The sequence below is a fragment of the Exiguobacterium sp. s157 genome (assembly GCF_018618205.1).
Taxonomy (GTDB): Bacteria; Bacillota; Bacilli; order Exiguobacteriales; family Exiguobacteriaceae; genus Exiguobacterium; species Exiguobacterium chiriqhucha.
In genome coordinates, this window is record NZ_JACSLQ010000001.1 from 346,030 (window position 1) to 403,428 (window position 57,399).

Here is a 57,399-nt window from a genome sequence, read left to right on the forward strand (position 1 = left end):
GTGAAACTCGAAGAGCACGGATTGCTCCGCGAGGCGGAACTGCATGAGATTGACGAGGACGCCATCGTCAAGTTCAGAAAGACGAGCATCTCGTTCTTCCGCACGACCCACTCGATTCCGAACTCGCTCGGTGTCGTCGTGAAGACGCCACAAGGGAATATCGTCCATACCGGCGACTTTAAGTTCGACTTCACACCGGTCGGCGAACCGGCTGATATCGCCAAGATGGCAGACATCGGGAAAGAAGGCGTGCTTTGCCTCTTGTCCGATTCGACGAACGCAGAAGTCGAAGGCTTCACGATGAGTGAAAAAGTTGTCGGCGGCACGATCAGTGAGACGTTCCGGAAAGCCGAAGGGCGCGTCATCTTCGCGACGTTCGCCTCGAACATCTACCGCCTGCAACAAGTCGTCGACGCTTGTGCCGAGACGGGCCGTCATTTGGCCATCTTCGGCCGTTCGATGGACAAGGTCATGACGATCGGGCAAGAGCTCGGCTTCATCAACGTCCCGAAAGGCATGATCGTCGAAGCGAATCAGTTACGGAACTACGAGCCGCATGAAGTGGCGATTCTTTGTACCGGTTCGCAAGGTGAGCCGATGGCTGCACTCAGCCGCATCGCCAACGGAACACACCGTCAAGTATCGATCATTCCTGGCGACACGGTCATCTTCTCGTCATCTCCGATTCCGGGTAACGCCATCTCGGTCGGGAAAACGATCGACCAATTGTATAAAGCCGGCGCGGACGTTGTTTACGGAAAATTGACGAACATCCACACGTCGGGTCACGGGTCGCAACAAGAGCAATTGCTCATGATCCGCTTGCTCAACCCGAAATTCTTCATGCCGATTCACGGGGAGTATCGCATGTTGGTGAAACACGCCGAACTCGCCGAATCGGTCGGCATCCCGAAAGAGAACAGCTTCATCATGGATAACGGTGAAGTGCTCGCCGTCGACGCCGACTCGGCCGCCATCACCGGGAAAATCTCGGCCAACGCCGTGTACGTCGACGGGAACGGCATCGGGGACATCGGCAATATCGTCTTGCGCGATCGCCGCATCCTTTCAGAGGACGGACTCGTCGTCGTCGTCATCAGCATCGACGGCAAGACGCGTAAACTCGTCTCAGGTCCGGATATCATTTCACGCGGCTTCGTCTATATGCGCGAATCGGGCAGCTTGATTCGTGACGGCGAGCGCTTGCTCAAGAAGACGGTCGAGCAAGGGTTGTCGAACAAACAGATGAAGTGGTCGGAGTTGAAACAACTCGTCTCGGATACACTCACGCCATACTTGGCACAAAAAACACGAAGACACCCAATGGTTCTTCCGATCATCATGGAAGTATGAACGAGCGGGCTGTAGGGGACTACAGCCCGTTTTTTAGAGCCCGATTATAAAGGAGATGGTGTCTGATGGAACGCAAGAAACGGAAGAACGGTTGGTTGAAAGGGGGCCTGGCCGCATTCGCCTTACTCTTCCTCATCACGATGGTATACCATCAAGTCAAACCGTTGCCGGACGGCGTGTCGCGTGCGTCGGAACCGGTCGCGATTTCGGATGACCAAATCGATTTTTTATTTGATTTGACGTATCAAGGGGAAGACACGGAAGTGAACGAGCAAGAGATTTTTCAAGACGTCGAGCGGTCAATCCGCGAGGCGCGGGAATATATCGTCATGGACTTTTTCTTATTCAACCCATATTCGAATGAAGACCGGCAATATCCGGACATCACGGCCAAACTGTCATCGGCTTTGCTCGAACAGATGGAAGCCTATCCGGACATGAACGTCGTCTTAATCACGGATGAAATCAATACGACCTATAACGGACACGCGTCCGATCATCTCGACGTCTTGAAGGAAGCGGGCGCGGAAATCGTCTACACGAACCTCGATGCGCTCCGCGACCCGAACATCTTATACTCGACGCTGTATCGGATCGGGTTCCAATGGTTCGGGGACAGCCAGAACGGCTGGTTGCCGAACCCGATGGCCAAATCGGCACCGGACATCACGATCCGGTCGTATTTACGGCTGTTGAACGTGAAAGCGAACCACCGCAAAGTGATGGTGACCGAGAATGACGGCTTCGTCTTATCGGCCAACCCGCATGATGCGAGCGGGTATCATTCAAACGTCGGGGTGCGGCTCGATGGCCCGATTTTAGCGGACATCCTCGAAGGGGAGGAAGCGATCGCGACGTTCTCGAAAGGGGATGCCGAACGTTTCCCGAGCGAGGAGAAACTCGCGAATCTGCGCGACGAGCCGTCGGAAGGCCCGATGCAAATCCGCTACGTCACGGAATCCAAGATTCAGGACGCCGTCATCAAGGCGATGGAAGAAGCGGAATCAGGTGAGACGATTTGGATCGGCATGTTCTACTTGGCCGACCGAAACATCATTCAAGCCATTCATGAGGCCGCCGAGCGCGGCGTCTTCGTCAAACTGATTCTTGACCCGAATACGAACGCGTTCGGGCGCGACAAGTCAGGATTGCCGAACTTGCCGGTCGCCGCGGAATTGAACACGGTGAACCCGGAGCAAATCGAGATTCGGTGGTACGAAGTCGGCGAAGAGCAGTACCACCCGAAGATGCTGTACGTGGAAGGGGACCGTCGAGTCGTCGTCATCGGGTCGGGCAACTATACGACCCGCAACATGAACGATTACAACTTGGAGGCGGATGTCGAAGTCGTCACGACCGAGGAGACAGCGTTCATCCGCGAGGTCGACGGGTACTTCAAGCGTCTCTGGAACAACGAGCAAGGAACGTATACGCTCGCCTATGATGAGATTCAGACCGATTTGCCAATCGGAAAGTATGTGATTTATTGGATCCAGAAACTCACTTGGACGATGACCTACTGACACAAGCCCGCCTTCCTGTGAAGGTGGGCTTTGTTGTGGACGGGCTACCATCGACATGACGACGAACAAAACCCGCCCTCATAATATGTGAAGGCGGGTTTTCATCATTTCGTTTCGACTGGATTGAATTCGTTCGTGAACTCGTAAAGGAACCGGCCCGTGTCGCGGAGGACGTCTGTCTTCCGGTGGAGCGAGAAGTGATCGTATGGGACGGTTTCCGTCTCGATGTTGTTCGTATATTCTTCGAGCAAGAGCGAACTCGCTGGCTCAATCAAGTTGAACTCGCCACCGCGTCCCGAGAAGGAGAACACTTGGACGGAGCGTGGCCACGTCTCAAGTTTTTCTTGGAACGCCTGCAACCCGTCAGAACTCGGGGACAAATCCCGGATGGCAGGACTGCCGGTATTGATCCCGAAATTACTGGCGGACAGACCGAAGTTGGCAAGTCGTGTTCCGGCGAACGGACTATCATACGTCACGAACTTATCGACGATGTATTCGTCTTGATTCAAGATATAGTTCGCTGCCGCCACACCGCCCATGCTGTGACCGATCAAATACATCCGGTCGAACGAACGGTTTCGTTCCTGTTTATAGCGTTCGATCGCCGCATTCAACCACTTCGTCTGGTTGTTGAGCGATGCCTCGGCATCCTCATATTCAATCCGGACAATCGGTCGGTTCGAGCTGTAGTCATTGATGACGCAATCGGCCGCGCCTTTCACCGTCACGGTACAGAGCGCACCATCTTTCGCCAGCCCACGCTGTTCCATATACTGCGAGAAGCGGAGGAATGTGCGGTCGGTCCCGAGCAAGCCGTGAACGGCGAACGTCGGGATGAACTCGTCCGTCTGCGCCGCCTGGCGAATCGCCTCAGATTTCCGTTCCGTCGTCAACTCGTCTCGAATCGTCACGATCATCAACGCGAGGGTCAAGACGAGGATGAAGCCGCCGAAGATGCGAGAACGAATCGACGTCTTGTCCGGATCGCCGACGTTTTGACGATATTTCCGCCAAACAAAGAAAGCGACCAGGCCAAGGACGACGATGATGACGCCTGTGATAATCCACGCCTTGACGTTCGGCACGTGGGCGACGAGCGTCATATTATTTTGACGGCCACCGTAAACTTGCCACTCGACATGTTTCATCGACCGTACATCGAGTCCAGTACCGTCTTCGACGAACACCCCGGTCGGCACGGTCAGATTGAACCGGATATCGGCTTGACGAACGTAACGTTCGGCCAGTTGTTTCGGGGAGCCGCTTAAATTCAGACCTGGCAAATCGACGCGGTCGAGCCGCAGGTCGAGGTTCGTGTTCATGACGTATGAGTCAAACCAAATCCCATCTTCTTTGTCGACATCAAACTTCATATCAGGTGGGACGAGGATACCGGCCGGGCCGGTCTTCCACTCCTCTTTAATGTTTTGGAGGTCATCGACGTTGTCGAACGTCTTCTTGAGCACCATGCCTTCATAGTCGTCTTGACTCGAGTAGTCACGTGTCGCATACCCGTTCTCATTCGCCTGTTGTTTCCATGTATCCCAATCGAGCCGCAAATTGAGCAGCTTCATGACCGGATGGTCGCGGAAAGCATACGTCGTCTCTAACGTGACCGATTGGTCGTAGTGGACGGTCGCATCATATTCGATTCGGACACATCCCCCGATTAAAAGAAACAGAAATGGGAATACTAACAACAGTGCCTTTTTCTTCAAGCTCGTCACCTCAAATCGGCTCACCGTAGGTCTCTAACGGGTTAGTCGTGTTGATGCGGTCGTAGAAGAGCACCCCATCTAAATGGTCGAGCTCATGTTGACAGACGATGGCGCGCATACCGCGGAGCCGCAATTTAATCGGGGCGCCGTCACGGTCGAACCCTTCGATTGTGATGCGACGATAGCGGGGGACGTTGCCTTTGACGACACGGTCGACAGAGAGACAGCCTTCACCGCCATTCAAATACGTCTGTTCGACCGAGTGACTCGTAATCTTCGGATTGAAGATGGATAGTTTGAACGTCTCTTCTTCTTCATGGAGCAAGACCGTGAAGAAACGGCGATTGACGCCGAGTTGTGGTGCGGCGATGCCGACACCGCCCCGAAGTTCATACTTCGCGCTCATCTCTGGATCTTGGCTGTTGACGAGGAACGTCTCCATCTCGTCGAGTAGCGCGAGGTCTTCTGCCGTCGGTGGGACCGGCACTTCGATTGAGCGGGCGCGGAGCCGCTCGTCTCCTTCACGAATCACATCTTTCATCGTTAACATGCAAAACTTCCTTTCCCATTGCGATATGACCAATTATATCATATTTATTAGTCATTTCGCTTAGATGGTACAGAAGGTGAAATGAAAATGATACAGAGGCGAAATAAGGGAAAAGATGTGTTGATGTAAGCGTTTTTATAGAGTGAGCATATTTTTTGCGTTATTATAACAACCCGTTTTATACTGACTAGGAAACGGCAGGATAAGTGTAACTTTCCTGAATCACGTTAATACAGATTGCTTTTTTGGACAGATACACTTAAGATTTGAGGTAGTGTTTGATCACAAAAAAGACAATTGTCTCATAGTTGAAAGGATGAGGTGAAACGAATGAACAACGTTCAGGTACTTCAAAACGTGGAAGAAAACTTCCAAACGTTCCGTATTCTCGACGAGAAGGGCGAGGTCGTCAACCAAGACGCAATGCCAGATGTAACGGACGAGCAACTTCAGGAGCTTATGCGCCGCATGGTCTATACACGAATCTGGGACCAACGTGCCATCTCGCTCAACCGTCAAGGACGCCTAGGTTTCTACGCGCCAGTGGCTGGTCAAGAAGCAACGATGATCGGGACGCAATATGCGCTCGACAAACAAGACTGGATTCTTCCAGGCTACCGTGATATCCCGCAACTCGTATTCCACGGACTTCCGCTTTATCAAGCGTTCTTGTTCTCACGTGGTCACGTCGCAGGTAACCGTATTCCTGAAGACGTTAACGTCTTGATGCCGCAAATCATCATCGGGGCACAAATCATTCAAACTGCGGGTGTGGCAATGGGCCTCAAACGCAACGGCAACACAAACGTCGCCATTACTTACACGGGTGACGGTGGTTCATCACAAGGTGACTTCTACGAAGGATTGAACTTCGCAGGTGCATTCAAATCACCAGCCATCTTCGTCGTTCAAAACAACCGCTTTGCCATCTCGACACCTGTTGAGAAGCAAACTGCAGCTAAAACGATCGCGCAAAAAGCTGTCGCAGCGGGAATCAACGGAATCCAAGTTGACGGAATGGACGTTCTTGCTGTCCTCGCCGCAACACAACAAGCGCGTAAAGACGCACTTGACGGAACTCCGACGCTCATCGAAGCACTCACATACCGTTACGGACCACATACGCTCGCAGGGGATGACCCAACGCGTTACCGTACAAAAGAACTCGATACAGAGTACCAAGAGAAAGATCCACTCGTTCGTTTCCGCCTCTTCCTCGAAGGCAAGAAGCTTTGGAGCGAAGACATGGAGAACGAAGTCATCGAACAAGCGAAAGCAGACGTGAAAGAAGCGATCAGTCTCGCTGACAAAGAACCAAAACAAAAAGTTTCGGACTTCATCAACAACATGTTCGAAACACTTCCTTCAAACTTGAAAGAGCAGCTTGAAGAATATACAGCAAAGGAGTCGAAGTAAGTTATGGCTCAAATGACAATGATCCAAGCGATTACTGATGCGATGCGCGTTGAAATGAAGCGCGACGAGAAAGTACTTCTTTTCGGAGAAGACGTTGGTAAAAACGGTGGGGTTTTCCGTGCAACGGAAGGTCTCCAAGACGAGCTCGGCGAAGACCGTGTCTTCGACACGCCGCTTGCTGAGTCTGGTATCGGTGGTCTTGCCATCGGTCTCGGTCTTACAGGCTTCCGTCCGATCATGGAAGTTCAATTCTTCGGATTCGTATTCGAAGTGTTCGACTCGATCGCAGCTCAAATGGCGCGTATGCGTTACCGTTCAGGCGGCGCTTACAGCCAGCCAATCACAATCCGTTCACCATTCGGTGGCGGTGTTAAAACACCAGAACTTCACGCGGATAGCCTTGAAGGCTTGATGGCTCAGACACCTGGTCTTAAAGTCGTCATCCCGTCAACGCCATACGATGCAAAAGGTCTTTTGATCTCAGCAATCCGTGACAACGACCCAGTCGTATTCCTCGAGCACATGAAACTTTACCGTTCATTCCGTGGCGAAGTTCCAGAAGGCGAATACACGATCGAGCTTGGAAAAGCAGACGTGAAACGCGAAGGAACTGACGTTTCGATCATCACTTACGGTGCAATGGTCCACACGTCACTCAAAGCGGCAGAAGAGCTCGAAAAAGAAAACATCAACGTCGAAGTCATCGACCTCATGACAGTGAGCCCGCTTGATATCGATACAATCGTCGAGTCTGTTAAAAAGACTGGCCGTGCAATCGTCGTTCAAGAAGCACAACGTCAAGCAGGTATTGCGGCTAACGTCGTAACTGAAATTCAAGAACGCGCAATTCTTCACCTCGAGGCACCAGTGCTTCGTGTAACTGCACCAGACACAGTCTTTGCTTTCGCACAAGGTGAAGACGCATGGTTACCTGACCATAAAGATGTCGTTGCAAAAGTTAAGGAAGTTATCAACTTCTGATCGTGTTCATTTAACGATGAGGGAGAATTGTCTCCCTCATTGTGTTTACATGATTAATTGATGGGAGGAAAAACCAGTGGCAGTATTTGAATTTAAATTACCAGACATCGGTGAAGGAATTCACGAAGGTGAAATCGTCAAGTGGTTCGTAAAAGCAGGGGATACAGTAAAAGAAGATGACATTCTTCTTGAAGTACAAAACGACAAAGCCGTCGTTGAGATTCCTGCTCCAGTTGATGGAACAGTTAAAGAAGTCAAAGTCTCTGAAGGTACAGTTGCGGTCGTCGGCGACGTCCTCATCACGTTCGATATCGAAGGTGACGCACCAGCCGGTGAAGAAGAAGCAGCTCCTGAACAGCCTAAAGCTGAAGAGAAGACTGAAGATGTGAAAGAAGACGTGAAAGAAGACGGCCCGCGTGAAGTTCAACTTCACAAATCGGAGCGCGTCATCGCAATGCCTTCAATCCGCAAGTACGCTCGTGAAAAAGGCGTCGACATCCGTGAAGTCCAGGGTTCTGGCGACAACGGCCGCGTCTTGAAAGAAGACATCGATGCATTCGCAAACGGAGAAGCACCAACAGCAGAAGCTACAACAGAGAAAACAGAATCTGTAGCTCCAGCAGCGGCTGCGAAAACGGAAATCAAACCTTACGAGTCAGCAACGCCTGAACTCGAAACGCGTGAGAAAATCCGTGGTATCCGTAAAGCGATCTCGAAAGCAATGGTTAACTCGAAGCACACAGCTCCACACGTTACACTCATGGACGAAGTCGACGTCACGAAACTCGTCGCACTCCGTAAAGAGTTCAAACAAGTGGCTGCTGACCAAGGCGTGAAACTCACGTACTTGCCGTTCGTCGTTAAAGCATTGACTGCTGCAGCGAAAGCTTACCCAGCGATCAACGCGTCAATCGACGATGTGAACGAAGAAATCGTCTACAAAAACTACTACAACATCGGTATCGCTGCTGATACGGACAACGGTCTCGTTGTTCCTGTCGTCAAAGAAGCGGACCGTAAATCAATCTATGCACTCGCTACAAACATCAATGAGCTTGCCGGTAAAGCACGTGAAGGCAAACTTGCTGGGGACGACATGAAAGGCGGATCGATCACAATCACGAACATCGGTTCAGCTGGTGGACAATGGTTCACACCTGTCATCAACCACCCAGAAGTTGCAATTCTCGGTATCGGTCGCATCGCTGAAAAAGCTGTCGTTAAAGACGGTGAAATCGTCGCAGCTCCAGTCCTCGCGCTTTCATTCAGCTTTGACCACCGCCTCATCGACGGTGCAACAGCTCAAAACGCACTCAACATGGTGAAACGCTTGCTTCAAGATCCAGCACTTCTAATGATGGAGGGATAAGAACATGGTAGTAGGAGAATTCGCACAAGAAACTGATTTGCTTGTCATCGGCGCCGGTCCTGGTGGATACGTCGCAGCCATCCGTGGCGCACAACTCGGCCTTAAAGTCACGATCGTCGAAAAAGGAAACTTTGGTGGCGTCTGCTTGAACGTCGGTTGTATCCCATCGAAAGCATTGATCACTGCTGGTCACAACTTCCAGCACGCTAAAGGTCACTCTTCAATGGGGATCACGTCTGATAACGTGTCAGTCGACTTCACAAAAGTCCAAGACTGGAAACAGTCGGTCGTCAATAAATTGACTGGTGGCGTCAAAGGCCTTTTGAAAGGTAACAAGATTGAAATCGTTCAAGGTGAAGCTTTCTTCGCATCTGAAGACACAGTACGTGTCATCACAGAAGATAGCTCGACTCCTTACAAGTTCAAAAAAGCGATCATCGCGACTGGTTCAACACCTATCGAGATTCCATCGTTCAAATGGTCAAAACGCGTCCTTTCTTCAACTGGCGCATTGGCTCTTCCTGAAGTACCGAAGAAACTCGTCGTCATCGGCGGCGGCTACATCGGTATGGAGCTCGGCACAGCGTACGCGAACTTCGATACAGAAGTCGTCGTCGTTGAAGGCGCAAGCGACATCTTGTCTGGCTTCGAGCCACAAATGACGCAAATCGTCAAAAAGAAACTCAAACAAAAAGGCAACGTCACGATTCACACGAACGCTCTTGCAAAAGGCGTCGAGGAAACAGAAGACGGCGTCACAGTTAAGTTTGAAGTGAACGGCGAAGAGCAGTCTGTTGAAGCGGACTACGTCCTCGTCACAGTCGGCCGTCGTCCAAACACTGGCGACATCGGTCTCGAAAACGCGGAAGTTAAAATCAGCGACCGCGGCATCATCGAAATCGACGACCAGTGCAAAACGTCGAACGAAAACATCTACGCAATCGGCGACATCGTACCAGGACCACCGCTCGCGCACAAAGCTTCTTACGAAGCGAAAGTCGCAGCGGAGGCAGCTGCCGGTAAGCCAGCTTACCTCGACTACTCAGCAATCCCAGCGGTCGTCTTCACTGATCCTGAACTTGCAACAGTCGGTTACACAGAGCCACTCGCAAAAGAAGAAGGACTTGAGATCACAGTATCGAAATTCCCATTCGCAGCGAACGGCCGTGCCCTCGCTCTTGACGAGCCAGACGGCTTCATGAAGCTCATCACGCGTAAAGAGGACGGTCTCTTGATCGGTGCTCAAATCGCGGGAACTGGCGCTTCAGATATGATTGCCGAACTTGGTCTCGCCATCGAAGCAGGCATGACTGCAGAAGATATCGCGCTTACAATCCATGCTCACCCATCACTCGGTGAGATGGCAATGGAAGCGGCAGAAATCGCAATGGGTATGCCAATCCACGTCGTTAAATAAGTCAAAAGCTCTCTCGCTTACTCGCGAGAGAGCTTTTTTTTTACGTAATGGACGGTCCGTTCGACTTCTCGGAAGCCGATGCGTTCATGGAACCGTTGGCTGCCGTCGTTCTCGACTTCCGTATCGGAGGCGAGCTCGTCGCATCCTTTCGACCGGGCGTAGGCGGAGGCGGCTTCGACGAGCCGTGTCGCCAGGTCTTGCTGCCGCGCGGTTTCGACGACATAAATCCTTTCTAAAAAGGCGGTCGGGGAAGAGGTCGTTCCGGGGACGTAGTCATGACGGAAGCTGAGCTGGCAAAAGCCGACCGCTTCATCCGTTTCCGCGATAAAATAGTGCATCTTGCCGGAACGGATGCCGAGCCGGACCTCAGGTGTCAGTTCGGCGACGGGCGCGTCTGGCCACAGTTGCCGCATGAGAGCTACCAGTTCAAGGCAATCTTGTTCGTTCGCTTTTCGAATCTTCATAAGTCGTCCTCCTTATGTTTCGTACGTTCAGTATAAAGGAAAATAAGGAATGAAGTGAGAAAGGAGGGAACGATGATGGCGTTCGATGAAGAATTGTTATATACCGTCTCTGAGACGAGCCGTGTCCGCTTCACGGGAATCGAGACCGAGACGTCACGTTATGATTTCGGCTTTGTGTATACGCATCAATTCATGGGAAAAGTGCTCGTCGTCTGTATGCAGACCGGGCAGTCTGCCCTTCTTGACATCCATGCGCTCGAAGAACCGAGACAACTGTATCCGATGCTCGGGATCGCGTTGCGTGATACAGATCACGTCGCCGAGTTTTTACGACTCTGTCTGGACGAAAGTGGGCAAGAACAAGAACAATCGCCAAATTCTACCCTTGAAAAAATGTAAGCGTTTTCTTATAATGGTACGTAGGGGAAGCAATTCGATCATCATAAGCACCTTTTCTTTTGATGACACAAAGCGAGCCGGTCCATGTGGACCGGCTCGCTTTCGTCTTAACGGATGGCTTTCGTCTGTTGGATGACTTTAATCATTTGAAGCGACTCGTCTTCAAGACCTTGGACTGGAAGACCGGCCTCGATGTTCGCCATGATATAGTCGAGCGTCGATGTCGTGATCAACTCACCCGGGATGATGATTGGGATTCCTGGCGGATACACCATGATGAACTCGGCCGAGATGCGTCCGACGGCGTTCTCGAGCGGAATCGTTTCCGTCTCCTCGTAGAACGCGTCACGCGGGCTGAGCGCGAGCGGTGGGATCTCAGGGAGCATGATCGATAGCGAATCGTTCCCGGACTGGTCGTACACGGATACGACGTCTCGCATGCCGTCAATCAACGCTTGAATCGTCGACTCGTCGTCGGCGCTCGTCACGATGAACAGCACGTTCAACAGATCCGACATCTCGACTTCGATTCGATGCGTCTCGCGCAAGTACTTCTCGACTTCAAAGCCGGTGATGCCGAGCTCGCGGACAGAGACGAGGATTTTCGTCTCGTCGAGCGCGTACGTCGACTCTGAGTGAAGTTCGGCGTGACCGTATACCGCTAAGTGCGGCATGTTGTCGATGGCCGTACGAGCCGAGCGGGCGAGCGTGAGGGCACGTTCGTTCATCGCCTCTCCTTTCGTCGCCAATTGACGACGGGCCGCGTCGAGCGACGCGAGGAGGAGGTAAGACGTCGACGTCGTCGTGATCATCGACAGCATCGCATGAATCCGTTCCGGCGAGACGAGACCACGGCGGACGTTCAAAATCGAACTTCCCGTCATCGAGCCGCCGAGTTTGTGCACGCTCGTGGCCGCGACGTCCGCTCCGGCTTGCATCGCCGAGAGCGGGAGCTCGTCGTGGAACGGCAAGTGGACACCGTGCGCCTCGTCAACGAGGACCGGTACGTCTTGGGCATGGGCGACGGCGACGATGCGCTCTAAGTCACCGGCGATGCCGAAGTAGGTCGGGTTGATGACGAGGACCGCTTTCGTGTCCGGGTGCATCTCGAGGGCGCGTTCGACGGCGCTTGCTGTGATCCCGTGGGCAATCCCGTACGTCTCATCATATTCCGGATGGATGAAGACCGGATGGGCGCCGGTCAAGATGAGGGCGGACATGACGGATTTATGCACGTTCCGGGGAACGATGATTTTCTCGTTCGGACCGACGACGCCCATGATCATCGCCATGATGGCACTCGACGTCCCTTGGACCGAGAAGAACGTCTCGTCGGCACGGAACGCCTCGGCGGCGAGGCGCTCGGCCTCGGCAATCGACGCTTTCGGATGATGGAGATCGTCGAGCGGCGCGATGTTGATCAAATCGATCTTCAAGGCGTTCTCGCCGATGAAGTCACGGAACTGAGGGTCCATCCCTTTGCCGCCTTTATGGCCAGGGATATGGAACGCGATCGGGTTCGTATCCACGTGCGTGAGCAACGTGTCAAAGAGCGGTGTCTCGAGCTGTGTAGCACCTTTAAGTTTCAATAGTAAGTCCTCCTTGATAACAGTGTGTATATAGGTTGTCGGTTTAGTTTCAAACTTTGGGCAATCTGAACATTTCGATTCAAAAACAATGCAACAAAAAAACTATAGTGATTTCTATCCCAACTTGCAATAGTTTTTTTTGTTGATACAATGGTTGTCGAGGTGAAGAATATGCAAATCAACTATCCGATCAATCCGGACTGGACGACAGATGAACTGATTGAAGTCGTCGAGTTCTATAACCAAGTCGCCTTGGCCAATGAAGGCGGTGTCGACCGCGAGTCGTTTTTGGACGCATATCGGTCGTTCAAACAGATCGTGACGTCGAAGTCAGAAGAGAAACAGCTGAGCGCCGTTCACGACGAGCAAACCGGATACTCTACCTATCGTACGGTCCAAGCGGCCCTAAAATCAAATGCAAAGATTATAAAGTTGTAATGGTTGGAAAGCATGGGAGAACGGAACCGTTTTCTCGTGCTTTTTTTGTTATTTCTCTTATAAATAGGGTACATATCATTAACAGTTCAATCAGGTTTAGGCTTAGTTGAAATGGGAATATACTCACTAAGATAAAAAATTCAAAATAGTCAGACAATTCTCTTTCTTTTTTGAATCTCATCTGATATACTCAATTCAACTCACTAAACCGTAACTTGTAGCCCAACTAAAGGAGTGTGGCATCTCATGAAACAAGTGATCGAGGCATTCAAAAGAAAAGACGCAGAAAAACGGATTCCGGTGCTGCGCTTAGAGATTGATTATGAATTGGCAACGCTCTTCGATGCAATGGCGTCACAAGATGATGCCACTGTCCAGGCTAGCAAGCATCGGTTAGAGAAATATCGCCAAGAACTATTGCGTCTCGAAGCCTGACCCACAACCACCCATTCAACCAGTATTCCATGCGGATACTGGTTTTTGTTTGGTACAATACATAATAGAGGTGATAAACATGTTGGAATGGTTCGCGATTGACTTGATTAAACAGGCAGGGGAGTATATCCGCTTACAGATTGACGAGAGCTATCGAATCGAACGCAAGACGGGGAAAGGTGATTTGGTCACGGAAATCGATCGGGCCGTCGAACAGTTGATTGTCGACCGGATTCGTGAGTCGTATCCCGAGCATCATATTATCGGGGAAGAGGGTATCTCGACGGAACCGGATGATTTGTCGGGAACGGTCTGGTTCGTCGACCCGATTGACGGCACATTGAACTTCATCCATCAAAAGCGGATGTTCGCCATCTCGATTGCCATCATGGTCGATGGGGTCGTCGAATACGGCTTCGTTTACGATGTGATGGCGGATGAGCTGTTCGTCGCACGCCGTGGCGTCGGGACGACGCTGAACGGCCGGAAACTCCCGACCATCAAAGAGCATCACGTCCGGGACGCTTTCCTTAGTATGAATGCGACATGGGTGACGCCGAACCAGCAAATCGCACCGGAAGTGCTCGCACCGATCGTGCGCGACTCGGTCGGCACGCGGGCGCACGGAGCCGCCTCGCTCGAGCTCGCCTGGCTCGCAGCGGGACGGGTCGACGGCTATATCACGATGCGCAATATGCCGTGGGACTACGCCGCCGGTAAACTGCTCGTCGAAGAAGTCGGCGGACGCGTCGTCTCGATTTATGGGGAGCCGGTCCGTTATGACGGCAAGACGTCCGTCCTCGCGGGAAGCGAGACGTTCGTCAAAGACGTCGTGAAGCATTACGTCATCGCCAAGGGCGCGACCCCTGAAGTGAAGCCGGACTTGCAAATTGGAATCAACGGGTCTTACGACCGCGTCCGTGACTTGCTCGTCCTGGCCAACCCGAATGAAACGATGGTCCGCGATCAATACAAAGCCGGGACGACATATGAGGCCACGCTCGGCGGGGAACGTGTCGGGGCGTACATGCTCGTCAAACGCAGCGAGACGTTAATCGAGCTCGTCAATATCGCCGTCAAACCGGAACGGCAGAACCAGACGATCGGGCAACGCCTGCTCCAAGACGCGATTCGTCGGGCCGAGAGCAGCGGGGCGAAGCAAATGCTCGTCTGTACGGGCAACTCGAGCATCGTCCAGTTGCGCTTCTATCAACAAGCCGGTTTCCGCTTTGAATCAGTCGAGCGGGATTACTTCCCGGACCACGGTTATCCGCCAATCGAAGAGGACGGGCTCGCCTTGCGTGACCGCATCTGTCTGAAGCGCGACCTATAAGCGTGGGCGCAAAAAGGACAAAATCATAAAGAAGGCCCGGGCGTTTTGCCCGGGCCTTGTGTTATGGACGTCGGTTCGAGAGGACCCGGCGGCGCAAGTTGATTCCAAAAAATGTGGCGATGCCGCTCAAGGCGAGACTGCCGATGATGATGGCGGCACTTCCTTCAGCGACACCGATGCCGATACCGACGAAGCCGGCGACGACCGCGGTCGCGATTAAAACGAACATGAGTTGCATGGAGATTCCCCCTTCTTTCGCTAGTCTTCTTCATTGTAGTCAAAAATGATGCGTTTGAAAACGTTAACAGTTGATAACACTCGACAAAGGTGGTGGGACGTGTGCTATACTCTTAAAGTTGAATAAAAGATGAAACTTTTTTAAATAAGAGAGGACTAACTACATGAATGTAAGAACTAACCTTCGGAACGTAGCCATCATCGCCCACGTTGACCACGGTAAAACAACGCTCGTCGATGAATTATTGAAACAGTCTGGTACATTCCGGACAAACGAAATGGTCGCAGAACGCGCCATGGACTCGAACGACATCGAACGTGAACGCGGAATCACGATTCTCGCGAAAAACACGGCAATCGATTATAAAGATACACGCATCAACATTGTTGATACACCAGGTCACGCCGATTTCGGTGGTGAAGTAGAGCGTATCATGCGTATGGTTGACGGCGTTATCCTCGTTGTCGATGCACGTGAAGGCTGCATGCCGCAAACGCGTTTCGTATTGAAAAAAGCACTCGACCAAGGTCTCCGTCCAATCGTTGTCGTTAACAAAATCGACAAGCCGATGGTACGCCCACTCGACGTCGTCGACGAAGTTGTCGACTTGTTGATCGACCTTGGAGCAGATGAAGATCAACTTGAATTCCCTGTCGTCTATACGTCTGCTGTCAGCGGTTCAAGTTCGTTCGATCCTGATCCAGAGAAGCAAGAAGATACAATCACGTACGTGCTCGACACGATTCTTGAGAACACACCGGCACCAATCGATAACTCGGATGAGCCGCTTCAGTTCCAAGTCACGATGCTCGACTACGACAACTACCTCGGCCGAATTGGTGTCGGTCGCGTCTTCCGTGGGAAAATCAAAGTCGGCGAATCAGTGTCACTTTGCAAAACAGACGGATCAATCAAACAATTGCGCGTCACTAAATTGTTCGGTTACTTCGGCCTCAAACGTGTTGAAATCGAAGAAGCCAAAGCTGGTGACTTGATTGCCATCGCTGGGATGGAAGACATCAACGTCGGTGAGACGGTCACGCCAGTCGGTAAAGAAGAGCCACTTCCGCTTCTCCGCATCGATGAGCCGACGCTTCAAATGCGTTTCATGACAAACAACTCACCGTTCGCAGGACGCGAAGGCGATTTCGTGACGGCACGTAAAATCGAAGAGCGTTTGATGAAACAACTCGAGACGGACGTTTCACTCCGTGTCGAGAACACTGATTCACCTGACCAATGGGTCGTTTCAGGCCGCGGTGAGCTTCACCTCGGGATCTTGATCGAGAACATGCGTCGTGAAGGCTACGAACTTCAAGTTTCGAAACCACAAGTTATCATTCGTGAAGACGAAGATGGTACGAAAATTGAGCCGTTCGAACGCGTCATCGTTGACGTGCCAGAAGAGTACACAGGTTCAGTCATGGAATCAATCGGTCTCCGTAAAGGTGAACTTGCCAACATGAACACGAACGACAACGGTCAAACACGTATGGAATTCATCGTTCCTTCACGTGGTCTCATCGGCTATCGTAACGAGTTCTTGTCAGCGACACGCGGATACGGAATCTTGAACCACACGTTCGAAGAGTACCGCCCGTTCATCGCTGCTGACATCGGCGGACGCCGCAGTGGTGTCATGGTTTGTATCGAACCTGGTAAGTCGACGGCTTACTCGATCGGTGCCCTTGAAGACCGTGGAACGATCTTCATCGAGCCAGGTGTAGAAGTATACGAGGGAATGATTATCGGTGAATGTAACCGTGACGTCGACCTCGCAATCAACGCCGTCAAAGGGAAACAGTTGACGAACATGCGTGCTTCAGCAAAAGACTCGACACAAGTCTTGAAACGTCCACGCGTCTTCTCACTCGAAGAATCGCTCACGTTCTTGAACGATGATGAGTACTGTGAAATCACGCCGGAGTCAATCCGTCTCCGTAAAAAAGTCTTGAATAAGAACGAACGCGAGAAAGCTGACAAGCGTCGTAAACTTGGTAAAGAATAAGTCTTAAAAAAGGGAGCGCCTAGGCGTTCCCTTTTGTTTTGGATAGTGTAGAATGGTTGTGTAGGAAATAAAGGGGGATTATCAGCTTGAAAGCTTCTCAAACGATGGACATCACACAAATTGATGTGCCGTGGATTGCCTCGCTACTTGGTGTCGGCAGTGACGCGAACGACTTCTCGGTCGGGTTCAACGCGTTAATCATCACGGTCATCTTATTAACGATCCTTGTGTTTAAATTAGGTTTTGCGAAACAATTGACGTGGTGGAAATCACTCGTCGTCTATATGCTGCTCGCACTCGGGGCAGGCACGATGGCGCTCGTCTTCTTCACATGGCCGATTCCAGAAGTTCTCCTTGTCATGGCTGTCGTCTTGGCAATCTACCGGGGCCGCCTTTGGTGGAACCGTCGACAAGGCATCGAATCACATTAAAAAATGGACGCTTCGCCCTCGGGCGAAACGTCCATTTTTGCTTACCATCTCCGTTTTTGGCGGAACGATGGATATAGGTGGAATTGGCCGGTCGCGGCACGCTCCGCTGTTCGCGCGGTGATGCGTTCTTGACACGTCTGGCACATATACGTTTTAGCAGGTTTATTACGAAGTCGTTTCGCTTCGAACGACCACGAATCAATCGTATCGATTTTGTCACAAAGAGAGCACTTTACGCGCATGGTCTCACCTTCCTCTTCGTTGATTATAGCATGATTTCAGGAGAGAAAAGCAGGGAAAGAGGTTTGTAAGGGCGAATCCATTTCGTATACCCGTTCGGGAGGAGGGGAGTCTATGGCGAGTAAAGCTGCGTTCGAACTTTCGAGGGCGCAACAAGACGTATTGAACGAGATGCCGTTGACGTTCTTAGTCACGTTTGATGAGCCGAAACGGTGGCCGATCACCCATGCGATCAGCTGGGTGCAAGCGCCGAACGAGAGGACGATTCGCTTGGCGTTGACGAAGAATTCGCATGTGATCACGTTGCTCTCGTATGAGAAGACAGCGAGTCTCATCTTTCTTGAAGGGGGACTTGCCTACAGTATCGCCCTGTCACACGTACACGAATTCGAGCCGAGCGTGAAGCCGGCGTTACACCTTCGCTTTTTTGAAGGGAAAGTCGAAGAGGTCCGTAACATTTCCTTTTACGGGGCAACCTATGGACAACCGGACATCGTCAAGACGTACGATGTCGAAGCAGCAGAAAAGTTGGACCGTGAAGTCAAGGAGAGTTTGAATTCTTGATCACCAACAATTTTCGAGGGGCGGCAAAGTCTATGAAAAAAACGTATGTGCTCGATACGAACGTACTCTTACACGACCCACTATCCTTGTTCCAATTCGATGAGCACGATGTCGTCATTCCCGCCATCGTTTTAGAAGAGCTTGACGGTAAAAAACGTAATATGGATGAAGTCGGCCGCAACGCCCGAGAAACGGCGCGCGTGCTCGATCAATTGCGGACGACCGGTAAACTGCACGACGGGGTCCCGCTCGAGAACGGCGGACGATTGTTCGTCGAGATCGGTCACGAGCATACTGTCGATTTCCCCTTCGACGTCATGACGAACGACAATCGTATCCTGACCGTGGCACTTGGACTGATGAAACAATACGAGCACGACCGGACCCGTAAAGTCGTGGTCGTCTCGAAAGATATACTCGTCCGTGTCAAAGCGGACGCCATCGGCATTGAAGCCGAGGATTACTTGACCGACCATATCGTCGATACGACGAATTTATACGCCGGCTATCGTGAAATCGAAGTCGATCAAGCCATCATCGATGAATTTTATAAAGTCCGACAGCTTCCGCTAGAAGCCGTTTCAAAAAATCAGCTATATCCGAACTCATTCGTCGTCTTAAAGAGTAACGTCTCGAAAGCGAGCGCACTCGCGGTCGTCGATGGGTTGCAACCGATCCTCCGTCCGCTCTCGCTAGACGTCGAACACGTGTGGGGCATCCATCCTCGTAACGTCCAGCAACGGATGGCGCTCGACTTGTTGTTGCGGGACGATATTCCGTTCGTGACATTGCTCGGGAAGGCCGGTACCGGGAAGACGTTGCTCGCGCTCGCGGCAGGCCTGTCGCTCGTCGAAGACGAACGTCGCTTCAACAAGCTCGTCGTGGCCCGACCGGTCGTCCCGATGGGGAACGATATCGGTTATTTGCCCGGTGAGATGGAAGAGAAGCTCCGGCCATGGATGCAGCCGATTTATGATAACTTGGAGTTCTTGTTCAACGCCAACTCGAAAGACGAACTCGGGAACATCTTGGCCGGCATCAAATCGATTCAGCTCGAGGCGCTCACGTATATCCGTGGCCGCAGCATGCCGGATCAGTTCATTATCATCGACGAGGCCCAAAACTTGACGAAACATGAGATTAAGACGATTCTGACCCGAGTCGGCGAGAACTCGAAAATCGTCCTCGTCGGGGACCCGTATCAAATCGACCATCCGTATTTGGACGAGTATTCGAACGGTCTCACGTACGCCGTCGAACGCTTCAAAGGTCAAAACGTATTCGGACACGTCCAACTCATCAAAGGGGAGCGCTCGTCGCTCGCCCGGTTGGCCGCCGATTTACTATAACGAAATAAACGCCGAGCGGCCGCTCGGCGTTTATTTCGTATTTGGATGGAGTGCCACTTGCACGTTCGATTTTTCCAGGAAGGCGTTCATCAGCATAATCAGACCGGTCACGATAAACAGTGCCGAGAATCCGAAGTGGGCGACGACTTGCGAACCGAACAACGGTCCGAGCAAGTTGCCCATGAACTGGGCCGATTGGTTATAAGAGAAGATGCGGCCGGTCGCCCGGCTCGGCGTATGTTGGCGGAGTAACGACTGTACCGACGGCATGAGTGCCGCCGTGGCGAAGCCGAGGCCGAATCGCATGATGACGAGTTGTGTCGTCGACGTCACGAATGCCTGTGGAATCAAGAAGGCGCTATAGACGATGAGCGCCCAGAACAGGATGCGTTCGGCCCCGTAGCGGTCGGAGAGCCGACCGAGACGTTGTGCGGAAATGAGGGCGGCCACACCAGGAGCTGAGGCGACGATCCCTGCGATAAAGGCGAGCGACGTCGTATACGGGTTCAATTCCCGGACATACAGCGTCAACAGCGGGCCAATCGATTGGGCCGAGAACGTGATTAAGAACGTCGTCAGAAACAGACTAAATATGAGTTGCGGGTTACGGAGCGAGGCGATCATCGATCGCGTCGAATCAAGCCGCTCGCGCGCCACCGGCACAAAGTCCTCTTTGACGAACACGAGTGTGATGAGGAACGTGATGAATAAGGCACTGCCGGTCAAGAGAAAAACGGGTCGAAGCCCAATCAAGTCTGCGAGGAGTCCTCCAATCAAGGGACCGAGGAGTCCGCCGGTGATGCCACCGGTCGACAGTGTGCCGAGCGCCCAGCCACTTTTCTCTTTAGGCGTTTGTGAAGCGACGAGGGTGATCCCCGCCGAGATAAATCCGGATACGGCACCCATTAAGAGCCGTAAACCGACGAGCTGATACACGTCTTGGACGAAACTGATGAGCGTCATGACGACGGCCATACCGAGACTAGCGCGGATGAGCATCAATTTGCGGCCTTTTTGGTCGGCGAGCCGTCCCCACAGCGGGGAGACGATGGCAGCCACGAGGAAAGTGGCGCCGAATGCGACCGCGGACCACGTAACGACTTGGTCGGAATCGGTGACCCCGAGTTCTTCGATGAACAAGGGGAGGAACGGTAGGACTAGACTCATCGAGGCCGCCGTCAAAAAGCTACCGATCCAGACGATGATTAAGTTTTTCTTCCATAAAGGGTACGTAAGCGTCACGACCTTTCGAGATTGAAGTTTTTCGATACCCTATATGTTACACTTTATGAAGTAAAAAGTCTAAAAAAAGAGAAGGCGCTGTGCCTTCTCTATCATGCCTCTGTTCGCACGGCGATGTGATGGACACCGCGCCATACTTGTTGATTGTGCAAGACGTACACCGGACCGTCCGCGAGTACTTTTCCGTCTCGAGAGAACTGTAAGTAAACGCTTCTGGCCTCGTCGATTGGCAACGTGAGCACCGTCTCCCCATAAAAACTGACGTGCGTCGCCGTGGCGATCGGTTCGGCATTTTGAAGGAATGGCGCGAACGGCATCGCGAACGAGTCGCGCAGCGCCGCATCCTTATCAGCCCGAGACATCGGTTTGTTATGGTCGACGCGTGACCCTTGCGTCAAGCCGTCATCCCATGCCTTCCCCATCTTGGCATAGTATGCGTCGTTGTCACTTTCTACCGCGCGGTCGAGATCCTCGACGTTTCGCTTGCGGTCATCAAAAATCCATACGGTCGGGTCGATCGTCAGCGCGTGACGAACCGCTCCGTCTAGTGGAAAAATCATGGATACGCCCCCTTTATTCACAATACACTGTACATTATACAGCTCTTTCTCAGAAAAAGGGAAACTGCGAGAAACTCGCCGCGAATCCAGACTGTTCATTGAATTATGATGAAATATAATGTACAGTTGAGTTATGACAAACAGTCTGTCATTGTACGGAGGAGGGGTCGTAGTGGCGACAAATTTGGCTGCAGTCCAACGGGAGCAAGCGCTTCAACTATTAGAGGCAGACGCAGAAAAAATCCGTTGTTTGATTGAAGTGCAGTTAGAAAACCTAAAAATGCCGAAGTGCCCGCTTTATGAAGAGGTGCTTGATACACATATGTTCGGTCTATCACGCCAAATTGATTTTGCGGTCCGTCTTGGACTCATTTCAGACATTGAAGGTAAAGGACTGCTCGATTCATTGGAACAAAAGCTGTCCGCCCTCGCGGAAGCTTCAGATTTATGAACCTTATACTCAAACTGTGCAAGCGGCGCTGTTTGAGTATTTTTTTATAATGGGTCAGTGATTGTTGTACATAAGGAAGTGAAAACATGAAAACTCGGTTTCGGTATTTTGATTTCTCGTTGTTCATTGCAGTGCTCATGCTCGTCGGAATCAGTTCGATCATGATTTATAGTGCGAGCGTGTGGAATCGCGGCGATTACGCGAACAGCGGCTTGTTCTATCGCCAACTCGTCTACGCAGGAATCGGGATTGTCGTCTACTTCATTGCGACGATGTTCCGCTATGAGAACTTTAGAAAACCTAATATTTTGTACGGCCTCTATTTCGTATCGGTCGTACTGTTGTTCATCACGTGGGCGATGCCACCGCTCAACGGTGCGCGGGCCTGGCTCATCATCGGCAGCTTTACGATTCAACCGGTCGAGATCGCCAAATTCGTGTTGATTCTACTGCTCGCCAACTATTATCACCAGTTGTGGAATGGGGAGCTGAAAGGGTTGCCTGGTCGACTAGGGCGAGCCGCTATCACTAAAAAAGGAATCCGGGCTCAGTTTGGTGCCTTCTTCATGATACCGGTCATCTACTTCTTTTTCCCATACGCCATCGCCATCAACGGACAGCCGGATATGGGGGGCTTGTTCGTCCTCGGGGCCATCATGTTCCTCATGTGGCTTGCCGTCGGGGCGCCGCTTCGGATCATCGTGCCTGCTGTGCTCGCCGGGTTTGGACTTGTCTATCTGATGTTCACGACAATCTTCTCGGAGAACCAGCGCAGCCGGATCGAAGTCGTTTTCAATCCATTCATGGACCCTGAAGGCTACGGGCACCAATTGCTCATGTCGATCATCTCGATCGTCCATGGGGGCTTGACCGGCGTCGGTCTCGGGAACAGTTATCAGAAGTATGGGTACTTGCCGGAACCGGAGACGGACTATATCATGTCCATCATCGCTGAAGAGCTCGGCTTTATCGGGGTCGTCGTCGTCCTCGCCTTGCTGTTCTTCATCGCTTTCCGGGCCGTCAATATCGCCAACCATAGCGATAGTCATTTCGCGATGTTCGTCTCGTTCGGCATCGCCGCTCAAATCATGGTCCAGACCGGAATCAATATCGGTGCCATGTCCGGTTGGTTCCCGGGTACAGGTGTCACGCTCCCGCTCGTCAGTTACGGCGGGACGTCACTCATCATGACGATGGGGATTCTCGGTGTGCTCAGTAGCATCTCGATGCGAAATCGGCACCGGGAAGCAACGAAACGGGCAGAAATTCGGGAGAAATCCGCAGAAAACGTTCAAAGTTCATCATTGCATGTTGTAAGGTAAAAAGGATTGAACTACTTATATGGGGGGATTTATGTTGAAATCAATTAGCAAATTACTCGTAGCCAACCGTGGTGAAATCGCCATTCGCGTGTTCCGTGCCGCCACTGAATTAGGGATGCGCACGGTCGCCGTCTATTCTCAAGAAGACAGCGGCTCGTTACACCGCTTTAAAGCGGATGAAGCTTATTTGATTGGTCTCGATAAAAAACCGATTGACGCCTATCTCGATATCGAGGACGTGATCCGCATCGCGAAACAGTCGGGGGCTGACGCGATTCATCCAGGTTACGGATTCTTGTCTGAGAATATCGAACTCGCACGTCGTTGCCGTGAAGAAGGCATCATCTTCGTTGGTCCTAACGAATCGCACCTTCATGCGTTCGGAGATAAAGTTCGGGCCCGTCAAAGTGCGATCGCAGCCGGACTCCCGGTCATTCCAGGTTCGAACGGACCACTCACGTCTTATGAGGACGCTTTAGACTTTGCGAACGAGCACGGCTTCCCGCTCATGGTCAAAGCCGCGATGGGCGGAGGCGGCCGAGGGATGCGCGTCATCCGTACGGAAGCCGAGATGAAAGATTTGATTGAACGTGCCAAGTCAGAAGCGAAGCAAGCGTTCGGTTCAGACGAAGTGTACATAGAAAAACTAGTGGAACGCCCGAAACACATCGAGGTCCAAATCCTCGGGGATGACCACGGGAACATCATTCACTTGTTCGAACGCGACTGCTCGGTCCAGCGCCGTCACCAAAAAGTCGTCGAAGTCGCACCTTGTGTGACGTTATCGGATGCGTCGCGTCAAGCCATCTGTGACGCAGCCGTGAAACTGATGCGCCACGTCGGCTACATCAATGCCGGTACGGTCGAATTCCTCGTCACGGAAGACGAGTCGTTCTACTTCATCGAAGTCAACCCACGTATTCAAGTCGAGCATACGATCACCGAGATGGTGACCGGATTCGATATCGTCCAGACGCAACTCATGATCGCACAAGGTGAGTCGCTCCACGGCGACGTCATCCACATGCCGAAACAAGAAGATATCAAATTGCTCGGTTACGCGATCCAATCGCGTGTCACGTCGGAAGACCCGGCCAACAACTTCATGCCGGATACCGGTAAAATCATGGCCTACCGTTCTCCGGGCGGCTTCGGCGTCCGACTTGACGGTGGGAACGCCTACGTCGGTGCCGAGATTTCACCATATTACGATTCGCTCCTCGTGAAGCTGTCGACACATGGCATGACGTTCGAACAGGCCGCTTCGAAGATGGTCCGTAACTTGAACGAGTTCCGGATTCGTGGCATCAAGACGAACATCCCGTTCTTAATCAACGTGATGAAGCATCAGAACTTCATCAGCGGCGACTATAACACGTCGTTCATCGATGAGACGCCGGAACTGTTCGTCTTCCCGAAACGGAAAGACCGCGGGACGAAATTGCTCAACTATATCGGCGATGTCACGGTGAACGGATTCCCGGGCGTCGGTTTGAAAGACAAGCCGATCAGCCGCTCGGTCCGGATTCCGCAAGACCTGCCGGCTGAAGCCAAACCGGGCACGAAACAGATTTTGACGGAACTTGGTCCGGATGGCCTCGCCGACTGGATTAAGCGCCAGCCCGAACTGTTATTGACGGATACGACGATGCGCGACGCGCACCAGTCTCTGCTCGCGACACGGATGCGGACGCAAGACATCATCAATATCGCCGAACCGACGAGCAAGCTCATGCCGGAGCTGTTCTCAGTCGAGGCATGGGGCGGGGCCACGTTCGACGTCGCCTATCGCTTCCTCTCAGAAGACCCTTGGGTACGCCTCATGCGTCTCCGTGAGAAGATGCCGAACGTGTTGATTCAAATGTTGCTCCGCGGTGCCAACGCCGTCGGGTATAAGAACTATGCCGACAACGTCATCGAGAAATTCGTCCACGAAGCGGCCTATGCCGGCGTCGACGTGTTCCGGATCTTTGACAGTTTGAACAACCTCGAGTCGATTCAACTCGCGATTGACGCGACGTTACCGACCGGCAAAGTCGCCGAGGCAGCGGTTTGTTATACGGGTGACTTGTATGACGGTAGCCGTCCGAAATACCACTTGCCGTATTACGTCGACTTGGCGAAGAAACTTGAAGCGAGCGGGGCTCACATCCTTGCCATCAAGGACATGGCCGGCCTGCTCAAACCGGAATCGGCGTACGCGCTCGTCTCGGCATTGAAAGATGCCGTCGACTTGCCGATCCACTTGCATACGCACGACGCGTCGGGCAACGGGATCTTCACTTACGCCCGGGCGACAGATGCGGGCGTCGATATCGTCGACGTGGCTGCGAGCTCGATGTCGGGGATGACGTCACAGCCTTCAGGCGGCAGCTTGATTTATGCGCTTGACCATCACGCGCGTCAACCGAAAATCGATGCAAAGCATTACGAGGTCATCAGCGATTACTGGCAAGACGTGCGTCATAACTACGAGCCGTTCGAGAGCGACATGCGCGCTTCGAACCCGTCGGTATATGAGCACGAGATGCCGGGCGGACAGTACTCGAACTTGCAGCAACAAGCGAAAGCGGTCGGATTGGGTGACCGTTGGAGCGAAGTGAAGTCGATGTATGCCCGTGTCAACATGTTGTTCGGGGATATCGTCAAAGTGACACCGTCGTCGAAAGTCGTCGGCGACATGGCGCTATTCATGGTCCAGCATAACTTGAGCGAACAAGATGTGATTGACCGCGGTCACCAACTCGACTTCCCGGATTCGGTCGTCGAGATGATGCGCGGCGAACTCGGGACGCCTCCAGGAGGGTTCCCGACCGATGTCCAGCAAGCGATTCTTAAAGGTGAGAAGCCGCTTGACGTACGTCCAGGTAAGTTGATTGAGCCGTATGATTTTGAAGCGGCCCAGTCGAAACTGTTCGAGAAACTCGATCGTCCGGTAACAGATTTCGAATTGCTCTCGAACGCATTGTATCCGAAAGTGTTTGAAGACTATGTCACGCATTCGACGACGTACGGGGATGTATCGGTGCTTGACACGTTGACGTTCTTCTACGGATTGAACGTCGGTGAGACGATTCAAGTTGAAATCGAGACTGGTAAGACACTCATCATTAAACTCGTTCAAATCAGTGCGGCGAACGAGGACGGCATCCGTCTCGTCTCGTACGAGATGAACGGCGTCCCGCGTGAAATCGAGATTAAAGACGTGAACGTGAAGTCGGCGACGACGAGCCGTCCGAAAGTAGACCGGGCGAACCCGAAACAAGTCGGCGCTTCGATGCCAGGTTCAGTGTTGAAAGTGCTCGTCGAACCGGGTAGCCGTGTCCACCGCGGGGAACAGCTCCTCGTCACGGAAGCGATGAAGATGGAGACGACGGTCCAAGCCGCTCAAGACGGAGAAGTCAAAGCGGTCCATATTAAAGAAGGCGACACAATCCAAAGTGACGACTTATTGATTGAGTTTGTATAATGAAAAGAAGCATAGCCGCGCTATGCTTCTTTTTTAGATAGGAGTGGGAGAGATGAGACGAGTATGTTGGTTTCGATCGGATTTTCGATTGACAGATAATCATATGTTACACCGGGCCTTGAAAGACGCTGATTCCGACGATGAGATGGAGTTCGTCTTTTGGCTCAACCCTAACTATTGCGAGCCGTTCGAGACGCGCCACGATTACTTTTTCGCGACGATGCGTCAGTTCATGGACGAGTTGGAAGAACGCGGGCTCGGACTTCGAGTCATCGTGGCCGACACGGCCGAACAGTTCGTCGAAGCGCTCGGTGAGCTCGATGTGCTCTACTTCAACGCCGAGTATGTCGAACCGTTCAAACAGCGGGACGACGCCGTCATCCAGGCGCTCGGGGAAGCGGTCAAAGTCATCCGCCTGCTCGATCGCCATTTGTTCGCCCCGAACGCGTTCACGAAAAAAGACGGCGAGCCGTATAAAGTATATACGCCATTTAAAAAAGCAGCCTATGCCGAGACACCGCCCGCGCCGTATGAGGTCGACGTGAATGCGTTGAAGCGTCATTTGACGACGGGGCATGAAGTCCCGGCAGCATTGAAGCGTCAGTTCGACCGCTGTGAGCGTTCGTGGAAAGCGCTCGGCGAAGCGGCCGCGAAACGTCGTTTGAGCGACTTCGTCGCGAAGCGAATCGATGCGTACGATGAAGACCGCGACATCCCGGCCATCGCCGGCACGAGCCGTCTGTCTCCGTATCTCCGGACCGGGGTGCTCTCCATCCGGACCGTGACGGAAGCGGTGTTGAAGGCGCCGAAATCGAGCGGACGCGACACGTATTACGATGAGTTGTTATGGCGCGAATTTTACTATATGATCATGGTCCAATTCCCGGGACTGAAAGACCGTCCGTTCAACGACAAGTATAAGCATCTCGATTGGGAGAACGATGACGAGAACTTCCAGGCGTGGTGTGACGGAAAGACGGGCTACCCGATCGTCGACGCGGCGATGCGGCAATTGAACGAGACGGGCTGGATGCATAACCGGCTTCGCATGATTGTCGCCTCGTTCTTGTCGAAGCATCTGATGATCGACTGGCGGAAAGGGGAACGCTATTTCGAACAGAAGCTGATCGACTATGAAGCAGCCTCGAATATCGGGGGTTGGCAATGGGCGGCCTCGGTCGGGACGGATGCGGTACCGTACTTCCGTATCTTCAATCCGACGACGCAGTCCGAGAAGTTCGATGGGGACGGGACGTTCATCCGGAAGTACGTGCCCGAACTCGCCGATCTCGACAAAAAAGCGATTCATTTCCCTGACTTGACCGAGCGGGACGGATACGTCGACCCAATCGTCGACCATAAGGAAGCGCGGGCCCGGGCACTCGAGCGGTTCAAGGACGCGCAGTAAATAGGCATCAAAAAAAGGAGCGATGCCGTCGCTCCTTTTTGTGTACGTGATTAAATGGATTGTTGTCGTGCGGCCTCGGTCGTCTGTTTCTGACTCCGATACGCATGATATGCCAAGTACGAGATAATCCCGAAATAGCAGGTAATCAAGAAGGCGTGGAGAAGCGGGACGTACGTGGCGTGTCCCCCAAGGACGATCCACGCACCCGTGCCGACTTGAAGCAGGATGAAGAACAGCGAGGCCCACATGCCGGTCTCGACGAGTCGGTTCGTCTCCCGACGTGCCAAGTAGAGGACGTATAACGTATAGAAGACGAGCAGTCCGGCCATGATGCGGTGCCCCATTTGGACGTATGACTCGAACGTCCACACGTTCTGGTCGCAAATCGGCCAGCCGACACAGGCGTACGTCGCGCCGAGGTGACGGACGTAAGCGCCCGTATAGACGACGACCATCGTATAAATCGTCAAGCCGTAAAGGTGAACCTTCAATCGTTCGGAGACGGCCCGATGCACGCGTTCCCCTTCGAACAAGAGAATCGTCAAGATGAGCAGCGATGCGAACGAGACGAGCGAGATACCGAAGTGGAGCGCGAGAATCGCGTCCGACTGTTGCCAGATGACGGCCCCGGCACCGATAATCGATTGGATGAGCATGAAAATGAACGCGAGGAACGCGAACACTTTGACATCATACCGGTTCTTGACGACCGCAAACGTCCAAATCGTCAAGGCGATGATGAGCAGTCCCTCGATGCCAGAGACGACACGGTGACTGTACTCGATCATCGTTTCGACGCTCGGATTGGTCGGGATCAGTTTCCCGTGGCAGAGCGGCCAATCCGTTCCGCACCCGTCGCCGGAGTCCGTCTTTGTCACGGTTCCACCCATGATCAGGACGAGCATCATCCCGAGCGTGACGAGCGCTGAAAATAGTGCGAGTTTTTTATGCATTCGTTTCCACCTGCTTTTGAGAAAAATCACTAGAATTGTGCCTTGTAAGTTTATATTTTTTTCGCCATACTTATTATACGGCTTTACGTCGTAAAAACGAAACGGAAAAGCTTGCAATCGCTATCAAAATCGTTATTCTAGTATTAACATGGCGTTTTTACTGTGACAATTATCACACGTTTGTCACAAAAAACTAGCTATTTTACAAGCATAAACGACGTATTCTTTTTGAAAATATGGTATCTTTGTTATGAGTTAGGTGAACTTTGTTCATATTGTGTTTTTTCTGTGAAAAGAATACGTGGATTTCGTGATTAGTAGGGGGGTCAGTATGACAAAAGTCAACCCAGGAACAATGGCAGAAGTAGAATATACAGAATCCGCCTCATTCCGCGACTATGTTGCTCTGGCAAAAATGGGAATCGTTCGCGCCAACTTGTTGTTGGTATTCGCCGGTTTCTTTGTAGCAGCAACATATCAGAGTGATACGCCAGTCTTTTATTTATTTGAGGTTTGGCCGCAGCTCTTATTAACGATGTTAGGAAGCGCACTCGTCATCTCCGGGAGTTGTTACCTAAACAACTTCGTGGACCGTGATATCGATTACTTGATGGGACGTACAGACAATCGGCCGAGTGTCACCGGTAAAATTTCGGGAGAACGGATTTTGCTCCTTGGATTAACGCAGCTTGCGATCGGGACATTGCTCTTATTGATCGTCTCGTATGTGGCAGCAGTCTTCGGTTTAATCGGGGCATTTTTTTATGTCGTCATTTATACGATGTGGCTTAAACGGACGCACACGTTGAACACGGTCGTCGGTAGCATCTCCGGAGCGGTACCGCCGCTCATCGGTTGGGCAGCCATCGATCCCGCGCTTCATATCGACGCGTGGCTCATGTTCCTCGTCATGTTCTTGTGGCAACCGCCACACTTCCTCGCGCTCGCCATGCGGCGTACCGAGGAGTATCGAGCGGCCGGCATTCCGATGCTACCGGTCGTCAACGGCTTTGCGATTACAAAGCGTCAAATCATCTGGTGGATTGCGACGCTGATTCCAGCATCGCTCTTGTTCATGCATTACGGGTTAGTCTACGTAATCATTGCAGCCGGTCTTGGGGGCTACTGGTTATATCTCGGGTTGAAAGGTTTTAAAGCCGAGGATGAAATCAAGTGGGCAAACAAAATGTTCTTTTATTCATTAATTTATTTAGTCGTGTGGATTGTCGCGCTGATTTTGACGGCAGCACTAGCGTAATCACACTCACTATATAGAAACCATTACACATCATTTTGGGAGAAAGTGGGGATTGTTGTGAAATCATTTAAAAAGCTTCTGTTTGGCATCGTCCCGATGATGATGTTCGCACTGCTATTATCAGGGTGCGGCGTTGAGGGATTGTCTGCATTGAAGCCGATGGGAGAAGGCGCTGAAATTCAGCTCCGGATCATTATCATCAGTTTGGTACTTATGCTCTTCGTACTCGTCATCGTATCGATCATTTACGTTTACGTGCTCATGAAGTTCCGTCGTAAAGACGATTCGATTCCGAAGCAAGTCGAAGGAAGCAGCACGCTCGAGATGATTTGGACAGTCGTACCAATCATCTTGCTCATCATTCTCGCTGTACCGACAATCACGACGACTGTCGAACTCGCGAAAGCGAAAGAAGCGAAAAAAGAAGAAGAAATCAATGTTACGGCTAACTTGTACTGGTGGGAGTTTGAATATCCGAACGCAGGCGTCGTCACGGGACAAGAACTTGTCATCCCGGTCGGCAAACGTGTCGGCATCAACTTGACATCGAAAGACGTCATCCACTCGTTCTGGGTACCGGCTTTATCTGGTAAAACGGATACGAACCCAGGCCTTGATAACGAAATGTGGTTGCATGCAAATGAACCAGGTACGTTCTTTGGGAAATGTGCCGAGCTTTGCGGACCGTCACACGCGCTCATGGACTTCAAAGTCATCGCACTCGAGCAAGAAGATTACGACCAATGGCTCGAAGACATGAAAGCACAGCAAGACGCGAACACAGAAAACCTTGTTGCAGATAACCAAAACTTGACGACAGGTGAGGCCGTGTACGTCGAGAGCTGCTTGAGCTGTCACGGGGGCGGGAAAGTTGCGCCTAGCTTGACAAACTTTGGTGATCGCGAATGGTTGATCGGTTACCTCGAAAACAACGAGGACGACTTGAAAAAATGGATTCGTGATCCACAAGAATTGAAAGAAGGCGCGCTCATGCCTGGCTTCAGTGAAGGCCAAATCAGTGATGAAGAGTTAGATGCACTCGTTGACTTCTTGTACGATCAGAAGATTGACTAACGGGAAAAGGGGGATTTCACGTGGCACAGACCACTGCATTGCAGCAACCGCGTAAATACAATGGCATCATGGATTGGGTTACGACGGTTGACCACAAAAAAATCGGTATTTTGTATTTGTTCTCAGGAATCTTCTTCCTCCTTCTCGGTGGAATTGAAGCATTACTTATTCGGTGGCAACTCGTTCGTCCGATGAACGACTTCGTCAGCGGCGAAACGTTCAACCAATTGATTACGATGCACGGGACGACGATGATCTTCCTAGCGGCCATGCCGATGTTATTCGGATTCATGAACGCCGTCGTACCACTTCAAATCGGGGCACGCGATGTCGCGTTCCCGTTCATTAACTCACTCGGATTCTGGTTGTTCTTCTTCGGTGGTGTCATGTTGAACCTTAGCTGGTTCTTCGGCGCTGCACCGAACGCAGGCTGGACGGCGTACGCGCCGCTCTCGACACAACCGGAAGCATCAGGGGTCGACTTCTACGCCCTTGGTCTTCAAATTTCAGGTTTCGGTTCACTCATGGCCGGGATTAACTTCCTCGTCACGATTTTGAACATGCGTGCTCCAGGTATGAAACTCATGCGGATGCCGCTCTTCACGTGGACGACGTTCGTCGCTTCGGCGTTGATCGTCTTCGCGTTCCCACCGCTCACAGTCGGCTTGTTCATGTTAATGTTCGAGCGCTTGTTCGGGGCCGTTTACTTCGACCCGGCAATGGGTGGTAACGTCATCATCTGGGAACACCTCTTCTGGATCTTCGGACACCCGGAAGTATATATCTTGATTTTACCGGCGTTCGGTATTTTCTCGGAAATCATTCCGACATTCGCTCGTAAACGCCTATTCGGTTACACAACGATGGTCTTCGCAACGATGCTCATCGGTTTCCTCGGATTCATGGTTTGGGTCCACCACATGTTCACGGTCGGTCTTGGACCGGTCGCCAACTCGATCTTCGCTGTCGCAACAATGGCCATTGCCGTGCCGACAGGGGTCAAGATCTTCAACTGGTTGTTCACACTATGGGGCGGACAAATCAAGTTCAACGTCGCGATGCTCTACTCGGTCGCATTTATTCCATCATTCCTCGTCGGGGGGATGACAGGGGTCATGCTTTCGGTCGCACCGGCCGACTATCAATACCATGATAGTTACTTCGTTGTCGCTCACTTCCACTACGTTATCGTAGGTGGGGTTGTATACGGTCTATTTGCAGGACTTTACTACTGGTTCCCGCTCATGTTCGGCAAAGCGCTCTCTGAGAAGCTTGGCTACTGGCAGTTCTGGTTGTTCTTCATCGGGTTCCACTTGACGTTCTTCCCGCAACATTTCCTCGGATTGTTCGGGATGCCACGCCGCGTCTTCACATATCTTCCGAACCAAGGGTTTGAGACGATGAACTTGCTGTCGACAATCGGTGCCTTCTTCATGGGTGTGTCGACGATTGTCTTGCTCGTCGCTGTTGTGAAAGCATTCTTGTCGAAACAACGCGTCAAGCCGGACCATTGGGAAGATGGACGTACGTTGGAGTGGACGCTTCCTGTACCGACTCCAGAATACAACTTTGCACAAACACCGCTTGTCAAAGGTCTCGATACGTTCTGGCTCGAGAAGATGGCGGGCAACAAACGGGTATCTGTCGCTGAACCAGTAGCAGACATCCACATGCCGAACAACTCGATTATCCCGTTCTTCATGTCACTCGGCTTGTTCATCGCCGGACTCGGAGCGATTTTCCAAATGGATAACGCAGTTGTCGGTTGGTCACTCATCGTGATCGGATTGCTCATCACATTCGTGTCGATGTTCCTCCGTTCATGGATTGACGATCATGGCTTCTACATTCCAAAATCGAAGATCGAAGCGGATTTGAAAGCGATTCGTGAGAAAGGAGACCAATAAATGGCACATGCAGTCGAAAAACACCCGGTGACCGGAATTCCGGCCAATCCAGAGAAAGCCACGCTGGAAGGGAAAAATAAATATGTAGCCTTCTGGTTCTTCCTCGGTGGAGAGACCGTTCTCTTCGCCTCGCTCTTCGGAACGTATGTCGGTCTACTCAACTCTGGTGCGCCAGAGGAACTTCGTTCATACAATATCTTTGAGATGGGGCTCGTCTTCTTAATGACGATGCTCCTCCTCACAAGTTCGCTCACAAGTGTTCTCGCCATGATGAACATGAAAGCGAACAATCCAGGCCGCATGAAGTTTTGGTTGGTGATCACGCTTCTCCTCGGGGCAGGTTTCCTTGGAGCTGAGATTTACGAGTTCATCCACTACTACCATATCGGTCACACGTTCACGTCGAGCGCGTTCGGATCTGCGTTCTACACGCTCGTCGGTTTCCACGGCGCGCACGTCACGTTCGGTCTTCTTTGGATTACGACGTTGTTAATTCGTAACTGGAACCGTCCGATCGATGTGTACAACGCACCGAAGTTTTACGTGTCGAGCCTATATTGGCACTTTATCGACGTCGTCTGGGTTTTCATCTTCTCAATCGTCTACCTCTTAGGGATGGTGAGCTAACATGGAAAAACAACCAATCAACGAATCACACAAACAGTTAGAGCTCGAAGTAAAAGCCGAGTCACGCCGCGAGTATCAACTCCAGTTGATCAGCTTCGCGATGATGATCTTGCTCACATTCGTCGCGTTCGGCGCCGTATACGCTGAACTCATGCCGGTGTGGGCAGCAGGTGGTTTCTTAATCATCCTCGCCATCATCCAAGTGTTCTTGCAGCTGTATATCTTCATGCATATGAACAACCGTGGCAACACGTGGATCGTCGGAATGATGTGGCTTGGCATCTTTGTCGCCATCATTACAGTCGCTGCACTTCGCTTGCTCATTTGGTAAATGTGACAAAGGATTGAACATCTGTGGAAACACAGATGATTCAGTCCTTTTTGCTTTACTTCAAAAATAAAGGAATAGTAATCTTGAAGTGAACGGTTTCATCGGTTTGGGAGAGAAAGAAAAGGGGTGAAGGGATGCTCTGGAATACATCAGAGCTACTCAAACAGTTCGATTGGATGACACTTTGGAGTCCATGGTTCGGATTGTTGATGGTAGGGTTGTACGTCCTCTATGCGGTCGTCACAGAGAAAATGGCGAAGCGAGGGTACGAGTCGACCACGTTACTACAAAAGTTCAGCATGTTATCCGCCATTGTATTGTATTATATCGGTTTCGGAAGTCCGGTCGATGTCCTTGCACACATCATCTTCTCGGTGCACATGTTGCAGATGGTGCTCGTCTATGTGCTCGCACCGGCGCTCGTCGTGTACGGGATGCCATATTGGGTGTTCGAGAAATTATTTGGCTATAAGGTGATTGGGCCGACGCTCAGATTTATGTCAAAACCTTTGATCGCCCTCGTTTTGTTCAATGCATTGTTCACCTTGTATCACATGCCATTCATCTTTGACTACGTCTTGACGAACTATGAAGTGCATCGTATCTTCCACGGCGCTCTCATCGTCTTCAGTTTGACGATGTGGTATCCGGTCATCGCACCGTTCCTCTCAGAAGAAGAGGAAGGGATGTCGGATTTGAAGCGGATGGTGTACATCATCGCGAACGGCGTGCTGTTGACACCGGCCTGTGCACTCATCATCTTCAGCCAAGGAATTCTTTATGACGCCTATACGGACGCCGAGACGTTCGCGACGGTGCTCGGCTACTGTATGCCGAACGGCGATGTGTCAGGTCTCGATTTGAATGCGCTCATGGGAGCAACGAACAGCGCTCTTGAAGACCAACGCTTCGGCGGGGTATTGATGAAGCTCGGTCAAGAAGTCGTATACGGTTTCTTCTTCGGCTGGACGTTCTTCGGTTGGGTGCGCCGGACGAAATCGCTTGCGCTTGACGAAGGCATGTCGTTCACACCGCAAGAACCAAAAGAGAAAAAATGAACTAAATCAAAGGGGAAACTACGATGAACTATCTTGCCTTGATCAGTGTGACATTCATTGTCATCAGTGCTATTTTAGTCGCAATCGGATGGACGATCATTGCGCGCGATCGTCGCAACGTCGACAAACATAAGAAAGTCATGACGGCCGCCGCGATCGCCGCGACGACATTCTTCATTCTCTACGTCTCACGGACGATTTTCGTCGGCAATACCGCCTTCGGGGGACCGGATTCAGTGAAGCCTTACTATTTGGCGTTCATGATTTTCCATATCCTGCTCGCGACGACAGGTGGGGTCCTCGGATTGATCACGCTTTACCTCGGCTATAAAAATAAAGTCGAGAAACACCGTAAAATCGGACCGAAAGCCTCAGTCGTCTGGTTTTTCACAGCGATTACAGGCGTGACGGTATACGTCCTCCTTTATGTCGCCTATGACCCGGGTGAGACGACAAACGTCTTCCGTGCCATTATCGGTGGGTGAATCGAGAGAGGGGGATGAGGATGAAACGGAACAGCTATATGACGGTCGGCTTGACGGTCGCCATTCTGGTGGCGATCGGTGTGGCCTCGTACTTCTTATTCTTTAAAGAAGAGGACCTGCCCGTCATCCAAGAGCCGACCCCGTTCACGTTGACGAATGCGCTCGACGGTCAGTCGTACAATTCGGACAATGGCAAAGTCAAAATCGTCACGTTCTTCTATACGAACTGTCCGGACATCTGCCCGCTCACGTTGCGTGACTTCATGAAGCTCGAGCAAGAGTTGAAAGCGAACGACTTGTACGGGACGGACGTCGAGCTCGTCGCCATCACTGTCGACCCTGAAGTCGATACGGTGCCGGTCCTAGAGAATTACGGGGAGGCGTTCCAAGCCGAACCAACGGGCTGGAAGATGTTGACCGGTGACCAGGCCGATATCGACCGCATCACGCGTCAGCTTCAATTCTATTATTCGAAAGCGAACAGCGGACTCGTCACGCATGCGACGACGATGTATATCATCGACCGTCAGCACGACGTCCGTGCGGTCGCCCAAATGGCCACGGCAGGAGAAAAACCCGTCGATATCGAAACCATTATGGAGGACGTGTTAGTACTCGCGGCAGAAAAGGAGTGAAGAAGATGAATGATACGATGGCTGTCATCGGAAATGATTATTCCTATGGAGATGTGACGATCGCTGAGCGGGCGATTGAGGATTTGATTGCTTGCAGTGCAATCGAATTCGGATTGCGTGAAGTGAAGGTCGTGTCCGTCTCGAAAGAGCGATACGATTATCAAATCGTTGCACCCGTCTCACTCGTTGAGGCTGAACGCTTATATCGGTACGTGCGCGACCAGTTCGACTTGTTGCTCGGACAAGTCGATGTGACGCTCAACGTCATCGCGACATGACAAAAGGGAGGCCCTCGGCGGGTCCTCCCTTTTTTGTCTGTTGATGATGATTGTTGTCTATATTTTCCAGTGGTGAACTCTGGTATGATGAAGGCAGTAGTCACGATACGCGACTCATCGAGGGGGAAATCAGATGCAACAGCAAGCATTGGTCGTCATCGACATTCAGAATGACATCACGAAAAATTACAAAGCGGTCATCGACAACATCAACACATCGATCGATTGGGCGGTCGACAAGGGGATTCCCGTCGTCTATATCCGACATGAGAACTTATCTGCGGGGACAAGAACGTTCAAAACCGGGACACGCGGGGCGGAATTAGCGCCAGATTTGAAGATCGTGTCCGATCACGTATTCACCAAATACAAGGGCAACGCCTTGACGAGCGAGGCGTTCGCGGCGTTCATTGAACAGCATGGCATCGACACGTTCTATATCACCGGTGCCGATGCGACCGCCTGTGTGAAGTCGACGTGTTACAATCTGCGGAAATCCGACTATACGGTCAGCGTCCTGTCGGATTGCATCACGAGCTATGACTTGAAGAAAATCGACGACATGATCGCGTATTACGAGGGTAAGGGCTGCACCATCATCCAATCAGAGGACTTGTCGGCGTAATCTGCTCTGCCGATGCTTACCTCGGTTCGTTATATGTGTCCATAAGAAAAACCCCTTCGCTTATGCAAGGGGTTTTACTTCGAGTGTCTCAGCGAGTGCGGCTAGACGACGCTCGCAATCACGGACGATTTCTTCTGGGAACTCTTCGTCGTACTCGACGCCGTGCGGGTAATAATGTTTTCCGAGAATCGGTGTCAACATTTTGACGACCGCATGACGGTCCTCGATTTGGCCTTCGATTGCATATACCGGTAAGCGAAGGTAGAACGTCTCGCCTGTCGATTGTTTCTCGTACTTCATGTCATACGTTGCACGCTCATAGTCCCAAGCGCCTTCACGGATGAAATGATGATGATCCATGATCGTCTCGAGCAAACCGAAGCGGATCTCTTTTCCCTCGATGTGGAACTGCTCAAATTTCATCATAATCCCCCTTTTCCCTAATAAACCTCATATGTCATCATATCATATTCGAAAACGTTCTTGGAATAACGTGTGTTCAAATTGTGAAAAAAAGATGAACGCCTCAAGCGCGGGGATCGAGGTATTGGGCGATCTTGTCCGAAAGCCTCACTCCGAGCGGCATGAGTCCCTCTGAGCCGAAGAAAACGTTGAACTCTAAAATGTAAAATTCACCGTCGGCGACGATGACATCGAAGGCCGCGTGATTGATGTGGAGCGTCTTGGCGATGTCGAGCACTTCCGCGACGACGTCTTCCGGGATATCGTCATATGAGAACTGGGCGCCTTGGGCGACGTTGTTCAAGAACGCCTCGCTGACACGCCAATACGAACCGACGACTTCTTCACCGATGACGATGATCCGCAGGTCGCGGTCGTTCGGGATGTATTGCTGGACGTAGAACGTCTCATGCTTGTCGACGTACTCGAGCCAATCCTGTTCATGCTTGATGAGCCAGACGCCTTGTCCCATCGACGACTTGGCCGTCTTGGCGACGAACGGATACTCGAACTCTTCCAAAACACGCTCGATCGTATATGGGTTTTTCCCGTAGATGAGCGTCTTCGGGATTCGGTGCGGGAACGTTGCCTTGAAGGCGCGCGTCATCTCGATCTTATCGTGTCCGAGATGATACGTGGCCGGGGACGGGAAAATCGGTTTGTTGAGTCCATAGATGATTGAGTTGACCATCCAATATTCAGGGAACAAGACGAGGTCGGCTGCTCTTACTTTATCGAGCTGGTCGTAATAATATTCAGATTTCGCATAGTCGGTTTTAATGCCGGCCGAGCGAATCATATTGAATGAGACTTTTTTCATAGCGAGGTGCAGGTGCGCACCTGTTCACTTCCTTTCTGGTTGGACGCTTGACAGTCACGTTCAATTATAAAGCCGATTGCTTACAGAGGGAATCAAATGTGTTAAAATCATGGCAGAAAGGGTGAAAGCCATGATTATTACTGAACAGACGATCGCCCTGCTCGATCAAACGGAATCGTTAGCCGATTTGATTGAAGCGAGCGAGTCGTTCCAAACATATATCGCCACGAAACAAGCGCGAGCCCAATCAGAGGAAGCGCGCCTCGTGGAACGTGAGTTCTTGCGGATGAAAGAAGATTACGAGTACGTACAGCGGTTCGGGAAACATCACCCGGACCACGATCGCATTAAAAAAGAGATGCATCTCGTCAAACGGCGTCTCGATGTCCAGCCAGAAGTGGCCGCATTTAAAAAAGCGGAACGCAGTTTAGATAAACTGCTCGGGGAAGTGAGTGAGCTGTTGGCCTTCTCGGTTTCTCCAAAAATCAAAGTCCCGACCGGAAACCCGTTCTTCGACGAAGGCGGATGTTCAGGCGGAGGAAGTTGTGGAGGCGGAAGCTGTGGATGTGCCATCTGAGACGTTTGAGTTGAATGGTCGAATCGGGTTCGTCGTCTACGTCCAATCGTTGAAACAAGTGAAGGCGTTGCGTCGCTATGCGAACCTGTATTACGTGTCAAAGCGGGAGAAGTACGCCTTCTTGTATACCGACCTTGATGGACATGAGGCGATTCTCGAACAAGTGAGCGCGTTGCCGTTCGTCGAAGCGGTCGTCCGCAGTGAGCGGCCGTTCGTCGCGGAGACGTATGAATCGAAGCAGAAATAACACAGAGATGAAGGCGGCACCGCCTTCATCTTTTGTGGTGAAGGAGAACGGATATGCGAGTGATTTCAGGAGAACGAAAAGGGACCCGACTCAAGACGGTCCCGGGGTCGGCCACACGACCAACGACAGATAAAGTAAAAGAATCGTTATTCAACATCATCGGTCCTTATTTCGCCGGGGGCGATGCGCTTGACCTATACGCCGGGAGCGGCGGTCTAGGAATCGAGGCGTTGTCACGGGGGTGTGACCATGCCGTGTTCGTCGACAAGCAACGGAAGGCGGTCCAGACGGTCACAGACAATTTGCAGACGACACGTTACGAGTCGAAAGCGACGGTGCTCCAACAAGACGCCCGCTCGGTTCTCGACCAACTCGTCCTCAAAGGTCAGCCGTTCAAACTGATTTTCATGGACCCTCCGTATCATGCGGAGGAACATGTGCCGTTTTTACAGATCATTGAAACGAACCGGCTGTTGACGGACAACGGCGTCGTCGTCTGCGAGCATGGCAGCGACGTGACGTTGCCGGACCGAGTCGGCCAGTTGGAAAAAATCAAGGTGCAACGCTACTCGGACGTGATTACGATCAGCTTTTACGAGTATGCAGCGACCGAGGAGTGAGAACATGTCAAAACGTATCGCGATTTGCCCGGGGAGCTTTGACCCGATTACGAACGGCCATTTAGATATCATCGAGCGGGCGGCGGCCATCTTCGACGAAGTCATCGTCGCCGTGCTTGAAAACTCGAGTAAGGCACCTCTCTTTAACGTGGAAGAGCGTCTGTCGCTCATTCGTGAGGTGACGACACATTTACCGAACGTCACCGCCGACGCGTTTGGGGGTTTGCTCGTCGAATATGCTGCCAAGCGTGAGGCAGCGACCATCGTCCGTGGCCTGCGTGCCGTCTCGGACTTCGAGTATGAGCTTCAAATCGCATCGATCAATAAAAAGTTGAATGAGAACGTGGAGACGTTGTTCATGATGACGAACAGCCAGTACTCGTTCCTCAGCTCCTCGATCGTGAAAGAAGTTGCCAAATACGGGGCGTCCGTCGCCGAGCTCGTCCCGGAGCAAGTCGAACTCGCGTTGCGGCAAAAATATGAAGTGAGTCACGGACAATGAAGTCGCTCAAAATCGGTTTCGGTCTGCTCGTGGCCGTCCTGATTTTCTTGTTCGTGCCACTCCCGTATTACATCACGTATCCGGGCGAGGCGACGACGATCGAAGAGTTCATGACGGTCGAGGGCGGGGACAAAGAACCGGGCGAACTGAAGATGGTGACCATCTCGCAACGCCGGGCGACACCGCTCTGGCTCGTCGGCAGCTGGTTCACCCCGTTCACGGAGGCGAGTCCGGCCAGCCGCTATCTGTATGACGGGGAAAGCGAGGCGGACTACGAACGCAGACAAGAGTTGTTGATGTCGTCGTCGCAACAAGCGGCGATTCAATACGCCTATGAGTTGGCGGACGCCGATGTGACGGTGACGTTTGACGGCATGTACGTCTCGGCCCCAATCACGGGGTCGCTCGCCGCGAACGTCTTGAAGCCGGGTGACATCATCACGGCGCTCGATGGGCAATCGTTCGCGTCGCGCCTTGACTTTATCGAACGCGTCGCCTCATTTGAAGCCGGCGATGAAGTCTCTGTCACGCTTGAACGTGACGGTCGCGAACGTGAGGTCGATACGCTGATTCAACCGATTGACCGGAGCGGGGACCGGGTCGGGCTTGGGATTTATGAGCCGCTGCCCGTCCAGGACGTGCGCACGGACCCGGACGTCTCGTTCGAACTGACGAACGTCGGCGGACCGTCGGCCGGCCTCATGTTCACGCTCGAGATTTTTGATCAGTTGACGCCGGGCGATTTGACGGGCGGTGCCGTCATTGCCGGAACGGGAACGGTCGATGAGTTAGGGAACGTCGGGCCGATTGGCGGGGCATGGCAAAAAATCGTAGCTGCGGACGAGGCTGGGGCATCCGTGTTCTTCGTGCCGGCCGGGTCGAACTACGACGAGGCGATGGAGTCGCTCGACCGACTCGAGAGCGACATTGAAGTCGTTCCCGTCAAGACGGTCGAGGAAGCCATCGATTATTTAGAGTCGATGAATTGAGGAGTTTGCATATGTTCGACGAGTGACCGATTTCCGAGCGGAAGGCGATACGCCTCGGTCACTCGAGCCTCGAACGCAAGATCGGGATGGTACTTGCTGAGGAGCGGTACGTCTTTTTTTATGTCCTTTAACACAGTGCGCCCGATTGTGTTGAACGCGAGCGGTCGGATATACGGTACGTCGTCGAACCGTTCCGGCAACTCGTCCTGTCGCCAATGGATGAGGATGGCGACGAGCGCGCGTTGGATGGACGTCCGGGTATAACGTCTCGTCAATAAGCGGGCGAGCGCCTGTTCGAATGTCGGCTCGAGCCCGGCTTGAATCAAGCGGGGCGACAGCGAGCTGTCGATACCGACGAGTTGCTCAAGTACGTCTTTCGGGGTCGTCCGCAGCTTATATTGAAGGACGGGCCAATAAAGTGACCAATGCGCCATCGGATTGTCCTGAAACAGCGTTCTCGTGGCGTCAGGGACGGCCCGGACCATACCTGACTCTAAGTAGTGGGCGCGCACGCCCGTGGCCGACATGACGTCTGAGACGCTCGGGTCATGGTATCCGGCCCCGAGACGGCGAATCGTGTGCAGTTCGATGGACGTCGCCGCTTTCGCGTAGTGATAGGCGAGAATGTTGTTCGGGAGCGTCAAATCAAAGTCGGGATAGAGTGACCCGAACGCCTCGCTCGACGCCTTGGCGGAAGAACGTCCATTGTCCAACGCTTCTTTGAACGCCGTCTGATAGGCTGGAGTCGCTTCGATGTTGGCCGCCGCCGCCTGGGTAACGGCGCTGATGTCGCCGCTCTCGCTACCGAAGGACAGCGTTTGACAACGTACGCGCTCGGCGATGGCGACCGCGGCGCTCGCGAACCGGTCGGCCCGGTGCACGCCGAAACGCGTCGGGAGTTCGATGACGAGGTCGATCGCGCCCGTTTGGACGGCGGCGCGGGCCCGGCTCCATTTGTCGAAAGCTGCCGGCTCGCCGCGCTGGGTGAACTGGGCACTCATGACGGCGATGACAGCGTCAGCGTCGGTTTCGATCCGGGCTCGTTCCGCCTGATGGAGGTGCCCGTTATGGAACGGATTGTACTCGGCAATGATGGCCGTTTTTCGCATAAAATTACTCCTTTGCATTGTCGATTGGATTGGTGTAAGATGGATAAGTACGCTTTGGCAAAGCGCCGTCGTCAACTGATTTTAGTGTAAAGAAAAAACATTGACAAAACAAGTTGGCCTATCTATAATTCATATTGTTGCAATTGAGGTGATTCGGATGAAGTGGTCTATTGCACAGCTACTTAAGCTACGAAACCAGGGTGACAGTTTTACCATCGATGAGATGGTCGAACTACCAGAGCTTACTCAGCTCCATCCGGATATCCGTTCGATTCGTCCGGTGCATGTGCACGGGAATGCGTCGTTCACATCTAATCAAGTTACATTCAATCTGAAGATTCAAGGTGACCTGACGTTGCCAGATGCGCGTACGTTGGATGATGTCATTTATGAATTCGATATTGAATCGCTCGAGCCTTTCTTTTTGGAGAATGGGCGTTATACGGAGCAATTCGATGATGTCAATTTGCCAGAAGGAAATACGATTGATCTGCGACCGATCGTAAAAGAGCTCATCATGTTAGACGTCCCAATGCAAATCTTTGGGAACGAAACAGACAAAACTCAGGTTGAAGGGGAAGGCTGGTCCGTCATTGACGAGCAGCCGGACGACCAACCAAAAATTGACCCGCGCCTCGCGGGGCTCGCTGACTTGTTCTCTAAAAAAGAGGACGAGAACGGCTAACTTTTCAAGGAGGTGGACAACGATGGCAGTACCATTCCGTAGAACGTCGAAAACTCGCAAACGTCTTCGTCGTACTCACTTCAAACTCAACGTACCTGGTATGAACGAGTGCCCGAACTGTGGCGAAATGAAGCTTTCTCACCGTGTATGCAAATCTTGCGGACACTACAACGGTAAAGAAGTAACAAGCAAATAATGCGAAAAGAAGCGGTCTCCTCGGAGGCCGCTTCTTTTTTTATTTTTGGGTCGTGGAAACAGATTGTGGTAAACTTTTCAGTGCAGACTAGACGTGGAGGGATGGCCAATGAAGCCGATTAAACGAATTGGGATTATCGGGAACGGCGCCGTCGGCATGTTGATGGCTTCGCTGTTCGAACCGGACTATACGGTGACGCTCTATGGCCGTGTCGACGAGGCATCGACTGTGACGATCGAACGTACCGGCGTCACGCAGGGAACGGTTCAGGTTCGCCTCTGTCCGGTGACGAAAATCATTGAGACGGAGCAGGACGTGTTCTTTGTGACGACGAAAGCGCATCAGGTCGAGGCGGCGACGGAACGATTGTCCGGCGACGTGCCCGTATTCATCTGTTCGAACGGAATCGCGCATCTCGACTATGCACGTACGAAAGGATTCCACCTCGGTGTGGTCGAACATGGTGTGAGCCGCGACGGCGATCGGCTCCAGCATACCGGGCTCGGGCGCATCCGCATCGGCAGCCTCGGCTCGCTCGAAGAGATGTCGTTCAACGCATCTCCACTCGATGTCGTCTGGGAGACGGATATCGAACAAGTCGTCACCGAGAAACTATTCGCCAACGCAATCATCAATCCGATTACGGCGCTCTGCCGTGTCGAGAACGGTGCGGTCGCCATACCGCCTTGCCGCGATATCGCGACGGCGCTTTACGAAGAACTGACGATGTTGTTCGACCGTCACGTCCCGTATACATATATCGACACGATTATCGACAAGACGGCACACAATCGTTCTTCGATGCTACGTGACATCGAGGCGGGGCGCCAGACCGAGGTCGATGCCATCTTGACGCCGCTCTTGAAACGGGCCGATGAACGAGGCGTCACATTGACCGTCATTCCGGTCATGCAAAAATTAATTTTAGGAGCGAGCGTATCGTGCTAGTGTATATCGTTTCATTTCCACTCGTCATTTGGTTTATGGTGTATATGATACTTAGAAAAATTATGCCGAAATCGGTTAATACGTTCAAACTCGCCTGTGATGCCGGCGTCATCCTTTGGTTTTATGCCTGTGCGGTGCTGCTCGAAGCGATCGTCGGGGTCGATTTGATTTGGCTGTTGCTTGCGGTCTGTGCCGCCATCTTTCCGGCCAACGCGATTTGGCAACGGATTCGCCATGAGGATGTCGTCTATTCGAAGATGTTCGTGCACGGGTGGCGCCTATTGTTTTTGGTGCTCGTCCCGACCCACATCGTCTTGTTTACGATCGGCATCGCACGAGAGATGATGTATTAATCGTTTGAAAGGAAGTCGTTATACGTGAGGATAGAGTCGCTAGATGCCATGTACGCCCCGTCGTCCCCGATGATACAAGTGGAGACGGGCTATTCGAAATGGCTGGACTATACAGGGATGGATGAGCTCGAGGTGAGGGCGGACGAATTGACGAACCGTCCCTTCACGCATTTGCCCGCGCTCGTCGACATTTTGCGAGACCAACAAACCGTCCACGGTCCGATTTCTCCGGCGCTCGAATCAAAACTCGAAGCGTTGGCCGCCGGTGAGGCGTTCACGATGGTGACCGGGCAACAAGTCGGGGTGTTCGGCGGTCCGTTGTTCGCGGTGTATAAACTGTTGACCGTGCTGAAGAAGGCCAAGCAGGCGGAAGCGAAATTGAATAAACCGGTCATCCCCATCTTTTGGATGGCGACGGAAGATCACGACTACGCGGAAATCAACCACGTCTTCGTCAGCCAACCGCTGTCGCGTCAACTGCGCAAAGAGGCGCTCTCGACCGTCCCGCTTGCCGGAAAGGCGTCGGTCGGGGAATTGGAGTTCGACCGCCTAAAAATCGAACTCGTGCAAATGTTGCAGCACCTCTTGTTATCCGAGACGGAGACGCGCTACACGACGACGCTCTATCATGAGCTCGTCGATGTGATTCAAGCGAGCCATTCGTTCGCGCAATTCTTCGGTCAGATGATGCGCCGGTTTGTCGGCACCGACTTCATCTTGTTCGACCCGCATCAACCGGACGTTCGGGCTCTCGAGCGCGATGCGTTCAAACGGTTGATTACGGAACACGACCGCTTGCATGCGGCGCTGCACGATGCGTTCGAGGACGGGATGCCGACCGTCGAGCTGAACCGGGAAGCGGCCCATCTGTTCTATCACGACGGGACGCGCGAACTGTTGACGAAGCAGGACGGGCTCTTCACGACGAAACGGGGACACCGCTTCACCGAGGCCGAGCTGATCCAGCAAGTGGAGGCGCACCCAGAGCGGTTCTCGAACAACGTCGTGTCCCGTCCGCTCATGCAGGACCACTTGTTCCCGACGCTCGCCTATATCGCCGGTCCCGGTGAAATCGCCTATTGGCTTCAACTGCGGCCTTTGTTCCACGTCCTCGATTGGAAGATGCCGCTGTTGATTCCACGGCTCGGGGCCGTGCTCGTCTCGGCGAACGATGAGAAGAAGCTCGCCCAAGAAGGCGTGACGCTCGTCGACTATTTGGCGGACCCGTTACCGGACCACACGTTCGACGACGAAACGTTCGACCAAAACCTGTATGCGTACCGGACGCTCACGGAAGCGATCGGGCGCGAGGCAGGCAAGCAGGGGCACCGGTTTGATGCCAAGGCGCGCCATGTGCTCGAACGACTCGCCGATGAGATGCGTGCCGAAGCGAAGCGCGACCAGTACCGCTTGAACAGTCGCCGGATTCATCTATCGACACGACTCTTGCCGATGGACGCCCCGCAAGAACGGATATGGTCGATGGTCCCGTTGTTGAACCGTCACGGCCTCGATTTGTTCGAGCGCTTGCGCCGGTCTTATGAACAAGTGGATTTCGAGCGATGTTTGGTCAAATTGTAAGCGAAATGAGTGCGATGGAGATGGTTCCCAGAAATTTGTGGGAACCATTTTTTGTTTGTTACCTTTTTGTTTCCTCTTTTCGCTAAAAAGCTATGCGGCGCTTGACATTTTTATGATAAAGTAAACGTAATAAAATAGTTGAAAAATGTAGGTTGAGAGGATTTTTGTATGTTTGAGCATGAAACGGTATTAAAAATGGAGTCCATTGAGGGATTAAATATTAAGCCAGACGGGATTTATGTCGATTGTACGTTAGGAGGAGCCGGTCACAGCGAAGAGATCGTCAAGCGTTTGACGACAGGCCATCTGTACGCCTTCGACCAAGACGACGTCGCGCTCAAGCACGCGAGTGAGCGGCTGGCTCCATATGAGGACCGGGTTACGTTCATTAAAAGCAACTTCGTCCATTTGAAAGACGAACTGTTGGCGCGGGGAATCACTCAGGTCGATGGGGTATTGTTCGACCTTGGCGTGTCGTCGCCGCAGCTCGATGAGGCCGAACGTGGCTTTAGCTACAATTACGACGCACCGCTCGATATGCGTATGGACCGTTCACGCGAGCTGTCCGCATATCACGTCGTCAACGAATGGCCGTTCGGAGATCTTGCCCGCATCTTCTTTACATACGGGGAAGAAAAGTTCTCCAAACAGATTGCGCGCAAGATTGAGCAGGCCCGTGCCGTCAAACCGATCGAGACGACGTTCGAACTCGTCGAATTGATTAAAGACGCGATTCCGGCGCCGGCCCGACGCAAAGGCGGTCATCCTGCGAAGCGGACGTTCCAAGCCATCCGCATCGCCGTCAACGATGAGTTGAACGTGTTCGACCGTGCCGTCCAAGACGCGATCGACATGCTCGCCATCAACGGACGCATTTGCGTCATCACGTTCCACTCGTTAGAAGATCGAATTTGTAAACAAGTGTTCAAAGAGAAAAGCCAGCATCCGCCGTTACCGCCCGGATTGCCGGTCATCCCGAAAGAGTTTGAACCCGAACTGAAATTGATCACGCGCAAGCCGATCACAGCCGGGGACGACGAGCTCGAAGGCAATCGCCGGGCCCGTTCTGCCAAACTCCGGGTCGCAGAAAAACAAAAATAGACTGTACGTAGGAGGGATACCTGATGCCAGAAGCTGCTCGCAAGGCTCTGCAGCCTCAAGTTACGCCGAATCGAAATCCGATTCCGCAAGAACGACCAATACCAGCTCCAAAACGACGTACGTTGACTTTGTTCGAAGCCATCCTGTACCCGACCATGATCTGTTCAGTTGTCCTGTTCGGTGGCATCACGGTATCGAAACATAACGAAGCGTACAACATCATGCGCGATACGGCTCTGATCACACAAGAGACGAACACGATCGCCAAAGAGAATGAAGAATTGAAGTATGAGATCGCCCAACTAAGCTCACCTGAGAGAATCTATGCGATTGCTGAAAAGCTCGGAATGCAATTCAATGAGAACAACGTCAAGGTGATTGACTGATGAATTCTCTACAACAGAGTAAAAAAAGAGTGGCGTGGGTGGCGATTGTTTGCTTCACACCGCTCTTTTTATTTTTTGTCGGTTGGTTCTTCTATTTGTCCGTCTTCCAGACGTATAAAGGAGAGAACATGCTCGCGTTCGCCGAGGAAGAGCGTTGGAAAGCGGTCAGTACGCTAAAAGCGGAGCGTGGTGAAATCTTTGACCGATTCGGACAGCCGATCGCCATCAACATCCCGTCGTACCGCATCGTGGCCGTGTTGAAACTCGGCGGCGAGCGGGTCGAGGACAAGACGCTCATGCCCGATGAGTTCGCCGAAGCCGCCTCACAGCTCGCCACCGTCATTCCGATGACCGAGGCCGACATTTTGAAGCGGCTCGAGCAGAACAAAGATCGCGGTCAAATCGAGTTCGGCGTACCGGGCCGCGATTTGACGGTCGATCAAAAGGAAGAGATTGAGGCGTTCGAGATTCCAGGGATCACGTTCGTCGAAGAACCGAAGCGCTACTATCCGAACAAAGTGTTCGCATCGAGTGTCGTCGGTTATGCCCAGAAAGTCGACCAGAACGGACGCATCGAACTCGTCGGTGAACTCGGGATCGAAAAATCACTCAACGATGTCTTGAGTGAGTCGTATGGGTTGTACCGGTTCGAGAAAGATTTGGCCGGACGCCAAATCGTCTCGAGCGACGAGCAATTGAAAATCGACCCGGAAGACGGGGCCGACGTGCAACTCACGCTCGACCACCGGATTCAACAGCTGCTCGATACGAAAATGGAAGAGCTGTATCAAGAATACAAGCCGAAGAATGCGACGGCGATCATTATGGACCCGAAGACCGGCGAAATCATCGCCTTGTCGGACCGTCCTTCGTTCGACCCGAACACGCGCGAAATCAGCTCGTATAGTAACTTCTCGGTGTCGTCTCGTTTCGAGCCGGGGTCGACGATGAAAATCTTCACGTTGGCCGCCGCCATCAACGAAGGCGTCTATAATCCGAATGAACTGTATAAATCGGGTTCGTATAAGTATGGCAAGACCGTATTCAATGATTACAACATTACCGGATGGGGTACGATTCCTATGGTAGAAGGCGTCTGGCACTCGTCGAACGTCGCGTTCTCGATTCTCGCGAACGAGCGTCTCGGCCTGGGCCGCTATGAAGATTATTTCAACGCCTTCAAGTTCGATCAACGCACGGGCGTCGACTTGCCAGGAGAGGTCAACAGTCAATACGACTTCGAGAGCCCGTTGAACGTCTTGATCACGGCATGGGGCCAATCGACGGCCGTCACGCCGATGCAGATTTTACAAGCGACGTCGGCCATCGCGACCGATGGGACGATGAAACAACCGCACGTCATCAAGAAAGTCGTCAACCGTGAGACCGGCGAGACGATTCGGACGACGAATCCGAAAATCGTCGGACAGCCGATCACGGCCGAGGCGGCCAAACAGACGCGGGAAGCGCTCGATGGCGTCGTCAACAGCGACGTCGGGACGGGGCAACTGTACGCCCTCGACAACTATCGCGTCATCGGGAAGACCGGGACGGCGCAAATTGCCGAGAACGGGAAGTACTTGAGTGGACAATACATCCACTCGTTCGTCGGTATGGCGCCGGAGGATGACCCGGAACTCGTCATGTATATCGCCGTCGACCGCCCGAACAGTGACTCGTCGACGACGGGACCACGCATCATGGCACCGCTGTTCAAAGATGTGATGGACGTCGCGCTCCGCTATCGGAGCGTCGAGCCAAACAAACAAGCGAAATCGATTGACGCCTCGACGAAAACGACGGCCTCGTTCGTCGACCAAGGCCGTGAAGACGCCGTGAAGGAAGCCAAAGCGGCCGCGTTCACACCGGTGGCACTCGGCAACGGGGAGACGGTGACGGCGCAAAGTCCGGTCGAAGGCCAACCGTACGTCGTCGGTGAGCGGTTGCTGTTAAAGACGGAGGACTCGTTCACGATGCCGACGCTCAAGGGCTGGTCACTTCGTGATGTGAAACGACTGGCGACGCTGTATCAATTGAATTTAGAAATAGACGGCACCGGCTTCGTCACGTCCCAATCGATTGGGAAAGGCAAGCCCGTCAAGACGGGAGCGACACTCAAAGTGAGGCTCGCGTCACCGTCGAACTAACGCAAAGGGATGAAGAGGGCCTCGGCTCTCTTTTCCTTTGTCACAGGAGGAAATGGTTATGGAACAGTTGACGATTCAAACACTCGCATCTTGGTTTGGGATGGAAATACAGGATTCGCGTGAGGTACGCCACGTCGCGACCGACTCGCGAGACGACAATGCCGACGGCTTGTTCGTCCCGATTATCGGGGCACGCGTCGATGGACATGATTACATCGAGGCTGCCATCAAGCAAGGGGCGATCGTGACGTTTTGGGAACAAGACCGTCCGTTACCGGAAGGGATTATCGCCATCCCGGTCGCATCACCGTTGACAGCGCTCCAAGAAGCGGCGGCCCGCTATTTGGCGGAAATCAATCCGAAAGTCGTCGCCATCACCGGCTCGAACGGGAAGACGTCAACGAAAGACATGATTGCCGTCGTGCTCGGTGAGACGTTCAAGACGCACAAGACGGCCGGGAACTTCAATTCGGACGTCGGATTGCCGCTCACCGTGCTCCGGATGCCACGGGACACCGAAGTCGCCGTCCTCGAGATGGGCATGAACGGATTCGGGCAAATCGAACTGTTATCGAAACTCGCCAAACCGGATATCGCCTTCGTCACGAACATCGGCGAGTCACACGGTGAACAAGTCGGGGGGCGCGAGGGGATCGCCAAGGCGAAGCTCGAGATTAAAGCCGGGTTGAAACCGGACGGCGTCTTAATCGTCGATGCCGACGAGCCGCTCCTTAATGAAGCGGGCGGGTACCGCGTCGGATACGACTCGACCGCGGACGGTAAGCTCGAAGTCGTGGAGGCGACGTTTGACGCCTCGATTTTCCGCTACAATAACGAGCTGTATGAATTGAAAGTGCTCGGGGCCCACCAAATCCGTAACGCCGCCTATGCGATCGCCTGCGGTCTCAAGTTCGGATTAGGACATGACACGATTCAACGCGGTCTCGACCGCGTCCAGTTGACGTCGATGCGGATGGAGAAACGGATGTTCGGCGACGCCCACTTGGTCAATGACGCCTATAACGCGAGCCCGACCTCGATGATTGCCGCCGTCGAGACGATTAAAACGCTAGAAGGGTTCTCACGCCGCGTCCTCGTCCTCGGGGACATGTATGAACTCGGGACGGAAGAGGTCGCCCAGCACGAACAAGTCGGCCACGCCATCACGGCACCGGTCACGGATTGCGTGCTCATCGGAGAGAAAGCGAAATGGATTGCGGCAGGCATCACCGACCCGCGTGTGAACGTGACGATGGTGCCGACGGTCGAGGAAGCGAAAGTCCTCCTCGGCAGTTATCAACGCCCCCAGACTGTGATATTGTTAAAAGCATCGCGAGGACTGGCGCTCGAGCGTCTAGTTCAATAAACAGAGTAGTGAGGTACGAACATGTTAATCAGTTTAATCGTCTTAATCAGTTCATTATTGACCGTATTGGTCGTCATGCCGCGGGCCATCCCGGCACTGCATAACTTAAAGTTTGGCCAAGAAATCCGTGACGTAGGTCCAGATTGGCATCAAAAGAAATCAGGCACGCCGACGATGGGCGGAATCATCATCTTGCTCGCCCTTATCATCGGATTCCTCATCTCAGTCGTCTTCGGTGAAGACGTCGCTGGGTTTGGCACGCTCTTGTTCGTGACTCTCGCCTTCGGGGTGATCGGCTTCCTCGACGACTACATCAAAGTCGTCAATAAACGCAACCTCGGTTTGACGTCGCTTCAGAAATTGATCGGTCAAATCGTCGTCTCGGTCTTATTCGTTTGGTTCCTCTCCCTCGGTGGGGCACTCGATACGACGATTCAAATCCCGTTCACTTCGATCGCGTTTGATACGGGCTGGTTGTATGTCGCCATCGTCATCTTCTGGCTCGTCGGCTTCTCGAACGCGGTCAACTTGACAGACGGCCTCGACGGTCTCGTCTCGTTCTCGGCCATCCCGACGTTCGCCTTCTTCGGCATCTATGCGCTCGGACAAGACGAAGCGGGCATCGCTTGGTTCGCCTTCAGTGCGGTCGGCGCCTTGCTCGGCTTCCTCGTCTTCAATAAATACCCGGCGAAAATCTTTATGGGTGACACGGGATCGCTCGCCCTCGGTGGTGCGGTCGCCGGCCTCGCGCTCATGCTCAAGCTCGAGCTGTTGCTCGTCTTCGTCGGAATCATCTTTGTCATCGAGACGCTTAGCGTCATCTTGCAAGTGCTCTCGTTCAAGACGACGGGCAAACGAATCTTTAAGATGAGCCCGATTCATCACCATTTCGAAATGGTCGGTTGGTCAGAATGGCGCATCGTCTTGACGTTCGGTGGAATTAGTTTGATCACGGCAGTCTTGTCGTTACTACTCATGTAATGGATGGTGGAAGACATGCAACAACAGTGGAACGATAAACGAGTCCTCGTACTCGGCGCGGCACGGAGCGGCATCGCCGCAGCCGCTTACTTAAGAAATGTCGGCGCGGACGTGACCCTCAATACCGGGAGCGAACCGTCAACGGAAGAACGGATGAAAATTGAAGCGCTCGGCATCAACGGCGTTTTCGGTGCCCATCCGCTCGAATTGCTCGACACGACGGACATGATTGTCAAAAACCCGGGAATCCCGTATCACATCCCGCTCCTTCAAGCAGCGCTTGAGCGGAACATCCCGATTTATACAGAAGTGGAACTCGCCTACTTGGCGACCGATGCCACGTTCGTCGCCATCACCGGCTCGAACGGGAAAACGACGACGACCACGCTCGTTCATGAATTGCTCAAAGGGGGAAGTCGTCCTGTCCATGTGGCAGGGAATATCGGTTTCCCGGCAATCGAAGTCGCATCGAAAGCGAAGCAGGGCGACATCATCGTCATCGAACTATCGAGCTTCCAACTGATGGGCGTTGAGCAGTTCCATCCGCAAGCGGCGGCACTGTTGAACTTGTCACCGGCGCATTTGGATTATCATGGTGACTTCGAATCGTATGCCGACGCCAAAGGGAACTTGTTCCGGAACATGACGGCATCAGACCGTGTCGTCGTCAAAGGCAGTGACACCGAAGTGATGAAACGCGTCCCGGCCGATCTCGATGCTTCGACGTTCGGTTACGACAGCGGGGATGCGCATGTCACCGACGGCTGGATTACGTTGCACGGCAAGCGGGTCATCCGGGTCGAGGATCTCGCCCTCGGCGGGGCCCATAACGTGGAGAACGTGTTGGCAGCCTTGTTGCTCGTTGAACCGTTCGATATCCCGGCCGAACATATCGATCGTGTGTTGCGCACGTTCGGTGGCGTGGCCCACCGAACGGAAAGTCTTGGCCAAGTGCTCGGACGCCGGGTTTATAACGACTCGAAAGCGACGAACAACGTGGCGGCCGAAGCGGCATTGAGCGGATTCGATGCTCCGATCGTTTGGGTGTGCGGGGGACTTGAACGTGGAGCCGAATTGGATTCACTCATTCCGGCGCTCGGACGCGTCAAAGCCATCGTCTCGTACGGTGAGACGGCAGGGCGTTTCCAAGCACTCGGTGAAGCCGAGCAGATTCCATCGTTCGCGGTCGATACGCTCGACGCAGCCGTCCCGCTCGCATTTGAACAGTCAGCCCCAGACGACGTGATTTTATTGTCACCGGCCTGTGCGAGCTGGGACCAATATAAGACGTTTGAAGAGCGCGGCGAACATTTCGTCCGCCTCGTCCATGCATATGAGGAGGCCAATCGATGAAAATCATGATTTCTGGTGGAGGAACGGGTGGTCATATCTACCCGGCACTCGCTCTCCTTGATACGCTCAAACAGCGCCATCCGAACCTCGAGGTGCTCTACATTGGCACTGAGAACGGTCTCGAGGCCGATCTCGTCCCACGCGCTGGTGTGCCGTTCAAATCGATTCGAATCGCCGGGCTCAAACGGTCGTTGTCGCTAGATAACGTCAAGACGGCCTATTGGTTTGTCCAATCTGTCCTGACGTTGCGTAAAGAGATGAAGACGTTCCGTCCGGACGTCGTCATCGGCACGGGCGGATTCGTCTCAGGTCCGGTCGTCTTCACCGCACAACAACTCGGCATCCCGACGATTCTGCATGAACAGAACAGCATCCCAGGCTTGACGAACAAGTTCTTGTCGAAGAAAGCCGACCGGGTCGCCTTGTCGTTCGCCGGTTCGGAATCACAGTTCCCTGATGCGAACGTCCGCGTCATCGGTAACCCGCGCGGGAGCGAAGTGTTGAAGACGACGGTGAACGAAACGTCCGTCCGGGCCGAATATGGTATCGATGAACGTCCAATCGTCTTGATTTACGGCGGCAGCCGCGGAGCCGAGGCCATCAACCGGGCCGTCATCGAGGCCATCCCGGAACTTGCGACCGAACCGGTGAACGTGCTCTACGTGACCGGGAACGTCCATTATGACAACGTCGTGGCGAAGGCGCCAAAAGCCGATAACGTCCATGTGTTGCCATACGTTTACGACATGCCTGAACTGCTCGCGTGTGCGAGTCTCGTCGTGTCGCGGGCCGGTGCCTCGACCATCTCGGAATTGACGGCGCTCGGTTTGCCGAGCATCTTGATTCCGAGTCCGTACGTGACGGCCGACCATCAGACGAAAAACGCCTCGGCGCTCGTCGAAAGCGGCGCGGCCGAACTGATTAAAGAAGGGGATTTGTCGGGCGAGACGCTCGTTCGCTCGATCCGACACGTATTGGCCCATCATGATGAGATGGCCGCAGCCTCGAAACGGTTAGGATTCCCGCACGCCGCGGAGTCGCTCGCCGACCTCGTCGAAGAAGTCCGCGCTTGAAAGGAGAGTAGCCATGGAGACACGTCAGAATACCGTTCGTAGTTTGGAAGACCGAATCCCGTATATGAAAGATCAACGTCGTAAGAAAGCGAACCGACGTTTGTCGACGATCCTGTTGTTGTTCGCGGTGTTGATTGCGCTCGTCGTATATATGCAGACATCGGTGTCTGACGTGAAAGCGGTGAACGTGAAAGGCCTGTCCTGGTTGACAGAAGCGTATGTGCTCGCCGAAACGGATATCGACACGTCCACGAAAATCGTTCAAGTGTCGCCGAACGGGATTGAACGGGAACTTCGTAAAGTGCCTGGCGTGAAAGACGTCTCGGTCGATCGCTCCTGGTATAACGTCGTGACGATTGACGTCGAAGAAGAGAAAATGATCGCCTATTCACGAACGGACGAAGAGGAAGTCGTCGTCCTCGCTGACGGTTCTTTGCACCCGACTGGATCGATTACGGATCCAGAGAAGCTAAAAGACGGTCCGTTGTTGCGTGAATTCACCGATGCGGCGGAACTCGAGAAAATCGCGAGTGAGCTCGAGCAAGTCGATGACGCGATGCGGGCCAGGATGTCAGAGATTGTCTTCTCGAAACAGAAAGGCGAACCGACACGATATGAGATTTATATGAACGACGGCAACACGATTCAGACGCCGACGTTCAAGCTCAGTCAAACGGTATCCAAGTACGGCGAAATCTATGAGAATATTCCAAAAGGACAGCGGGGAACCGTCGTCATGGATGGCGGATATTATTTCGTTCCGTACGAAAAACCGAAAGAATAATCTGAATTTTTACAGCCCTTAGACACATAAGGGCTGTTTTTTTATCGATTGTAATCGAATTGACACCCCAAAACCGCGTAATTTGTAGGATTCTACCTTTTCTCACTATCTTATTTGTTGTAAACTTAGACGTGAGATATCTTGCCGGACCTAACAATATTTTTGGATATCTGTAACAATGTAACGGAATTCAAGCACAGAAATTAAAGCGCGGAGGTGTTTCCCTTTTGGAAGCGAATGGTTATGTGGCCGCATTGGATATAGGAACGTCAGAAATTAAGCTCGTCGTGGGTGAACTACTCGGGGGAACGCTTAACATTTTGGCGGAGGGGTGTGCCCCGTCTGCAGGAGTAAAACGTGGCGCCGTCGTCGACATCGATAAGACGGTTCAAGCCATCAAGCAAGCCGTCGAACATGCCGAAGCGGCGCTCGGTGATCAAATTCGGTCGGTATACGTTGCCATCGAAGGGGAACATATCCAAATCGCCCCATGTCATGGAATTGCATCGGTCAAACGAGAAGACCAAGAAATCACGGACACAGACGTCATCGAAGTCATCAATTCGGCGCAAGTCATGCGCTTGCCGGATGAGATGAGTGTCATCGATGTGATTCCGTCTTCCTTCACGGTCGACCAACAGACAGGTGTCGTCGATCCCCGGGGCATGCTCGGTTATCGCTTAGAGATGCACGGCAAGATGGTGACCGGTTCGAAGACGATTTTACATAGCATTCGTCGTTCCATCGAACGGGCGGGACTGAAACTAGAAGGTTTCGTCCTCGGCAACTTGGCGCTCGGCATGAGTGCGGCATCGGTCGATGAAATCGATTTAGGCATCGGCTTGGTCGATATCGGTCATGAAAAGACGACCGTCTCGGTCTTCTATCGAGGCGACCTCGTCTACTCATATATCCTTCCGGTCGGAGGCGATCATATGACGCGCGACTTGGTGTACAAGCTCAACTGTAAATACCAAGACGCCAAAGTGGCGAAAGAAGAGTACGGACTTGCCCTCGAAGAGATGGCGGACGCCTCAGAAGGGTTCTCGTTCACGAACATCAACGGGGAAGTCACGTTCGAACCGCAGTCAGAAATTAGTTACGTTTTAGAGGCAAGAATAGAGGAAATGTTCACGCTTGTGTTGAATAGAGTGCAAAAGGTAGGCGTTCCAACGCTCAGCGGAGGTTATCTCCTCTGTGGTGGGGCCGCTGCTTTACCTGGCATCCAAGAACTAGCGACTCGTGTCATGGGTCAAAAGACGAGACTGTATCAGCCATCGTCGATTGGCGTCAGACATCCGAAATACGCGACCGCGGTCGGCGTCCTCAAGTACGTGCTCATGAGCGATCACCACGTCTCGAAGTCACGACTTGAAAAGCCGGATGACCGTGTGGCCGTCGCAAAACCAGACGGCACGTCTCAAACCGGGAACGTCCAAGACCACGACGATGATGTGGAACCGGACGACCGCGAGACGAAAAACGGTTTCGGTCGATTAATGGAAAAATTATTTGGCGTGTAAATTTGACGTTGTGTTAACAATTGGAAATTACGTAGGGGGATACCTGAAATGATGTACTTTGATGAGGCGATTGACGCCGTAGCAAAAATTAAAGT

60 protein-coding genes (2 of these 60 cut by a window edge) are annotated in these 57,399 nt (G+C 52.7%); 48 read left to right on the plus strand and 12 right to left on the minus strand.

The genetic code is table 11. From position 1 onward, the window contains the following. Both rnjA and KNP67_RS01825 read left to right on the plus strand, forming a co-directional pair. On the plus strand, positions 1 to 1,353 hold the 3' portion of the coding sequence (rnjA, locus tag KNP67_RS01820; protein WP_021066990.1) for a ribonuclease J1. 315 nt of this gene lie to the left of the window's left edge; 1,353 of the gene's 1,668 nt are visible here — the last part of the coding sequence; its start codon lies beyond the left edge, outside the window; its stop codon occupies positions 1,351 to 1,353. Positions 1,354 to 1,418: 65 nt separating this feature from the next. After that, positions 1,419 to 2,876 carry a phospholipase D family protein gene (locus tag KNP67_RS01825; protein ID WP_214755765.1) on the plus strand — a complete coding sequence of 486 codons (1,458 nt, stop codon included), beginning with the start codon at positions 1,419 to 1,421 and terminating at the stop codon, positions 2,874 to 2,876. Positions 2,877 to 2,980: 104 nt separating this feature from the next. Here the strand turns inward: KNP67_RS01825 and KNP67_RS01830 are convergent, their stop codons facing one another. Further along, positions 2,981 to 4,606, minus strand: a complete 1,626-nt coding sequence (locus tag KNP67_RS01830; protein ID WP_029595760.1) for an alpha/beta hydrolase — start codon at positions 4,604 to 4,606, stop codon at positions 2,981 to 2,983. 1 nt (position 4,607) lies between these two features. Continuing rightward, entirely contained in the window at positions 4,608 to 5,147 is a 540-nt protein-coding gene (gene def / locus KNP67_RS01835; RefSeq protein WP_021066993.1) for a peptide deformylase, read from the minus strand. Positions 5,148 to 5,477: 330 nt separating this feature from the next. On the opposite strand from def, the gene pdhA reads away from it, so the two are divergent. The 4 genes from pdhA (at position 5,478) to lpdA (ending at position 10,330) form a co-directional block, all read left to right on the plus strand. Continuing rightward, positions 5,478 to 6,563, plus strand: coding sequence for a pyruvate dehydrogenase (acetyl-transferring) E1 component subunit alpha (pdhA, locus tag KNP67_RS01840; RefSeq protein ID WP_021066994.1), 1,086 nt, complete (start codon positions 5,478 to 5,480; stop codon positions 6,561 to 6,563). Between the two features lie 3 nt (positions 6,564 to 6,566). Then, a complete protein-coding gene (locus tag KNP67_RS01845) occupies positions 6,567 to 7,544 on the plus strand; it encodes an alpha-ketoacid dehydrogenase subunit beta (RefSeq protein ID WP_021066995.1) in 978 nt (325 codons plus the stop codon). 76 nt (positions 7,545 to 7,620) lie between these two features. Then, positions 7,621 to 8,913 (plus strand): dihydrolipoamide acetyltransferase family protein, encoded by a 1,293-nt coding sequence (locus KNP67_RS01850; RefSeq protein WP_021066996.1) that lies wholly within the window; start codon positions 7,621 to 7,623, stop codon positions 8,911 to 8,913. 4 nt (positions 8,914 to 8,917) lie between these two features. Continuing rightward, positions 8,918 to 10,330, plus strand: a complete 1,413-nt coding sequence (gene lpdA, locus KNP67_RS01855) for a dihydrolipoyl dehydrogenase (protein WP_021066997.1) — start codon at positions 8,918 to 8,920, stop codon at positions 10,328 to 10,330. Between the two features lie 17 nt (positions 10,331 to 10,347). Here lpdA and aac(6') read toward each other — a convergent pair whose 3' ends face one another. After that, on the minus strand, positions 10,348 to 10,794 hold the full coding sequence (gene aac(6'), locus KNP67_RS01860) for an aminoglycoside 6'-N-acetyltransferase (RefSeq protein WP_214755766.1): 447 nt from the start codon (positions 10,792 to 10,794) through the stop codon (positions 10,348 to 10,350). Between the two features lie 75 nt (positions 10,795 to 10,869). Between aac(6') and KNP67_RS01865 the strand changes: the two genes are divergently transcribed. Continuing rightward, complete coding sequence (locus KNP67_RS01865; protein ID WP_021066999.1) at positions 10,870 to 11,193, plus strand: DUF3055 domain-containing protein; 324 nt, start codon at positions 10,870 to 10,872, stop codon at positions 11,191 to 11,193. Positions 11,194 to 11,300: 107 nt separating this feature from the next. Here the strand turns inward: KNP67_RS01865 and KNP67_RS01870 are convergent, their stop codons facing one another. Beyond that, on the minus strand, positions 11,301 to 12,782 hold the full coding sequence (locus tag KNP67_RS01870) for an aminotransferase class I/II-fold pyridoxal phosphate-dependent enzyme (RefSeq protein ID WP_214752308.1): 1,482 nt from the start codon (positions 12,780 to 12,782) through the stop codon (positions 11,301 to 11,303). Between the two features lie 171 nt (positions 12,783 to 12,953). Here KNP67_RS01870 and KNP67_RS01875 point away from each other — a divergent pair, with 171 nt between their 5' ends. From KNP67_RS01875 to KNP67_RS01885, 3 genes are all read left to right on the plus strand, one after another. Then, the gene (locus tag KNP67_RS01875; RefSeq protein WP_021067001.1) at positions 12,954 to 13,220 is read left to right on the plus strand and encodes a UPF0223 family protein; all 267 of its coding nucleotides are present in this window, start codon (positions 12,954 to 12,956) and stop codon (positions 13,218 to 13,220) included. 246 nt (positions 13,221 to 13,466) lie between these two features. Next, the gene (locus KNP67_RS01880; RefSeq protein ID WP_015881266.1) at positions 13,467 to 13,655 is read left to right on the plus strand and encodes a hypothetical protein; all 189 of its coding nucleotides are present in this window, start codon (positions 13,467 to 13,469) and stop codon (positions 13,653 to 13,655) included. Between the two features lie 79 nt (positions 13,656 to 13,734). Next, positions 13,735 to 14,988 carry an inositol monophosphatase family protein gene (locus tag KNP67_RS01885; RefSeq protein ID WP_214755767.1) on the plus strand — a complete coding sequence of 418 codons (1,254 nt, stop codon included), beginning with the start codon at positions 13,735 to 13,737 and terminating at the stop codon, positions 14,986 to 14,988. Positions 14,989 to 15,049: 61 nt separating this feature from the next. On the opposite strand, the gene KNP67_RS01890 is transcribed toward KNP67_RS01885, so the two are convergent. Next, entirely contained in the window at positions 15,050 to 15,226 is a 177-nt protein-coding gene (locus KNP67_RS01890; RefSeq protein WP_021067003.1) for a hypothetical protein, read from the minus strand. A 163-nt stretch (positions 15,227 to 15,389) separates the two neighbouring features. Here KNP67_RS01890 and typA point away from each other — a divergent pair, with 163 nt between their 5' ends. Next, entirely contained in the window at positions 15,390 to 17,234 is a 1,845-nt protein-coding gene (gene typA / locus KNP67_RS01895) for a translational GTPase TypA (RefSeq protein WP_021067004.1), read from the plus strand. 86 nt (positions 17,235 to 17,320) lie between these two features. Beyond that, entirely contained in the window at positions 17,321 to 17,665 is a 345-nt protein-coding gene (locus KNP67_RS01900; RefSeq protein ID WP_235045181.1) for a YlaH-like family protein, read from the plus strand. Between the two features lie 41 nt (positions 17,666 to 17,706). Here the strand turns inward: KNP67_RS01900 and KNP67_RS01905 are convergent, their stop codons facing one another. Continuing rightward, a complete protein-coding gene (locus KNP67_RS01905; RefSeq protein WP_021067006.1) occupies positions 17,707 to 17,907 on the minus strand; it encodes a YlaI family protein in 201 nt (66 codons plus the stop codon). Between the two features lie 112 nt (positions 17,908 to 18,019). Here KNP67_RS01905 and KNP67_RS01910 point away from each other — a divergent pair, with 112 nt between their 5' ends. Beyond that, positions 18,020 to 18,469 (plus strand): PNPOx family protein, encoded by a 450-nt coding sequence (locus KNP67_RS01910; RefSeq protein WP_021067007.1) that lies wholly within the window; start codon positions 18,020 to 18,022, stop codon positions 18,467 to 18,469. Between the two features lie 32 nt (positions 18,470 to 18,501). Further along, a complete protein-coding gene (locus tag KNP67_RS01915; protein ID WP_021067008.1) occupies positions 18,502 to 19,818 on the plus strand; it encodes a PhoH family protein in 1,317 nt (438 codons plus the stop codon). Positions 19,819 to 19,848: 30 nt separating this feature from the next. Here KNP67_RS01915 and KNP67_RS01920 read toward each other — a convergent pair whose 3' ends face one another. Together KNP67_RS01920 and KNP67_RS01925 are read right to left on the minus strand one after the other, a co-directional pair. Continuing rightward, positions 19,849 to 21,060, minus strand: coding sequence for a multidrug efflux MFS transporter (locus tag KNP67_RS01920; protein ID WP_051627736.1), 1,212 nt, complete (start codon positions 21,058 to 21,060; stop codon positions 19,849 to 19,851). Between the two features lie 92 nt (positions 21,061 to 21,152). Continuing rightward, positions 21,153 to 21,620, minus strand: coding sequence for a hypothetical protein (locus KNP67_RS01925; protein ID WP_021067010.1), 468 nt, complete (start codon positions 21,618 to 21,620; stop codon positions 21,153 to 21,155). Positions 21,621 to 21,792: 172 nt separating this feature from the next. On the opposite strand from KNP67_RS01925, the gene KNP67_RS01930 reads away from it, so the two are divergent. From KNP67_RS01930 to KNP67_RS01945, 4 genes are all read left to right on the plus strand, one after another. Further along, positions 21,793 to 22,071: an Fpa/YlaN family protein gene (locus tag KNP67_RS01930; RefSeq protein ID WP_021067011.1), complete on the plus strand. Its 279-nt coding sequence runs from the start codon at positions 21,793 to 21,795 to the stop codon at positions 22,069 to 22,071. A gap of 86 nt (positions 22,072 to 22,157) precedes the next feature. Continuing rightward, a complete protein-coding gene (locus KNP67_RS01935) occupies positions 22,158 to 23,393 on the plus strand; it encodes an FtsW/RodA/SpoVE family cell cycle protein (RefSeq protein WP_021067012.1) in 1,236 nt (411 codons plus the stop codon). Between the two features lie 31 nt (positions 23,394 to 23,424). After that, positions 23,425 to 26,862 carry a pyruvate carboxylase gene (locus KNP67_RS01940; protein WP_021067013.1) on the plus strand — a complete coding sequence of 1,146 codons (3,438 nt, stop codon included), beginning with the start codon at positions 23,425 to 23,427 and terminating at the stop codon, positions 26,860 to 26,862. 52 nt (positions 26,863 to 26,914) lie between these two features. Next, positions 26,915 to 28,270, plus strand: coding sequence for a cryptochrome/photolyase family protein (locus tag KNP67_RS01945; RefSeq protein WP_214755768.1), 1,356 nt, complete (start codon positions 26,915 to 26,917; stop codon positions 28,268 to 28,270). A gap of 50 nt (positions 28,271 to 28,320) precedes the next feature. Here KNP67_RS01945 and KNP67_RS01950 read toward each other — a convergent pair whose 3' ends face one another. Further along, positions 28,321 to 29,223: a COX15/CtaA family protein gene (locus KNP67_RS01950; protein ID WP_058763310.1), complete on the minus strand. Its 903-nt coding sequence runs from the start codon at positions 29,221 to 29,223 to the stop codon at positions 28,321 to 28,323. Positions 29,224 to 29,554: 331 nt separating this feature from the next. Between KNP67_RS01950 and cyoE the strand changes: the two genes are divergently transcribed. The 10 genes from cyoE to KNP67_RS02000 all read left to right on the plus strand — a co-directional run bounded on the left by cyoE (position 29,555) and on the right by KNP67_RS02000 (position 37,501). Beyond that, positions 29,555 to 30,481, plus strand: a complete 927-nt coding sequence (gene cyoE, locus KNP67_RS01955) for a heme o synthase (RefSeq protein ID WP_214755769.1) — start codon at positions 29,555 to 29,557, stop codon at positions 30,479 to 30,481. Between the two features lie 57 nt (positions 30,482 to 30,538). After that, positions 30,539 to 31,555 carry a cytochrome c oxidase subunit II gene (gene coxB, locus KNP67_RS01960; RefSeq protein WP_260570837.1) on the plus strand — a complete coding sequence of 339 codons (1,017 nt, stop codon included), beginning with the start codon at positions 30,539 to 30,541 and terminating at the stop codon, positions 31,553 to 31,555. Between the two features lie 68 nt (positions 31,556 to 31,623). Further along, entirely contained in the window at positions 31,624 to 33,462 is a 1,839-nt protein-coding gene (gene ctaD / locus KNP67_RS01965; protein WP_214755943.1) for a cytochrome c oxidase subunit I, read from the plus strand. Further along, the gene (locus KNP67_RS01970) at positions 33,463 to 34,089 is read left to right on the plus strand and encodes a cytochrome (ubi)quinol oxidase subunit III (RefSeq protein WP_021067019.1); all 627 of its coding nucleotides are present in this window, start codon (positions 33,463 to 33,465) and stop codon (positions 34,087 to 34,089) included. It begins immediately after the preceding gene. A gap of 1 nt (position 34,090) precedes the next feature. Next, the gene (locus tag KNP67_RS01975; protein WP_021067020.1) at positions 34,091 to 34,420 is read left to right on the plus strand and encodes a cytochrome C oxidase subunit IV family protein; all 330 of its coding nucleotides are present in this window, start codon (positions 34,091 to 34,093) and stop codon (positions 34,418 to 34,420) included. 134 nt (positions 34,421 to 34,554) lie between these two features. Continuing rightward, the gene (locus KNP67_RS01980) at positions 34,555 to 35,478 is read left to right on the plus strand and encodes a cytochrome c oxidase assembly protein (protein ID WP_214755770.1); all 924 of its coding nucleotides are present in this window, start codon (positions 34,555 to 34,557) and stop codon (positions 35,476 to 35,478) included. Positions 35,479 to 35,501: 23 nt separating this feature from the next. Further along, positions 35,502 to 35,963 carry a DUF420 domain-containing protein gene (locus KNP67_RS01985; protein WP_034777049.1) on the plus strand — a complete coding sequence of 154 codons (462 nt, stop codon included), beginning with the start codon at positions 35,502 to 35,504 and terminating at the stop codon, positions 35,961 to 35,963. 20 nt (positions 35,964 to 35,983) lie between these two features. Continuing rightward, on the plus strand, positions 35,984 to 36,598 hold the full coding sequence (locus KNP67_RS01990) for an SCO family protein (RefSeq protein ID WP_021067023.1): 615 nt from the start codon (positions 35,984 to 35,986) through the stop codon (positions 36,596 to 36,598). 5 nt (positions 36,599 to 36,603) lie between these two features. Further along, positions 36,604 to 36,876, plus strand: a complete 273-nt coding sequence (locus KNP67_RS01995) for a hypothetical protein (protein WP_021067024.1) — start codon at positions 36,604 to 36,606, stop codon at positions 36,874 to 36,876. Between the two features lie 133 nt (positions 36,877 to 37,009). Next, positions 37,010 to 37,501, plus strand: coding sequence for a cysteine hydrolase family protein (locus KNP67_RS02000; RefSeq protein ID WP_021067025.1), 492 nt, complete (start codon positions 37,010 to 37,012; stop codon positions 37,499 to 37,501). 60 nt (positions 37,502 to 37,561) lie between these two features. On the opposite strand, the gene KNP67_RS02005 is transcribed toward KNP67_RS02000, so the two are convergent. After that, positions 37,562 to 37,924, minus strand: coding sequence for a YugN family protein (locus KNP67_RS02005; protein ID WP_021067026.1), 363 nt, complete (start codon positions 37,922 to 37,924; stop codon positions 37,562 to 37,564). A gap of 103 nt (positions 37,925 to 38,027) precedes the next feature. Then, complete coding sequence (locus KNP67_RS02010; RefSeq protein ID WP_214755771.1) at positions 38,028 to 38,783, minus strand: ATP-grasp domain-containing protein; 756 nt, start codon at positions 38,781 to 38,783, stop codon at positions 38,028 to 38,030. A gap of 130 nt (positions 38,784 to 38,913) precedes the next feature. Between KNP67_RS02010 and KNP67_RS02015 the strand changes: the two genes are divergently transcribed. The 5 genes from KNP67_RS02015 to KNP67_RS02035 are packed head-to-tail and all read left to right on the plus strand — an operon-like array spanning position 38,914 to position 41,718. After that, positions 38,914 to 39,360 carry a YlbF/YmcA family competence regulator gene (locus KNP67_RS02015; RefSeq protein ID WP_034777059.1) on the plus strand — a complete coding sequence of 149 codons (447 nt, stop codon included), beginning with the start codon at positions 38,914 to 38,916 and terminating at the stop codon, positions 39,358 to 39,360. After that, positions 39,344 to 39,607, plus strand: a complete 264-nt coding sequence (locus tag KNP67_RS02020) for a DUF2129 domain-containing protein (RefSeq protein ID WP_021067029.1) — start codon at positions 39,344 to 39,346, stop codon at positions 39,605 to 39,607. The genes KNP67_RS02015 and KNP67_RS02020 overlap by 17 nt, the downstream gene beginning before the upstream one ends. Before the next feature lie 53 nt (positions 39,608 to 39,660). Beyond that, positions 39,661 to 40,227: a 16S rRNA (guanine(966)-N(2))-methyltransferase RsmD gene (rsmD, locus tag KNP67_RS02025; protein WP_131471136.1), complete on the plus strand. Its 567-nt coding sequence runs from the start codon at positions 39,661 to 39,663 to the stop codon at positions 40,225 to 40,227. A gap of 4 nt (positions 40,228 to 40,231) precedes the next feature. After that, positions 40,232 to 40,729, plus strand: a complete 498-nt coding sequence (gene coaD, locus KNP67_RS02030) for a pantetheine-phosphate adenylyltransferase (protein ID WP_029595744.1) — start codon at positions 40,232 to 40,234, stop codon at positions 40,727 to 40,729. Continuing rightward, positions 40,726 to 41,718: a SepM family pheromone-processing serine protease gene (locus KNP67_RS02035; protein WP_021067032.1), complete on the plus strand. Its 993-nt coding sequence runs from the start codon at positions 40,726 to 40,728 to the stop codon at positions 41,716 to 41,718. The genes coaD and KNP67_RS02035 overlap by 4 nt, the downstream gene beginning before the upstream one ends. Here the strand turns inward: KNP67_RS02035 and KNP67_RS02040 are convergent. Continuing rightward, positions 41,697 to 42,827 carry a tRNA(Met) cytidine acetate ligase gene (locus KNP67_RS02040; protein WP_165569408.1) on the minus strand — a complete coding sequence of 377 codons (1,131 nt, stop codon included), beginning with the start codon at positions 42,825 to 42,827 and terminating at the stop codon, positions 41,697 to 41,699. The two genes, KNP67_RS02035 and KNP67_RS02040, sit on opposite strands and share 22 nt — an antisense overlap. A 157-nt stretch (positions 42,828 to 42,984) precedes the next feature. On the opposite strand from KNP67_RS02040, the gene KNP67_RS02045 reads away from it, so the two are divergent. From KNP67_RS02045 to ftsZ, 15 genes are all read left to right on the plus strand, one after another. After that, complete coding sequence (locus KNP67_RS02045; RefSeq protein ID WP_029595742.1) at positions 42,985 to 43,512, plus strand: YceD family protein; 528 nt, start codon at positions 42,985 to 42,987, stop codon at positions 43,510 to 43,512. Positions 43,513 to 43,534: 22 nt separating this feature from the next. Then, positions 43,535 to 43,708 carry a 50S ribosomal protein L32 gene (gene rpmF, locus KNP67_RS02050; RefSeq protein WP_015881300.1) on the plus strand — a complete coding sequence of 58 codons (174 nt, stop codon included), beginning with the start codon at positions 43,535 to 43,537 and terminating at the stop codon, positions 43,706 to 43,708. Between the two features lie 108 nt (positions 43,709 to 43,816). Then, positions 43,817 to 44,656 (plus strand): 2-dehydropantoate 2-reductase, encoded by an 840-nt coding sequence (locus KNP67_RS02055; protein ID WP_029595741.1) that lies wholly within the window; start codon positions 43,817 to 43,819, stop codon positions 44,654 to 44,656. Next, the gene (locus KNP67_RS02060) at positions 44,656 to 45,009 is read left to right on the plus strand and encodes a DUF3397 domain-containing protein (RefSeq protein WP_353048239.1); all 354 of its coding nucleotides are present in this window, start codon (positions 44,656 to 44,658) and stop codon (positions 45,007 to 45,009) included. The genes KNP67_RS02055 and KNP67_RS02060 overlap by 1 nt, the downstream gene beginning before the upstream one ends. Positions 45,010 to 45,033: 24 nt before the next feature. Then, positions 45,034 to 46,590, plus strand: a complete 1,557-nt coding sequence (gene bshC / locus KNP67_RS02065; RefSeq protein WP_353048033.1) for a bacillithiol biosynthesis cysteine-adding enzyme BshC — start codon at positions 45,034 to 45,036, stop codon at positions 46,588 to 46,590. Positions 46,591 to 46,758: 168 nt separating this feature from the next. After that, entirely contained in the window at positions 46,759 to 47,691 is a 933-nt protein-coding gene (gene rsmH / locus KNP67_RS02070; protein ID WP_021067038.1) for a 16S rRNA (cytosine(1402)-N(4))-methyltransferase RsmH, read from the plus strand. Positions 47,692 to 47,714: 23 nt separating this feature from the next. Continuing rightward, entirely contained in the window at positions 47,715 to 48,077 is a 363-nt protein-coding gene (ftsL, locus tag KNP67_RS02075; RefSeq protein ID WP_251130760.1) for a cell division protein FtsL, read from the plus strand. A 38-nt stretch (positions 48,078 to 48,115) separates the two neighbouring features. Beyond that, on the plus strand, positions 48,116 to 50,224 hold the full coding sequence (locus tag KNP67_RS02080; RefSeq protein ID WP_353048032.1) for a penicillin-binding protein: 2,109 nt from the start codon (positions 48,116 to 48,118) through the stop codon (positions 50,222 to 50,224). Positions 50,225 to 50,282: 58 nt separating this feature from the next. Further along, entirely contained in the window at positions 50,283 to 51,590 is a 1,308-nt protein-coding gene (locus tag KNP67_RS02085) for a UDP-N-acetylmuramoyl-tripeptide--D-alanyl-D-alanine ligase (protein WP_251130761.1), read from the plus strand. Positions 51,591 to 51,611: 21 nt separating this feature from the next. Further along, on the plus strand, positions 51,612 to 52,571 hold the full coding sequence (mraY, locus tag KNP67_RS02090; RefSeq protein WP_214755772.1) for a phospho-N-acetylmuramoyl-pentapeptide-transferase: 960 nt from the start codon (positions 51,612 to 51,614) through the stop codon (positions 52,569 to 52,571). A gap of 15 nt (positions 52,572 to 52,586) precedes the next feature. Next, positions 52,587 to 53,924, plus strand: a complete 1,338-nt coding sequence (gene murD / locus KNP67_RS02095; protein ID WP_029595736.1) for a UDP-N-acetylmuramoyl-L-alanine--D-glutamate ligase — start codon at positions 52,587 to 52,589, stop codon at positions 53,922 to 53,924. Continuing rightward, positions 53,921 to 54,997 (plus strand): undecaprenyldiphospho-muramoylpentapeptide beta-N-acetylglucosaminyltransferase, encoded by a 1,077-nt coding sequence (murG, locus tag KNP67_RS02100; RefSeq protein ID WP_029595735.1) that lies wholly within the window; start codon positions 53,921 to 53,923, stop codon positions 54,995 to 54,997. The genes murD and murG overlap by 4 nt, the downstream gene beginning before the upstream one ends. A 13-nt stretch (positions 54,998 to 55,010) precedes the next feature. Further along, positions 55,011 to 55,781 (plus strand): cell division protein FtsQ/DivIB, encoded by a 771-nt coding sequence (locus KNP67_RS02105; protein ID WP_214755773.1) that lies wholly within the window; start codon positions 55,011 to 55,013, stop codon positions 55,779 to 55,781. Positions 55,782 to 56,008: 227 nt separating this feature from the next. Beyond that, the gene (gene ftsA, locus KNP67_RS02110; protein WP_214713831.1) at positions 56,009 to 57,304 is read left to right on the plus strand and encodes a cell division protein FtsA; all 1,296 of its coding nucleotides are present in this window, start codon (positions 56,009 to 56,011) and stop codon (positions 57,302 to 57,304) included. A 48-nt stretch (positions 57,305 to 57,352) separates the two neighbouring features. Further along, positions 57,353 to 57,399, plus strand: partial view of a cell division protein FtsZ gene (ftsZ, locus tag KNP67_RS02115; RefSeq protein WP_021067047.1) — the beginning only. 1,099 nt of this gene lie beyond the right edge of the window; only the first 47 of its 1,146 coding nucleotides appear in the window; it begins with the start codon at positions 57,353 to 57,355; the stop codon falls past the right edge of the window.

Excerpts from the sequence above, each read along its gene's own strand:
- KNP67_RS01825 (WP_214755765.1), top strand. The coding sequence starts at position 1,419 with ATGGAACGCAAGAAACGGAAGAACGGTTGGTTGAAAGGGGGCCTGGCC.
- def (WP_021066993.1), bottom strand. The coding sequence starts at position 5,147 with ATGTTAACGATGAAAGATGTGATTCGTGAAGGAGACGAGCGGCTCCGC.
- pdhA (WP_021066994.1), top strand. The coding sequence starts at position 5,478 with ATGAACAACGTTCAGGTACTTCAAAACGTGGAAGAAAACTTCCAAACG.
- KNP67_RS01845 (WP_021066995.1), top strand. The coding sequence starts at position 6,567 with ATGGCTCAAATGACAATGATCCAAGCGATTACTGATGCGATGCGCGTT.
- lpdA (WP_021066997.1), top strand. The coding sequence starts at position 8,918 with ATGGTAGTAGGAGAATTCGCACAAGAAACTGATTTGCTTGTCATCGGC.
- KNP67_RS01865 (WP_021066999.1), top strand. The coding sequence starts at position 10,870 with ATGGCGTTCGATGAAGAATTGTTATATACCGTCTCTGAGACGAGCCGT.
- KNP67_RS01875 (WP_021067001.1), top strand. The coding sequence starts at position 12,954 with ATGCAAATCAACTATCCGATCAATCCGGACTGGACGACAGATGAACTG.
- KNP67_RS01880 (WP_015881266.1), top strand. The coding sequence starts at position 13,467 with ATGAAACAAGTGATCGAGGCATTCAAAAGAAAAGACGCAGAAAAACGG.
- KNP67_RS01885 (WP_214755767.1), top strand. The coding sequence starts at position 13,735 with ATGTTGGAATGGTTCGCGATTGACTTGATTAAACAGGCAGGGGAGTAT.
- KNP67_RS01890 (WP_021067003.1), bottom strand. The coding sequence starts at position 15,226 with ATGCAACTCATGTTCGTTTTAATCGCGACCGCGGTCGTCGCCGGCTTC.
- typA (WP_021067004.1), top strand. The coding sequence starts at position 15,390 with ATGAATGTAAGAACTAACCTTCGGAACGTAGCCATCATCGCCCACGTT.
- KNP67_RS01905 (WP_021067006.1), bottom strand. The coding sequence starts at position 17,907 with ATGCGCGTAAAGTGCTCTCTTTGTGACAAAATCGATACGATTGATTCG.
- KNP67_RS01910 (WP_021067007.1), top strand. The coding sequence starts at position 18,020 with ATGGCGAGTAAAGCTGCGTTCGAACTTTCGAGGGCGCAACAAGACGTA.
- KNP67_RS01915 (WP_021067008.1), top strand. The coding sequence starts at position 18,502 with ATGAAAAAAACGTATGTGCTCGATACGAACGTACTCTTACACGACCCA.
- KNP67_RS01925 (WP_021067010.1), bottom strand. The coding sequence starts at position 21,620 with ATGATTTTTCCACTAGACGGAGCGGTTCGTCACGCGCTGACGATCGAC.
- KNP67_RS01935 (WP_021067012.1), top strand. The coding sequence starts at position 22,158 with ATGAAAACTCGGTTTCGGTATTTTGATTTCTCGTTGTTCATTGCAGTG.
- KNP67_RS01940 (WP_021067013.1), top strand. The coding sequence starts at position 23,425 with ATGTTGAAATCAATTAGCAAATTACTCGTAGCCAACCGTGGTGAAATC.
- KNP67_RS01945 (WP_214755768.1), top strand. The coding sequence starts at position 26,915 with ATGAGACGAGTATGTTGGTTTCGATCGGATTTTCGATTGACAGATAAT.
- KNP67_RS01950 (WP_058763310.1), bottom strand. The coding sequence starts at position 29,223 with ATGCATAAAAAACTCGCACTATTTTCAGCGCTCGTCACGCTCGGGATG.
- cyoE (WP_214755769.1), top strand. The coding sequence starts at position 29,555 with ATGACAAAAGTCAACCCAGGAACAATGGCAGAAGTAGAATATACAGAA.
- ctaD (WP_214755943.1), top strand. The coding sequence starts at position 31,624 with ATGGATTGGGTTACGACGGTTGACCACAAAAAAATCGGTATTTTGTAT.
- KNP67_RS01970 (WP_021067019.1), top strand. The coding sequence starts at position 33,463 with ATGGCACATGCAGTCGAAAAACACCCGGTGACCGGAATTCCGGCCAAT.
- KNP67_RS01975 (WP_021067020.1), top strand. The coding sequence starts at position 34,091 with ATGGAAAAACAACCAATCAACGAATCACACAAACAGTTAGAGCTCGAA.
- KNP67_RS01980 (WP_214755770.1), top strand. The coding sequence starts at position 34,555 with ATGCTCTGGAATACATCAGAGCTACTCAAACAGTTCGATTGGATGACA.
- KNP67_RS01985 (WP_034777049.1), top strand. The coding sequence starts at position 35,502 with ATGAACTATCTTGCCTTGATCAGTGTGACATTCATTGTCATCAGTGCT.
- KNP67_RS01990 (WP_021067023.1), top strand. The coding sequence starts at position 35,984 with ATGAAACGGAACAGCTATATGACGGTCGGCTTGACGGTCGCCATTCTG.
- KNP67_RS01995 (WP_021067024.1), top strand. The coding sequence starts at position 36,604 with ATGAATGATACGATGGCTGTCATCGGAAATGATTATTCCTATGGAGAT.
- KNP67_RS02000 (WP_021067025.1), top strand. The coding sequence starts at position 37,010 with ATGCAACAGCAAGCATTGGTCGTCATCGACATTCAGAATGACATCACG.
- KNP67_RS02005 (WP_021067026.1), bottom strand. The coding sequence starts at position 37,924 with ATGAAATTTGAGCAGTTCCACATCGAGGGAAAAGAGATCCGCTTCGGT.
- KNP67_RS02010 (WP_214755771.1), bottom strand. The coding sequence starts at position 38,783 with ATGAAAAAAGTCTCATTCAATATGATTCGCTCGGCCGGCATTAAAACC.
- KNP67_RS02015 (WP_034777059.1), top strand. The coding sequence starts at position 38,914 with ATGATTATTACTGAACAGACGATCGCCCTGCTCGATCAAACGGAATCG.
- rsmD (WP_131471136.1), top strand. The coding sequence starts at position 39,661 with ATGCGAGTGATTTCAGGAGAACGAAAAGGGACCCGACTCAAGACGGTC.
- coaD (WP_029595744.1), top strand. The coding sequence starts at position 40,232 with ATGTCAAAACGTATCGCGATTTGCCCGGGGAGCTTTGACCCGATTACG.
- KNP67_RS02035 (WP_021067032.1), top strand. The coding sequence starts at position 40,726 with ATGAAGTCGCTCAAAATCGGTTTCGGTCTGCTCGTGGCCGTCCTGATT.
- KNP67_RS02040 (WP_165569408.1), bottom strand. The coding sequence starts at position 42,827 with ATGCGAAAAACGGCCATCATTGCCGAGTACAATCCGTTCCATAACGGG.
- KNP67_RS02045 (WP_029595742.1), top strand. The coding sequence starts at position 42,985 with ATGAAGTGGTCTATTGCACAGCTACTTAAGCTACGAAACCAGGGTGAC.
- rpmF (WP_015881300.1), top strand. The coding sequence starts at position 43,535 with ATGGCAGTACCATTCCGTAGAACGTCGAAAACTCGCAAACGTCTTCGT.
- KNP67_RS02055 (WP_029595741.1), top strand. The coding sequence starts at position 43,817 with ATGAAGCCGATTAAACGAATTGGGATTATCGGGAACGGCGCCGTCGGC.
- rsmH (WP_021067038.1), top strand. The coding sequence starts at position 46,759 with ATGTTTGAGCATGAAACGGTATTAAAAATGGAGTCCATTGAGGGATTA.
- ftsL (WP_251130760.1), top strand. The coding sequence starts at position 47,715 with ATGCCAGAAGCTGCTCGCAAGGCTCTGCAGCCTCAAGTTACGCCGAAT.
- KNP67_RS02085 (WP_251130761.1), top strand. The coding sequence starts at position 50,283 with ATGGAACAGTTGACGATTCAAACACTCGCATCTTGGTTTGGGATGGAA.
- mraY (WP_214755772.1), top strand. The coding sequence starts at position 51,612 with ATGTTAATCAGTTTAATCGTCTTAATCAGTTCATTATTGACCGTATTG.
- murD (WP_029595736.1), top strand. The coding sequence starts at position 52,587 with ATGCAACAACAGTGGAACGATAAACGAGTCCTCGTACTCGGCGCGGCA.
- murG (WP_029595735.1), top strand. The coding sequence starts at position 53,921 with ATGAAAATCATGATTTCTGGTGGAGGAACGGGTGGTCATATCTACCCG.
- KNP67_RS02105 (WP_214755773.1), top strand. The coding sequence starts at position 55,011 with ATGGAGACACGTCAGAATACCGTTCGTAGTTTGGAAGACCGAATCCCG.